Below are 57,671 nucleotides of genomic sequence, written 5' to 3'. Positions count from 1 at the left end.
GGTTGCGCTCGCCGGAAATCAGCACGGTGTCCTCGGTGTCGGGCACCTCGGTGCTGGCCGTCACCGCCAGATGCATCAGCGCGGTCATGTCGCCGCGCAACTGGTCGATCTCGTCGCGCAGGCGGCGGCGTACCTCGTCGAACGACAGCCCGGCGAAATGCGCGTTGATGTAGTTGGACGCCTCGGTCAGCTGCGACGGCGAGTAATCGCGCGGCGTCGCGAGCATCCGGTTCTGCACGTCGCCCTCGGGCGTGACGATGATCAGCAGGATGCGCTTGTCCGACAGGCGCATGAACTCGATCTGCTTGAACACGTGGCTGCGGCGCGGTGTGAGCACGACGCCCGCGAACTGCGACAGGTTCGACAGCACGCTCGCGGCGGCCGCCACGACCCGCTGCTGCGGCTCGCCGGCCTGCAGCGTGTTCTGCACCTGCCGCGCGACGGCTTCGGCGTCGATCGGCGCCTCGACCGTCAGCATCGTGTCGACGAACAGCCGGTAGCCGCGCGGCGTCGGCACGCGGCCGGCCGACGTGTGCGGGCTCGACACGAGGCCGAGCTCCTCCAGGTCGGACATCACGTTGCGGATCGTCGCCGGGCTCAGCTCGAGCCCGGAGTAACGGGACAACGTGCGCGATCCGACTGGCTGACCGTCGGCGATATACCGTTCGATCAGGGTTTTCAGGAGGGTTCGTGCGCGAGGATCTAGCATGGTGGAAAATTTTAGCGCAACCGCGCGACCGCGGCGAGTGGCGTGGCCACCGATGCGCGGGCCAGCCCGATCCGGCCCCGTCTGCGCACAGCCGGTTCTTTTCGTCAACGAGCTATGGTGTAATGCCGGCATGAAAACCGGTAATCAGTTCAACACCGTCGCGCTCGTCGGCCGGAGCAACACGCCGAACATCGCCGAGCCGCTCACCACGCTGGCCGCCTGCGTCGCCAAGCGGGGCTTCGAAGTCGTCTTCGAAGCCGAGACCGCGCGCGAGATCGGCATCACCGGCTACCCGGCGCTGACCCCGGCCGAAATCGGGGCGCGCGCCGACGTGGCGGTCGTGCTGGGCGGCGACGGCACGATGCTCGGCATCGGCCGTCAGCTCGCGCCGTACAAGACACCGCTGATCGGGATCAACCACGGGCGGCTCGGCTTCATCACCGATATCGCGGCGGCCGACATGCAGGCGCTCGTCCCGGTGATCCTGTCGGGCAAGTTCGAGCGCGAGGAGCGCGCGCTGCTCGAGGCCCGCATCATGCGCGACGGCGAACCGATCTACCACGCGATCGCCTTCAACGACGTCGTCGTGAACCGCAGCGGCTTCTCCGGGATGGTCGAGCTGCGCGCATCGGTCGACGGCCGGTACATGTACAACCAGCGTTCGGACGGCCTGATCGTCGCCACCCCGACCGGCTCGACCGCCTACGCGTTGTCGTCGGCCGGCCCGATTCTCCATCCGCAGCTGGCGGGCATCGTGCTCGTGCCGATCGCGCCGCACGCGCTGTCGAACCGGCCGATCGTGCTGCCCGACGATTCGAAAATCGCGATCCAGATCGTCGGCGGGCGCGACGTCAACGTGAACTTCGACATGCAGTCGTTCACCGCGCTCGAACTGAACGACACGATCGAGGTGCGCCGCTCGAAGCACACGGTGCCGTTCCTGCACCCGATCGGCTACAGCTACTACGCGACGCTGCGCAAGAAGCTGCACTGGAACGAACACGCCTCGAACGAAGACGACAAGGCGTCCTGACGCCGCTCCGCCCTACACCATGCTCCGCCACCTCTCGATCCGCGACTTCGTCATCGTCGCCGCGCTCGATCTCGAATTCGACAGCGGCTTTTCCGTCTTTTCCGGCGAGACCGGCGCCGGGAAATCGATCCTGATCGACGCCCTCGCCCTTGCCCTCGGCGAACGTTCCGATGCAAGCGTCGTGCGCACCGGCTGCGGCCGCGCCGACATCACCGCCGAATTCACGCCACACGATCGCGTCGCGCGCTGGCTCGACGAACACGCGTTCGACACCGAGGACACCGTGATGCTGCGCCGCGTGATCGATGTGAGCGGCCGGTCGCGCGCGTTCATCAACGGCACCAGCGCGACGCTCGCGCAACTGCGCGAGCTCGGCGAAATGCTCGTCGACATCCACGGCCAGCATGCGCACCAGCTGCTGATGCGGCCCGACGCACAGCGCGAGCTGTTCGATACCCACGCGGGGCTCGTCGCCGATGCCGCGAACGTCGCGCGCGCATGGCGCGTGTGGCGCGACGCGACGCAGGCGATCGACGCCGCGAAGGCGCACGAGCGCGAGTTGCAGCTCGAACGCGAGAAACTCGCCTGGCAGCTCGCCGAGCTCGACAAGCTCGCGCCGCAGCCCGGCGAATGGGACGAAGTCAGCAACGAACACAAGCGACTGTCGCATTCGGCGAACCTGATCGAAGGCGTGCGCGGCGCGCTCAACGCGCTGTCCGAGTCCGACGACGCGATGCTCGCGCAGCTCGGCGCGATCGTGTCGAAGCTGCGCAGCCTCGCCGACTACGACACCACGCTCGGCGATGCGCTCGCGTCGCTCGAACCGGCCGAGATCCAGTTGCAGGAAGCCGTCTATTCGCTGTCGCACTATGCGCAGCGCGTCGACCTCGACCCCGAGCGACTCGCGCAGGTCGAAACCCGCCTCGATGCGCTGCACTCGACCGCCCGCAAGTTCCGGCTGCCGCCCGACACGCTGCACGAAGAACACGCCGCACGCCGCGCGCAACTCGCCGCACTCGATGCGGCGGCCGATCTCGGCGCGCTCGAGGCGGTGCAGGCCAAGGCGCGGGAAGCCTATCTCGCCGACGCCAAGCATCTGTCCAAGGCGCGCGCACAGGCCGCCAGGACGCTCGGCACGGCCGTCACGGCCGGCATGCAGGAACTGTCGATGGCGGGCGGAAGCTTCGAAGTCGCGCTCGTGCCGCTCGCCGATGGCGGCCCGCACGGGCTCGAACAGGTCGAATTCCGGGTCGCCGGGCACCCCGGCGTGCCGCTGCGGCCGCTCGCGAAGGTTGCGTCGGGCGGCGAGCTCGCGCGGATCAGCCTCGCGCTCGCGGTGATCGCCAGCGCGGCCAGCCCGACGCCGACACTGATCTTCGACGAAGTCGATACGGGGATCGGCGGCGGCGTCGCCGAAGTGGTCGGCCGCCTGCTGCACCAGCTCGGGCGCGATCGCCAGGTGCTATGCGTGACGCACCTGCCGCAGGTCGCCGCGCGCGGCGATCACCACTTCCAGGTCGCGAAAGGCGCCGACGCGCGCGGCGGCACGGTATCCACGGTCATTGCGCTCGACCGCGCCAACCGGATCGAGGAAGTCGCGCGGATGCTCGGCGGGCTCGAGATCACGGCCACGACGCGCAAGCACGCGAAGGAAATGCTCGCGGCCTGACGCCGGCCGTCCGTTATCCGTTCATCGGATGCAAAAAGACCGGCGCGTGCGCCGGTCTTTTTTTGGCACGGCGGCGCAATCGTGTCCGCCCTGCCGCACCGCGTCGAACGATCGTTTCAACTATCCGTTTCAATCGCACCGAACACGCGCTTCCACAGCGCCGTCACGGCCGCCCGCTCGTCGGCCACCACGGCCGGATCGACCCGCGCCTTCTCCATCCCGTCGAGCCGCAGCTTGTGCTGCAGCTTCCGGTACTTGCGGTACGCCGCCCCGACGCGCTCGGCCTCGTCCTCGCCCATCAGCCCGAAGCGCGCGACCTCGCGCAGCAGCGCGATGTTGCCCGTGTTGCGGATCAGCTCGGCGTCGCTCGACGCGTGCAGCAACACCCAGTACTGAACGATGAACTCGATGTCGACCATCCCGCCGCGATCGTGCTTCAGGTCGAACAGCTCGGTCTGGTTCGGGTGGCCGGCAAACACCTTGCCGCGCATGTCGACGATTTCCTTCGCGAGTACGCCGCCGTCGCGCGGTGTCGTCAGCACCTGCTGACGGATCGTCTCGAAGTCCGCGCCGATCTGCGCGTCGCCCGCGCTGTAGCGGGCGCGCGTCAGCGCCTGGTGCTCCCAGACCCACGCGGTATTCGCGGCGTCGCCCTCGCGCAACTGGTAGCGGCGGAACGCGTCGAGATCGGTGACGAGCAGCCCGGCCTCGCCGTTCGGCCGCAGCCGCAAGTCGATGTCGAACAGCGCACCCGCGCCGGTCGCCGTGGTGAGCCACGTGATCAGGCGCCGCGTGAAGGTCGTATAGACATCTGCCGAACGATCGTCCGCATCGTCATACAGGAAGATCAGGTCGAGATCCGATGCGTAGCCGAGTTCCTTGCCGCCCAGCTTGCCGTACGCGATCACCGCGAACTTCGGCACGTCTCGATGGCGCTTCGCGAGCTGCGACCAGACGACTTCGATCGTCACGTCGAGCACCGCGTCGGCCAGTTCGGACAGGCGGTCGCTCACGTGCTCGACCGACAGTTGCCCGGCCAGATCGATCAGCAGGATCCGGAACACTTCCGCGTGCTGCGCGTGCCGCAGCAGGTCCATCTGCTGCTCGGGGCCGTCGGCCGCGGCAAGGCGCGCGCGCAGCGCGTCCTTGAACGCGGGCCAGTCGAACGGGCTCGCAATCGCTTCGTCGTCGAGCAGCTCGTCGAGCAGTTGCGGGTGGCGGATCAGGTAGCCGCCGCCCCAGCGCGTCGCACCGAGCACCGACAGCACGCGGTCGAGCGCGGCCGGATACTCGGTCAGCAGCGCGAGGTAGACGCCGCGCCGGCTGACCGTCTCGAGCAGGTCGAACAGGCGCACGATCGTGTCGTCGCGGCGCGCGGCGTCGATGTTCGGCGCGGCCTCGAGCGCCCGCTGCGCGACGCTGTCGAAGCGCTGCCGGCTCTTCTCCGCGAGGCCCATGTAGCGCGACGACTGCCAGATCGCGCGCAGCCGGGTGAGCACCGCGGCCGGATCGGTAAAGCCGAGGCCGTCGAGACGGGCGACCAGCGCGTCGTCCTCGCCGTCGTCGGCCAGCGCGCCGCTCCAGATCCACGCGGCCGCCGAGTCGTCGCCGGTCGCGCAGGGCGCGCCGCTCGCCTTGTCCGCAAAAATCTGGTCGAACTGCGCTTCGACGAACGTGCGGTGGCCGTCCAGGACCGCCATCAGCGCCGCATAATCGGCAAAGCCCAGCGACGCGGCCAGCGCCGCGCGTTCGTCCGGCTCGACGGGCATCGCGTGCGTCTGCGCGTCGTTGCGGTACTGCAGCCGGTGCTCGAGCGTGCGCAGGAAGTTGTAGGCGTCGGTCAGGCGCTCGCGCACGTCCTCGCCGATCAGCCCGCGCGCCTGCGCATGGCGCAGCACCGCGAGCGTCGGCCGCACGCGGAATTCCGCATCCTGACCGCCGCGGATCAGCTGGAACACCTGCGCGCTGAATTCGATCTCGCGGATCCCGCCGCGCCCGAGCTTGATGTCGTCGGCCTTGTCGGGCCGCATCGACGCGCGGCGCGCGGCTTCCTGCCGGATCTGCTGGTGCAGCGAGCGGATCGCGCCGATCACGCCGAAATCGAGATAGCGGCGGTACACGAACGGCTTGACGATCGATTCGAGCTGCGACTCCAGCCGCCGCGCCGCGTCGCTGTCGCCTTCCGACACGAGCCGCCCCTTGATCCATGCATAGCGCTCCCACTCACGCCCCTGCACGTAGAAATATTCCTCGAGCATGCCGAGGCTGCAGACGAGCGGGCCCGAATCGCCGTTCGGGCGCAGCCGCATGTCGACGCGAAACACGTAGCCGTCGGCCGTCACCTCGGACAGCACGCCGATCAGGCGCCGGCCGAGCCGCGTGAAGTATTCCTGCGTGGACAGCGGCGCGCGCGCGCCGCCGGTCGTCTCGCCGTCGTCCTCGTAGACGAAGATCAGGTCGATGTCCGACGACACGTTCAGTTCGCGGCCGCCGAGCTTGCCCATCCCGACCACGCCGAGCACGACGCGCTGGCCGTCGGCGCCGCGCGGCTCGCCGTACAGCGCCTCGAGCTCGCCCGACAGCAGCGCGAGCGAGCGCTGCACGGCCACTTCGGCGAGATCGGTCATCGCGCCCGTCACCTCGGCGACGTCCGCCAGCCCGCGCAGGTCGCGCTCCGCGACCGCGCCGAATGCCTCCGCACGCAACTGCCGCAGCGCGCGCTTCAGTTGCTCCTCGGTCGGCGCGGCGGTGCCGGCCGGCGTCGCGAGCAGTTCGGTGAGGCGCGCGTCGAGCTGCGCGCGGCCGAGCGGCGCGGCGGCCCATGCGGCGACCTGGTCGGCCAGCACGGGGCGCGCGGCGGCCGCGCGGGCCAGATAACGGGAATAGGACGTGCAGATCAGGGCGGAAGCGTCGGTCATCGAGAAGCGGGCCTGGCGGAAAGGCCGGCCGGCACGGGAAACGCATGCGCGACCCGCTCCCGACCGGCCCCATGGACTCGGCGCGGCATCGCGGGGCGGGTACGCCCGTCGCGAAACCGCGCGCCGGAAAGCCCGTGCCGCGCTGCCTCAACGGCCGCCGGCACGAACCCGTGTGATACATTTCAACGTCAGTCTGCAAAACTACCATATCGCCGCCCGTCCGCCGCATGTCCGACCGTCAGGAATCCGCCGTAGCTGCGCCCGAAGCGGGACCTCCGAAGCACGATCATCCGGTCCTGCGTCGCGTGTTCAGGGTGACGCTGGCAGTCGGGATCGGCACCTACTTCGTCGCGTCCGGCGCATTCCTCGGGCTGCGCTACGTCCTGCTGCCCCGCATCGACGAATTCCGCCCGCGCATCGAGCGTGCGGTGTCCGACAAGCTCCACGCGCAGCTTTCGATCGGCAAGCTTTCCCCGAACTGGTCCGGCATGCAGCCGGGCGTCGAACTCACGAACCTGACGATCCGCGGCCGCGACGGCAAGGTCGCGCTGTCGGTGCCGCATGCGACGGCCGCGCTTTCGTGGATGTCGCTGCTGCGGCTGTCGCCCGCGCTGTCGAGCCTGATCGTCGACCAGCCCGACCTCGTCGTCGCGCGCACGGCCGACGGTTCGCTGAGCGTCGCGGGCGTCGGCGTGGCGACCACCCATGGCGGCAACGACACGTTCGGCACGTGGCTGCTGAAGCAGGAGGCGATCGTGCTGCGCGGCGGCACGCTGCGCTGGCGCGACGCCCAACACGACGCGCCGGAGCTCGTGCTGTCGGGCATCCGGCTCGCGGTGCTCAACGACGGCCGCGTGCACAAGGCCGCGCTGCAGGCGCCCGCGAACGGCACGCTGCTGCTCGGCCCGCTCGATTTCCGCGCACGCTTCAAGCACAAGCCGCTCGCGCCGGTCGGCAAACCGTCGAACTGGGCGGGCGACGCTTACCTGTCGACGGGCCCCGTCGACCTGCAGACGCTGGCGCGCTACCTCGACATGCCGCTCACGATCCACGCAGGCCGGATCGACAATGCGATCTGGGCAACCTTCAGCGACGGCCACCTGCATTCGGCGGGCGGCGACCTGCAAGGCGCGGACGTCGCGCTGCGCGTGCGCCCGACGCAGCCGCGGCTCGACGTGCCGACGGTCGGCTTCGGCTGGGACATGCAGCTCGATGCCGGCCACGACTACACGCTGCACCTGACGCGCTTCAACGCGGAGCTCGGCCAGCCGCCGCTGCCGGACGGCACGCCGCTCGCCCGCTCGCTCGCGCTGTCGACGCTGACGGCCCGCTACCGCGTGCCGACCGCCAGCCAGGGGCAGTTGTTGAGCGTCGTCGGCGATCGCGTCGATCTCGGCATCCTCAGCGAGTTCATTCGCGGGCTGCCGCTGCCGGCGCGCCTGCGCAACGAGCTGATCAAGATCGACCCGCGCGGGATGGTGTCGAACTATCACATCGAGGTCGAACGCGCGAAGCCGGCGCGGGCCGAACTCGCCGACGAGGAGCGGCGCACGGGCGCCGCGCCGATCGTCCGCTACCGTTTCCTCGGCGATCTCCAGGGCATCAGCTTCGCCGCGCAGGAGCCGCCGCCGGGCCTGTCGCCGCGCGGCCACCCGCGCGCCGGCTGGCCGGGCATCGAAAACTTGTGGGGCCGCGTCGATGCGAGCGAGACAGGCGGCAGCGCGCATTTCGACACGGTCAACGCGGCCGTCACGGTCCCCGGCGAATTCGACGAGCCGCGCCTGACGTTCGACCGGTTGCGCGGCAACGCCCGATGGGTGATCACGCCGGCGGCCGGCGACAAGCACGCGCGCGTCGACGTGACACTGCCCGACCTGCTCGTCTCGAACCCCGATGCCGAAATCGCGGTGTCCGGTTCGTACACGAACCCCGGCCACGGCCGCGGCACGCTCGACCTGCGCGCCGATTTCGCCCGCGCGTCGGTGGCGCGCATTCCGCGCTACCTGCCGACCGGGATGTCCGAACACCTGCGCGACTATCTCGGCCACGCGCTGCAGGACGGCCAGGTGACCAAGGGCGCGTCGATCGTCGCGCGCGGCCCGCTCGAGAAATTCCCGTTCGAACACGAGCCGGACGCCGGCGTGTTCCACATCGTCGCGCCGTTCACCGGCGGCCGTTTCGAGCCGACGCCGTACCCGCCGCGCAAGCTCGCGAACGGCACGCCGAGCGTCTGGCCGGCGCTCGACGGGATCGACGGCGTGTTCGAGCTCGCGCAGAACAAGCTGCGCTTCGACATCCACCGCGCGCACTACAAGCGCGTCGCGCTGACGAAGGTTGCAGGCCGCATCGACGATCTCGGCAATCCGACCCACTCGCCGCTGATCATCGACGGCCATGCGCAGGGCCCGCTGGCCGACCTGATCGACTACGCGGACAACAGCTCGCTCGGCACGATGAGCGGGCATATCGGCCAGCGGATCGATGCGCAGGGGCCCGCGTCGCTCGGGCTCAAGATCACGATTCCGCAGCACGTCGCGCATCCGCACACGCACGTCGAAGGCGCGCTCGCATTCGGCGGCAACACGCTGACGACCAGCGGCGTACCACCGCTGTCGGCGCTGCGCGGCAGTGTCCGCTTCACCGAGGCCGGTGCATCGCTGCACGACCTGTCCGGCCGCTTCCTCGGCGGCCCGGTGCACGCGAGCGGCAACTTCCAGTCGCACGGCCCGTACACGGTGGACGTGGACGGCCGGCTCGCGCTCGACGCCGCGCGCGGCCTGAACTTGCATGGCCCGGCCGCCGCGCTGCTCGAGCACGTGGTCGGCGACGCGCCGTACAAGGTCGCCGTGCGCGGTGCGCCGGGCCGCCTGCCCGACATCAGCGCGCATTCCGACCTGACCGGCGTCGCACTGCAGTTCCCGGCGCCGTTCGCGAAGGCAGCCGGCACGCCGATGCCGTTCAGCTTCACGCTGCAGCCGGCGCCGCAGGCGGACGGCAAGCGCCTCGAGCACGCCGACCTGACGCTCGGCCCCGTGTCCGCGACCTACCTGCTCGACGCGACGCGCGGCCAGCCGCTGCGCGCGGTGCGCGGCGCGATGGGCATCCACCGGATGCCCGACATGCCGCAGGACGGCGTGAGCGCGGCCGTCGACGTCAACGAACTGGACGCCGATGCGTGGCTCGCGCTGGCCCACACGCTGAAGCCCGACACGCCGCGCGCGCCGCAGCCGGAGGCCGCGCCGCGCGTCGATTTCGCGAGCTTCGTGCCGAAGCGCTTCGCGTTCCATTTCGGCACGCTGAAGCTGCTCAAGCGCAACTGGGAAAACGTGATCGTCGGCGCGTCGCACATCGACGAGCTCTGGCAGGCGAACATCGCGTCGAACCAGGTGTCGGGCTACCTGTCGTGGGCGCCGGGCGGCGGCCACAACGGCGCGGGCGTGCTGAACGCGCGGCTCGCGAAGCTCGTGATCCCCGACAGCGCGCAGCACGATCTCGTCGGCCGCGCGATGAACCTGCCGACGCCGACCGACCGCCCGATGCCGTCGATCGACCTGATCGTCGACCAGGTCGTCGCGCGCAACCACGACATCGGCCGCCTCGTCGTCAATGCGCGCAATATCGACGAAGCCGGCACACCGGTCTGGCAGCTCGACAAGCTGGAGCTGTCGAACCCGGCCGCGAAGCTGACGGCGACCGGCAACTGGCGCACGTCGCGCCGTGCGCTGGCCCGCGGCGCCGACGAAAACGACGCGCCGCGCCGCACCGTGTTCGACTTCAAGCTCGACATCGACAACGCCGGCGCGCTGCTCGACCGCGTCGGCCTGCCCCGCACGCTTGCGGACGGCCATGGCTCGGTCACGGGCAAGGTCGGCTGGCGCGGCGGCCCGACCGCGCTCGACTTCCCGTCGCTTGGCGGCCAGATCGCGCTCGATCTCGAGCACGGCCAGATCCTCAAGGTCGATCCCGGTGCGGCGAAACTCCTCGGCGTGCTGAGCCTGCAGAGCCTCGCGCGCTTCCTGACGCTGAATTTCCGCGACGTGATCGGCAAGGGGCTGCCGTTCGACAAGATCACCGGCACCGGCCAGATCTCGAACGGGATCGCCCGCACCGACGACTTTTCGATGATGACGGGGCCCGCGAACGTCACCGTGCGCGGTGCGGTCGATCTCGGCGCCGAAACGCAGGACCTGCATGCGCACGTCGCGCCGAAAATCAGCGCGGGTGCAGCCGCGATCGGCGCGGCCATCATCAACCCGTTGCTCGGCGTCGGCGTGCTGGCCGCGAACTACGCGCTGTCGGAAACGCTGTCGCGCGCATTCGCGCTCGACTACGCGATCACCGGCTCGTGGGCGCACCCGCACATTGAGCGGGTGCAGGGCGATCAGGGTAAGATGAATCACGGTCCGGCCGATGCGGCGAACCACTGAGCCGCGCGCCGAACCGCGCACGGTGCCGGGCCGCACCCCATTTATGACGCAACCGATCCTGCGATGACCGACCCTACCCGTTCCGCCACGCCCTTCCAGGTCGCCGCGCTGCAGATGGTGAGCACGCCGGACGTCACGCGCAATCTCGCCGAAGCGCGCCGCCTGATCGCGGAAGCCGCCGGCGAAGGCGCGCAGCTCGTGCTGCTGCCCGAGTATTTCTGCTTCATGGGCCACCGCGACACCGACAAGCTCGCGCTCGCCGAACCCTACCGGGACGGCCCGATCCAGCACTTCCTCGCGGACGCCGCGCGTCGCCACGGTATCTGGGTGATCGGCGGCACGCTGCCGCTGAAGGCGCCGGAGCCCGATCGCGTGCTGAACACGACGCTCGTGTTCGATCCGTCCGGCAACGAAGCCGCGCGCTACGACAAGATCCACCTGTTCAACTTCGAAAAAGGCGACGAGTCGTTCGACGAGGCGCGTACGATCCGCGCGGGCGATACGGTCGTCGCGTTCGACGCGCCGTTCGGGCGGGTCGGCCTGTCGGTCTGTTACGATCTCCGCTTTCCGGAGCTGTATCGCAGGTTGGGCGACTGCGCGCTGATCGTCGTACCGTCGGCGTTTACGTATACGACGGGCCGCGCGCACTGGGAAATGCTGCTGCGCGCGCGGGCCGTCGAAAACCAGTGCTACGTGCTCGCGGCCGCGCAAGGCGGCAAGCACGAGAACGGCCGGCGCACCTGGGGCCACAGCATGCTGATCGACCCGTGGGGCGAGATCGTCGCGGTTCGCGACGTAGGCGCCAGCGTCGTGCTCGGCGCGATCGATCCGCAACGCATCGCCGACGTGCGCCAGAGCCTGCCCGCGTGGCGGCACCGCGTGCTGACCTGAATCCCCCGCGCCGCTTGAAACGCCGCACGGCCAACCCATCTGCCCAGAAGCACCCGACAACTTTTTGAGAAACCCCGATATCCGCATGAACATCATCGAACCCGGCATCCGCAACCTCGCGCTGGCGAAGGACATCCTGCTCACGCCGTATGGCCTCGACGAAAGCCTGCTCACGCGCACGATCGCCGACATCTTCACGCATCGCGTCGACTACGCGGACCTGTACTTCCAGGCGACCCGCAGCGAAGCGTGGAGCCTCGAGGAAGGCATCGTCAAATCGGGCAGCTTCAGCATCGACCAGGGCGTCGGCGTGCGCGCGGTCGCGGGCGACCGCACCGCGTTCGCGTACTCGGACGACCTGTCGCCGGAAGCCATCGCGCAAGCCGCCGCGGCCACCAAGGCGATCGCGGCGGCCGGCGGAGGCCGTCAGAAGATCAAGGCGGCGACGTCGCTGAAGGGCATCTCGGGCCGCGACCTGTACCTGCCGTCCGATCCGCTCGCGTCGCTCGACGCAACGGCCAAGGTCAAGCTGCTCGAGCGTATCGAGCAGATGGCACGCGGCCGCGACCCGCGCATCACGCAGGTGATGGCGGGCCTCGCCGGCGAATACGACGTCGTGCTGGTCGCGCGCAGCGACGGCGCGCTCGCGGCCGACATCCGCCCGCTCGTGCGCGTGTCGGTCACGGTGATCGCCGAGCAGAATGGCCGCCGCGAGATCGGCTCCGGCGGCGGCGGTGGCCGCTTCGACTACGGCTACTTCACCGACGACGTGCTGTCGCGCTACGTCGACGACGCCGTGCACGCGGCACTCGTCAACCTCGACGCCCGCCCCGCGCCCGCCGGCGCGATGACGGTCGTGCTCGGGCCGGGCTGGCCGGGCGTGCTGCTGCACGAGGCGATCGGCCACGGGCTCGAGGGTGACTTCAACCGCAAGGGTTCGTCGGCATTCGCCGGCCGGCTCGGCGAGCGCGTTGCTGCGAAGGGCGTGACCGTCGTCGACGACGGCACGCTGCCGAACCGCCGCGGCTCGCTGAACATCGACGACGAAGGCAACCCGACGCAGTGCACGACGCTGATCGAGGACGGCATCCTGAAGGGCTACATCCAGGACACGCTGAACGCACGCCTGATGAAGATGCCGGTCACGGGCAACGCGCGCCGCGAGTCGTACGCGGCACTGCCGATGCCGCGCATGACGAACACGTACATGCTGAACGGCGACAAGGATCCGCAGGAAATCATCGCATCGGTGAAGAACGGCCTGTACGCGGTGAACTTCGGCGGCGGTCAGGTCGACATCACGAACGGCAAGTTCGTGTTCTCGGCGTCCGAGGCGTACATGATCGAGAACGGCAAGATCACCTACCCGGTGAAGGGCGCGACGCTGATCGGCAGCGGCCCTGAATCGCTGAAGGACGTGAGCATGATCGGCAACGACATGTCGCTCGACTCGGGTGTCGGCGTGTGCGGCAAGGAAGGCCAGAGCGTGCCGGTCGGCGTCGGCCAGCCGACCCTGCGGATCGACAGGATGACGGTCGGCGGTACGGCATAACCGCATCGCGGCACAGACATTCCGCGCATTTTGAAGAAAACGCGCGGAATGTCCGCATTTTCGACGTTTCCCGGTTGCCAGCCGCCCGGCGACGGGGTATAAATTCCGAATCAACTTTTTTGACGAACCGAATCTCCGTCATGTCCGCCAAGTTTTATTTTTACTTTTTTTGGTATCTCAGACCGCTGGCGGATCGAGAGGGTTGATGGCGCGTAAAGCGCAACCGAAATTCCCGAAAAAACCGCCGGCGAACCCGGCGGTTTTTTTTTCGCCCTTCGCCACCCGGTCGCCGCCGCAGCGGTCCCGCGGCCCCGACCGAAACCACTGAATCGCTTGAATTGATGAATCTGCCGCACGCGCACTCGCACTCGCACTGACCGAACGGCGCCCGGAACCAAGGAGAAACAGCATGCCCCCGCACAACACCGACGACGTCCGCATTCGCGAACTCAAGGAACTGACGCCGCCCGCCCACCTGATCCGCGAATTCGCGTGCTCCGAAGCCGCGTCCGAGCTGATCTACAACTCGCGCCAGTCGATGCACCGCATCCTGCACGGGATGGACGATCGGCTGATCGTCGTGATCGGGCCGTGCTCGATCCACGACACGAAGGCGGCGATCGAATACGCGGGCCGGCTCGTGAAGGAGCGCGAGCGCTTCAAGGGCGAACTGGAAATCGTGATGCGCGTGTACTTCGAAAAGCCGCGCACGACGGTCGGCTGGAAGGGCCTCATCAACGATCCGCACCTCGACAACAGCTTCAAGATCAACGAAGGGCTGCGCACCGCGCGCGAGCTGCTGCTGCAGATCAACGAAATGGGGCTGCCGGCCGCGACCGAATACCTCGACATGATCAGCCCGCAGTACATCGCCGACCTGATCTCGTGGGGCGCGATCGGCGCGCGCACGACGGAATCGCAGGTGCACCGCGAGCTCGCGTCGGGGCTGTCGTGCCCGGTCGGCTTCAAGAACGGCACCGACGGCAACGTGAAGATCGCGGTCGACGCGATCAAGGCCGCGTCGCAGCCGCACCATTTCCTGTCGGTGACGAAGGGTGGCCACTCGGCGATCGTGTCGACGGCCGGCAACGAGGACTGCCACGTGATCCTGCGCGGCGGCAAGACGCCGAACTACGACGCGGACAGCGTGAACGCCGCATGCGCGGACATCGGCAAGGCCGGCCTCGCCGCACGCCTGATGATCGACGCGAGCCACGCGAACAGCTCGAAGAAGCACGAGAACCAGATCCCCGTGTGCGCGGACATCGGCCGCCAGCTCGCGGCCGGCGACTCGCGCATCGTCGGCGTGATGATCGAGTCGCACCTCGTCGAGGGCCGCCAGGACCTGAAGGAAGGCTGCGAGCTGACCTACGGCCAGAGCATCACCGACGCGTGCATCGCGTGGGACGACAGCGTGAAGGTGCTCGAAGGCCTCGCGGAATCGGTGAAGGCTCGGCGCGTCGCGCGCGGCAGCGGGAACTGATCGCCCGCAGAGACAGGCTGACCGCATGCCCCGCCGACGGCGGGTTGGCCATGCGGCCAGCCTGCGGTCGGCGTTTCGCTCTGCCAGACCGCGTCCATTTGGGAAATCGCGATCAAATACCGCGAAGGCAATCTGCCCGTCCATCCGCGCGATGCACGTTCGGCGTTCCGGCTCGCAGGTTTTGCGGAATTGCCGATCAGCAGCGATCACGTCGAAGCTGTCGCCGGATTGCCCGATTTCCCGGATCGTGCCGATCCGTTCGACCGCGTGATGGTCGCGCAGGCACTCCATGAAGGCGTGCCGCTCGTCAGCGCCGATCCGAAGGTGTGGCGCTATCACGCCACACTGATGCCGCGCGCCTGACGCGCTGCCCACCACAAAGTCAAAGCCCGGCTCGCGCCGGGCTTTTTTATGAACCGCCGATCCTGCGTACGAGCCTCACTCGAGCGCGCCCGAACCGAAGATCTCGGTGTTCACGCGCTCCGGCGCGACGCCGAGTGCGATCAGCGCGTCACGCTGCGCCTTCATGAATGCGATCGGGCCGCAGATGTAGTAGTCGGCATCCGGCACCAGCGCGAATTCCTTCACGCGCTCCGGCGTGAGACGGCCTTCGAGGTCGTAATCGACGCCGACACGATCGTTCGGGCCGACCTGCTCGTACAGCACCGTGCGCTTCACGTTCGCGTTCGCCCGCACCGTATCGTTCAGCCAGTCGCGGAACGCGTGCACCGCGCCCGAACGGCACGCATGGACGAACCGCACGCCGCGCTTGCTGCCTTCCGCGACCAGCGTCGACACCATCGACATCATCGGCGTGATGCCGACGCCGCCCGAGATCAGCACGACCGGCGTCTCGACGCCACGCTTCAGCGAGAATTCGCCCATCGGCGCGGTCACCTCGACGATCGCACCCTGCTCGACGCCGTCGTGCATCAGCGTCGACACCTTGCCGGCCGGAATGACTTCCGGCTTGCCGGCCTCGCGCTTCACCGAGATGCGCAGCCACTTGCCGTTCGGCGCGTCGGAGAGGCTGTACTGGCGCGGCTGGTCGACGCCGAGATCGCCGACGAAGCGCTTCACCGTGATGTACTGGCCCGGTTCGAACGTCGGTGCCGCGCCGCCGTCCGCCGGCGTCAGGTAGAACGACGTGATCTCGTCGCTCTCGCGCACCTTGCGCTCGACCTTGAACGGGCGGAACCCGCTCCATGCGGCGCCCGCGTACAAGTCGGCCTCGGCGCCGATCAGGATTTGCGCGAGCTGGCCGTACGCGACGCGCCATGCCTCGAGCGTGTCGGCATCGACCGCATCGCCGAGCACCTCGACGATCGACGCGAGCAGATTCTCGCCGACGATCGGGTAATGCTCGGGGCGGATGTTCAGGCTCGCGTGCTTGTGCGCGATGTGCGACACGGCGCCGCCCAGCGCGCCGAGGTTGTCGATGTTCGCCGCATACGCATAGACGGCCTTCGCGAGCGTCTCCGGCTGGCTGCCGGTCTTCTGGTGCGTCTGGTTGAACAGGTTCTTCAGTTCCGGATGGCGCGCGAACATGCGCTGGTAGAAATGCTTCGTGATCGTCGCACCGTGCACGGCGAGGACAGGGGCAGTGGCCTTCACGCGAGCCATCTGGTCAGCGGTAATGGGGGTCATGTTCATTCTCCGTTAAACATGTATATACGATACATCTTTAAATTTGCCCGTCCCTCGGGCAAATTGTCGCAGTGCGGAAATCCTTGCGCGGCGTCAGCGGACGCGGCCGCGCTCCCACAGCACGTCCGCCCCGCCGTCGGTGCGGTTCAGCACGCGCGCCAGCACGAACAGCAGGTCCGACAGCCGGTTCACGTAACGCCGCGGTGCATCATTGAGCGCGTCGTGGCGCCCGAGTGCGACGATCGAGCGCTCCGCGCGACGGCACACCGTCCGGCACACGTGCGCGAGCGACGCCGCGCGGGAGCCGGCCGGCAGGATGAATTCCTTCAGCGGCGGCAGCGTCCCGTTGTAATCGGCGAGCCAGCGGTCGAGGCGCGCGAGGTGCGTGTCGTCGATCACCGTGTGGCCGGGGATGCACAGCTCGCCTCCCAGGTCGAACAGGTCGTGCTGGATCGTGACGAGGGCCGTGCGCACGTCGTCGGGCAGCGGCTCGGCGAGCAGCACGCCGAGGTTCGAATTCAGTTCGTCGACGTCGCCGATCGCGGCGATCCGCACGTCGTCCTTGCCGATGCGCCGTCCGTCGCCGAGGCCGGTGGTGCCATCGTCGCCGGTGCGCGTGGCGATCTTGCTCAAGCGGTTGCCCATGCGAATGTCCTCTGGTGCGCGGCCGCCCTGCGGCCACGGGTTGCCGTGGAACGCGATTATCGCAGCCCGCGGCGGGGGCCGCAGCAGGCGTTCCAGCGTAGAATGGGCCGAAAGTTTGACAAGCAGTCGTCAGGAGACATTCGTGAATCACCCCGCCCCGCCGGCCGCCACGCGCCGTCCCCTTCCCCCTGCCATGCTCGATGCGCTGCGCGCCGCCTTCGGCGAGCGCGTGTCGACCGCCGACGCCGTTCGCGAGCACCACGGGCGCGACGAATCGCCGTTCGACCCGCAACTGCCCGACGCCGTCGTGTTCGCGCACAGCGCGGACGACGTGCGCGAAGTCGTGTCGCTGTGCTCGCTGTACAGCGTACCGCTGATCCCGTACGGCGCCGGCTCGTCGCTCGAAGGCCACCTGCTCGCGGTGCGCGGCGGCGTATCGCTCGACCTGTCGGAAATGAACCGCGTGCTGTCGATCAACGCCGAAGACCTGACCGTGACGGTCGAGCCGGGCATCACGCGCAAGGCGCTCAACGAAGCGCTGCGCGACACCGGCCTGTTCTTCCCGATCGACCCGGGCGCCGATGCCAGCATCGGCGGGATGACCGCAACGCGCGCGTCGGGCACCAACGCCGTGCGCTACGGCACGATGCGCGAGAACGTGCTCGGCCTGACCGCCGTGCTCGCCGACGGCCGCGTGGTGAAAACCGGCTCGCGCGCCCGCAAGTCGTCGGCCGGCTACGACCTCACGCGCCTGTTCGTCGGTTCCGAAGGCACGCTCGGCGTGATCACCGAGATCACGCTGCGCCTGCATCCGCTGCCCGAGGCCGTGTCGGCCGCGATCTGCACGTTCCCGTCGATGGGCGACGCCGTGCGCACCGTGATCGAGACGATCCAGATCGGCGTGCCGATCGCGCGCGTCGAATTCGTCGACGCGCTCGCGGTGCGCTCGATCAACCGCCATTCGAACCTGACGCTCACCGAAGCGCCGACGCTGTTCTTCGAATTCCACGGCACCGAGGCCGGTGTGAAGGAACAGGCCGAGCTCGTGCAGGCGCTCGCCGGCCAGAACCACGGCCAGGGCTTCGAATGGGCAACCCGCCCCGAAGACCGCAGCCGGCTCTGGGCCGCCCGCCACAACGCGTATTTCGCGATGCTGCAGTTGAAACCCGGCTGCCGCGCGGTGACGACCGACGTCTGCGTGCCGATCTCGCAGCTCGCCGCGTGCGTCGAGGAAACCGAAGTCGACCTGCGCGCGTCGTCGCTGCCCTGCCCGATCGTCGGCCACGTCGGCGACGGCAATTTCCATGTCGCGATCCTGATCGACCCCGACAAGCCGGAGGAAATCGCCGAAGCCGAGCACATCAACGACCGGATCGTCGAGCGCGCGCTGCGTCTCGGCGGCACCTGCACGGGCGAGCACGGCGTGGGGCTGCACAAGATGCGCTTCCTGCCCAAGGAACACGGCGACAATGCGATCGACACGATGCGGGCGATCAAGCTCGCGCTCGATCCGCGCAACCTGATGAATCCGGGCAAGATTTTCACGTGCTGACACGGCGGCGCGACAGCGCGCCGCCTGCTGCAGGAGACCCCATGAACGCTCCCGTCGAACTGTCGAGCGCGGCACGCGCGCAGCGCCAGCGCGAGGTCGTGCAGGCGCTGATGGCCGTGCTGCCGACGCACTGCCTGCTGTATCGCGACGAAGACACCGCGCCGTATGAATGCGACGGTCTGTCCGCGTACCGCCGCCTGCCGCTCGCGGTCGCGCTGCCCGAAACGGAATCGCAGGTACAGCGGATCGTGCAGATCTGCCGCCGCATGGAGGTGCCGATCGTGCCGCGTGGCGCGGGCACGAGCCTGTCGGGCGGCGCGCTGCCGATCGCGCTCGGCGTCGTGCTGTCGCTTGCGCGCTTCACGCGCATCGTCGAAGTCGATCCCTACGCGCGCACGGCGACCGTGCAGCCCGGCGTGCGCAACCTCGCGATCTCGGAGGCCGCCGCGCCGTACGGCCTCTATTACGCGCCCGATCCGTCGTCGCAGATCGCGTGCACGATCGGCGGCAACGTCGCGGAAAATTCCGGCGGCGTGCACTGCCTGAAATACGGGCTGACCGTGCACAACGTGATGCGCGTGCGCGCGGTGACGATCGACGGCGAGATCGTCGAATTCGGCTCGCTCGCGCTCGACATGCCGGGCCTCGACCTGCTTGCCGTGATGATCGGCAGCGAAGGGATGTTCGCGATCGTCACCGAGGTCACGGTGAGGCTGATCCCGAAACCGCAAACGGCCCAGCTCGTGATGGCGAGCTTCGACGACGTCGTCAAGGGCGGCGAGGCCGTCGCGGCGATCATCGCGTCGGGGATCATCCCGGCCGGGCTCGAAATGATGGACAAGCCGGCCACGCAGGCCGTCGAGGCATTCACGCACGCGGGCTACGACCTCGACGCGAAAGCGATGCTGCTGTGCGAATCGGACGGCACGCCGGAAGAAGTCGCGGAAGAGATCGTGCGGATGACGGCCGTGCTGCGCGAGCACGGCGCGACACGGATCCAGGTATCGCGCAACGAACACGAGCGGCTGCGCTTCTGGTCGGGCCGCAAGAATGCGTTCCCGGCCGCCGGCCGGATCTCCGCCGACTACTACTGCATGGACGGCACCGTGCCGCGCCGTGCGATCGGCCCGCTGCTCGCGCGCATCGAGCAGCTCGAAACGCGCTACGGGCTGCGCTGCATCAACGTGTTCCACGCGGGCGACGGCAACATGCATCCGCTGATCCTCTACAACGCGAACGATCCGGACGAGCTGCACCGCGCCGAGCAGTTCGGCGCGGAAATCCTCGAATGCTGCGTGGAATTCGGCGGCAGCGTGACGGGCGAGCACGGCGTCGGCATCGAGAAGCTCAATTCGATGTGCGTACAGTTCTCGCCGCAGGAGCGCGATGCGTTCTTCGCGGTCAAGCGCGCGTTCGATCCGGCCGGGCTGCTGAACCCGGACAAGGGCATCCCGACCCGTGCGCGCTGCGCCGAGTACGGTCGCCAGCACGTACGCGGCGGGCTGCTGCCGCACCCCGACCTGCCGCGTTTCTGAGCATCGCGCGCGGCGCGCCGGCCCGGGCCGGCGGCCGGGTCGCGGCGGACGGCCACGTTCGCGCGGCGGCGCGGGCATGCGGTCTGCAATACCGGGCTTAGGGATAGTCGCGATGTGGATTCGCGCCACCCCGGTACAATCGACCGAACAACAAGTCGAGGCAGCAACAGAACATGGAAGAGGACGACATCGTCGCCGGATGGGCCGAGCGCGTCCGCGCCGCCAGCGCCGACGGCCGGCCGCTGCGGATTCGCGGCGGCGGCACCAAGGACTGGTACGGCCAGGCGCTCGAGGGCGAAATACTCGACACGCGCGCGTTTCAGGGCGTCGTGTCGTACGACCCGGCCGAACTCGTCGTCACGGTCCGCGCGGGCACGCCGCTCGCGCAGCTTGAAACCGTCCTCGCCGAGTGCGGCCAGATGCTGCCGTTCGAGCCGCCGCACTTCGGCCGCGCGGCCACCGTCGGCGGCTGCGTCGCGGCCGGTCTCGCGGGCCCGCGGCGCGCCACCTGCGGCGCGCCGCGCGATTTCGTGCTCGGCGTCACGCTGATGAACGGCCGCGGCGACATGCTGCGCTTCGGCGGGCAGGTCGTGAAGAACGTCGCCGGCTACGACGTGTCGCGGCTGATGGCCGGCGCGCTCGGCACGCTCGGGCTGATGCTCGACCTGTCGATCAAGGTGCTGCCGATGCCCGTCGCCGAAGTCACGCTGAAGTTCGAGATGACCGCGACCGATGCAGTGCGCAAGCTCAACGAATGGGGCGGCCATCCGCTGCCCGTCAGCGCGAGCGGGTGGCGCAACGGCACGCTCGTACTGCGCCTGTCGGGCGCCGAGGCGGCCGTGAAATCCGCGAAGACGCAGCTCGGCGGCGAAGTCGTCGACGCGGTCGAGGCCGAACGCTTCTGGGCCGGCCTGCGCGAGCACACCGACCCGTTCTTCAACGGTATCCCGCCCGGCTATGCGCTGTGGCGCCTCGCGCTGCCGTCGATCACCGAACCGATGCACCTGCCGGGCACCCAGTTGATGGAATGGGGTGGCGCGCAGCGCTGGTGGATCACCGACGCCGATGCACAGACCGTGCGGATGAGCGCAAAGCAGGCCGGTGGCCACGCGACGCTGTTCCGCGCGGGCGACGCATACGACCGCAGCGCGGGCGTGTTCACGCCGCTCCCCGCCCCGATGATGAAAATCCACCGCGGGCTGAAGGCCGCGTTCGATCCCGCGCGCATCTTCAATCGCGGCCGGCTCTACCCCGATCTCTGAGGGCTCGATGCAAACGAACCTCGCCGATTTCATCCGCAATACGCCCGACGGCGACGAGGCCGACGCGATATTGCGCAAGTGCGTGCATTGCGGGTTCTGCACCGCGACCTGCCCGACCTATCAGTTGCTCGGCGACGAACTCGACGGCCCGCGCGGCCGGATCTACCTGATCAAGCAGATGGTCGAAGGCGCGCCCGTCACGCGCAGCACGCAGCAGCACCTCGACCGCTGCCTCACGTGCCGCAGCTGCGAGACGACCTGCCCGTCCGGCGTCCAGTACGGCCGGCTCGTGGAGATCGGCCGCAAGCACGTCGAGGCGCAGGTGCCGCGCCCGGTGCAGCAGCGTCTCGTGCGCCGCCTGCTCGCGAGCCTCGTGCCGAACGAGGCGCTGTTCTCGCCGGTGATGCGACTCGGCCAGCACGTGCGGCCGCTGCTGCCGAAGCGGCTGCGCGACAAGGTGCCGCCGCGCACGCGGCTGCTCGAATGGCCGCACCTCACGCATACGCGCAAGATGCTGATGCTGGGCGGCTGCGTGCAGCCGTCGATGCTGCCGAACATCAACATCGCGACCGCGCGTGTGCTCGACGCGCTCGGCATCGAGACGGTCGTCGCACCCGACGCGGGCTGCTGCGGCGCGATCCGCCTGCACCTGAACTATCACGACGAGGCGCTCGACGACGCACGCCGCAACATCGACGCATGGTGGCCCCATGTCGAACAGGGCGTCGAGGCGATCGTGATGAATGCGTCGGGCTGCGGCGCGACGGTGCTCGAATACGCGCACCTGCTGCGCGACGACCCGGCCTACGCGGAGAAGGCACAGCGCATCGTGTCGCTCACGCGCGACATCTCCGACGTGCTGCTCGCGTTCGAGGCCGAACTCGCGACGCTCGCGCGGCGTCGCGCGATCCATACGGTCGCGTACCACCCGCCGTGCACGTTGCAGCACGGCCAGCAGTCGCGCGGCAAGGTCGAACGCCTGCTCGAGACGCTCGGCATCGACGTGCGGCTGCCGGCCGACAGTCATCTGTGCTGCGGCTCGGCCGGCACCTATTCGCTGACGCAGCCGTCGCTGTCGTACCGGTTGCGCAAGCAGAAGCTGCTGAAGCTGCAGGCGCTCGAACCGCAGATGATCGTCTCCGGCAACGTCGGCTGCATCGCGCACCTGCAGAGCGGCACGCAGATTCCGGTCGCCCACTGGATCCAGCTCGTCGAGCATCTGCTGTACGGCTAGGGCCGGTTCATGCGAATGACGGATGGGCGCTGGGCCTCGCGCGCGGCGTCCGTATAATGGGCGGATCGATGCGTCGCGTGCCGCGGCGCATCCGCTCCATGCCTGCTTCCGTGCCTGCTTTCGTGCCCGTCATGTCCGATCTCGCCGCCCGCCTCGAATCCGTTCATCGCCGCATCGCCGACGCCGCCCGCGCGGCCAGCCGCGATCCCGCCACCGTGTCGCTGCTTGCCGTCTCGAAGACGTTTCCTGCCGACGACGTGCGCGCCGCGCATGCGGCCGGGCAGCGTGCATTCGGCGAAAACTACGTACAGGAATCGATCGACAAGATCGACGCGCTCGCCGACCTGCGCACCAGCCTCGAATGGCATTTCATCGGGCCGCTGCAATCGAACAAGACGCGCCCGGTGGCCGAACGCTTCGACTGGGTCCATTCGGTCGACCGGCTGAAGATCGCGCAGCGCCTGTCGGAACAGCGCCCCGCGCACCTGCCGCCGCTCAACGTGTGCGTGCAGGTGAATATCAGCGGCGAGGCGTCGAAGAGCGGCGTCGCGCCGGCCGACCTGGCCGAGGTCGCGCGCGCGGTCGCGGCGCTCCCGTCACTGCGGCTGCGCGGCCTGATGGCGATTCCCGAACCGGCCGGCGACACCGACGCGCAACGCGTGCCGCATCGCGCGCTGCGCGCGCTGTTCGACGCGTTGCGCGCCGGCGGCCTGCCGCTCGACACGCTGTCGATGGGCATGTCCGCCGATCTCGATGCGGCCGTGCTCGAAGGCGCGACGATCGTGCGCGTCGGCACCGCGATCTTCGGCGCGCGCGATTACTCGCACTGAACGCCGCCCCCTTTACGCCCTACCGTTCACTCACTCGCTCAATCGGACATCATGAAAATCGCATTCATCGGCGGCGGCAACATGGCCGCGGCCCTGATCGGCGGCCTGATCAAGCGCGGCGTCGCCGCTGACAGCCTGTATGCCATCGACGTCAACGAAGAGGTGCGCGCGCGCGCCGCCCAGCAGTTCGGCGTGCGCACCGGCGCGGCCGTCGACGCGACGCTCGCCGACTACGACGCGGTCGTGCTCGCGGTGAAGCCGCAGGTGCTGAAGGACGTCGCGCAGGCGCTCGCACCGCACCTGAAGTCGCAGCTCGTGATCAGCATCGCGGCCGGCATCCGCGGCACCGATCTCGCGCGCTGGCTCGGCGGCTACGACCGCATCGTGCGCACGATGCCGAACACGCCCGCGCTCGTCGGCATGGGCGTGACGGGCCTCGCCGCGCTGCCGGGCGTCGATGCGGCGGGCCGCGAACTCGCGTCGAACGTGCTCGGCGCGGTCGGCGAGATCGTGTGGTTCGACGACGAATCGAAGCTCGACGCCGTCACGGCCATTTCGGGCAGCGGCCCCGCGTACGTGTTCTATTTCATCGAAGCGCTGCAGGAAGCTGCGCGCCAGCTCGGCATGAACGACGAACAGGGCCGCGCACTCGCGGTCGCGACGTTCACGGGTGCCGCGCAACTCGCCGCGCAATCGGGCGAGCCGGCAAGCGTGCTGCGCGAACGCGTCACGTCGAAAGGCGGTACGACGGCCGCCGCGCTCGCGTCGTTCGACGCGCAAGGCGTGAAGGATGCGATCGTGCGCGGCGCGCTTGCGGCCGAAGCGCGCGCGAAGGAAATGGGCGACGAGCTCGGTCGCGCGTAAGCGCGCCGGCGGTACCGGCCCGGTGTGCTCAGCGCCGCACGGGCCGCCCCCTTTGCCTTGCTCGACCAACAAAAAAAGCGGCCCAGGCCGCTTTTTTTGTTGCCGCGTTCCGCACGACATGACGCCGGCGGACAGATCGGGAAACTCAGCTCCCTGCCAGCAGGTAATGCGCGGCAATGCCCGCGAACAGCACGCCGCCGAGCCAGTTGTTGTGCCGGAACGCGGCGAAGCACGGCATCCGCTCACGGCCCTTGATCAGCGTGTAGTGATACAGCGCGCAGCCGACCGCCGCCGCCCAGCCGGCCCAGTACGCGAGGCCGAAGCCGAGCGTCACGCCAATCCACACGTAGATGCCGAGCGTCACCGCGTAGCACAGCATGACGGCCGCGACGTCGAAGCGGCCGAACGTCAGCGCGGACGTGCGGATCCCGATCTTGATGTCGTCGTCGCGATCGACCATCGCGTATTCGGTGTCGTACGCGACCGACCAGAAAATGTTCGCGGCCAGCATCACCCACGCGATCGTCGGCACCGTGTCCTGCACGGCCGCGAACGCCATCGGAATGCCGAAGCCGAACGCGATGCCGAGATACGCCTGCGGAATCGCGAAGAAGCGCTTCATGAACGGATACGAGCCCGCGACGAACAGCGCGACGACGGACAGCTGCTTGGTCAGCGTGTTGAGCGGCAGGATCAGCAGGAACGAGATGAATGCGAGCCCGACCGCGATCGCGATGGCTTCCCACGCGCGGATCTTGCCCGACGTCAGCGGCCGGTCGGCCGTGCGCTTCACGTGGCGGTCGAAATCGCGGTCGGCGTAGTCGTTCATCGCGCAGCCGGCCGAGCGCATCAGCAGCGTGCCGAGCGAGAAGATCACGAGCAGCGGCCAGCGCGGATGGCCGTCGGACGCGATCCACAGCGCGTTGAGCGTCGGCCACAGCAGCAGCAGGCTGCCGATCGGCTTGTCCATCCGGACGAGCCGCAGATACAGGGGAAAGCGGGCAAGCATGGCGAAGCACCGGGAAGATAACCCCGGCATTTTAGAGCCGAGCGGTGCTTTGCGTCATGTCGGCGCGGCCGGCGGGCGGTGCCGGCGGGACAACAGCGCGCTGCCCGTGCCCGCTGCACATGGCCGAGCCGCAAAGCGCATCAATCAAGGGACAGAGCCGGCACACGCGCGGATCCGTCAGGCGCACCGGCCTGCGCTCGACCCGATTCGTACAGATCAATCAGGGCCGGAGCAGCGTGCGCGGACTTCAGCCAGCTTGCCGCGCGTTGCACGCCTACGCGAGCAGCGACCGCAGCATCCACGCGGTTTTTTCATGAATCTGCAGGCGCTGCGTCAGCAGGTCGGCGGTCGGCTCGTCGCTCGCCGCATCGGCAAGCGGGAAGATCGCGCGCGCAGTTCGCACGACGGCCTCATGCCCCTCGACGAGCTCGCGGATCATGTCTTCGGCCGCCGGCACGCCGTTCGCTTCCGGCACCGACGACAGTTTCGCGAAATCGCCGAAGGTGCCCGGCGCGACGACGCCGAGCGTGCGAATGCGTTCGGCAACCGAATCGACCGCGAGCCACAGTTCGTTGTACTGCGCCTCGAACATCAGGTGCAGCGTGTTGAACATCGGGCCCGTGACATTCCAGTGGAAATTGTGGGTCTTCAGGTACAGCGTGAACGTATCGGCGAGCAGGCGCGACAGGCCTTCCGCGATCTTCTTGCGGTCCTTGTCGCTGATGCCGATGTTGATCTGCGCAGCGTAAGTCTTCCCTGACATGTTCTGGACTCCTTATTCAATGAAGCAGAGCAATAAAAGCGAATCGGGCTACCTGTCTATTGATACCGCACTACCGATACCGCACTACCCGCACGCACGGCTCGCCACTGCGCGTGGCGCGCAAAACGCCGCGCTCAGGCAGCCGCGATCGCGTGCAACGCCTGCGACACCAGCTCGGCCGCGCCGCCGATGACGATGGCGGATCCGACGACGTATCGCGCGATCTCGGTCGGCGCCCGCACCTTCGGCGCCAGTGCTGCGCGCATGTTCTGCATCATTTGCGTCATGATCGTCACTCCTTCAACAAAACCCAGGGTCTGAAAAAACGGCCGGTCGGACGACCGGCCGTTTCCCGTTACTGCACTACTGCATCACCGAACTACTGCACGGCGACACTCACGCGAGATCGAAGCGGTCGAGGTTCATCACCTTGTTCCAGGCCGCGACGAAATCGCGCGCGAACTTCTCCTTCGCATCCTCGCTGCCGTACACCTCGGCCAGCGCACGCAGTTGCGCATGCGAACCGAAGATCAGGTCGACGCGCGAGCCGGTCCACTTGACCTTGCCCGTCGCACGATCGCGCCCTTCGAACACGTCGTTCGCTGCCGACACCGGCTTCCATTCCGTGCCCATGTCGAGCAGGTTCACGAAGAAGTCGTTCGTCAGCGCTTCCGGACGGTCGGTGAACACGCCGTGCTTCGCATCGCCGGCATTCGCACCCAGCACGCGCAGGCCACCGACGAGTGCCGTCATCTCGGGCGCGGTCAGCGTCAGCAGTTGCGCCTTGTCGACCAGCAGCGCCTCGGCCGGCGTCTGGTACGCGTGCTTCAGGAAGTTGCGGAAGCCATCTGCAACCGGCTCGAGCACGGCCATCGCTTCGATGTCGGTCTCTTCCTGCGACGCATCCGCACGGCCCGGTGCGAACGGCACCGTCACCGCGACGCCCGCGTTCTTCGCGGCCTGCTCGACGCCGGCCGCACCGGCCAGCACGATCAGGTCGGCGAGCGACACCTTCTTGCCGCCCGTCTGCGCGTCGTTGAACGCCTTCTGCACGCCTTCGAGCGTCGCCAGCACCTTCGCGAGTTCGGCCGGACGGTTCACTTCCCAGTCCTTCTGCGGCGCCAGGCGAATACGCGCACCGTTTGCACCGCCGCGCTTGTCCGAACCGCGGAACGTCGCAGCCGACGCCCATGCGGTCGACACGAGCTGCGACACCGACAGGCCCGATGCGAGCACCTTCGCCTTCAGCGCCGCGACGTCGGCGTCGTCGATCAGCTTGTGGTCGACGGCCGGAATCGGGTCCTGCCACAGCAGATGCTCGGCCGGCACGTCCGGGCCCAGATAGCGGGCACGCGGGCCCATGTCGCGGTGCGTGAGCTTGAACCAGGCACGCGCGAACGCGTCGGCGAACTCGGCCGGGTTGTCGTAGAAGCGGCGCGAAATCTTCTCGTAGGCCGGATCGAAACGCAGCGACAAGTCGGTCGTCAGCATCGTCGGGCGATGCTTCTTCGACGCATCGAACGCATCCGGAATCACGTCGCCGGCGTCCTTCGCGACCCACTGGTGCGCGCCGGCCGGGCTCTTCGTGAGCTCCCATTCGTAGCTGAACAGGTGCTTGAAGAAGTCGTTGCTCCACTGCGTCGGCGTCGACGTCCACGTGACTTCGAGGCCGCTGGTGATGGCATCCTTGCCCTTGCCCGTGCCGAACGTGCTCTTCCAGCCGAGGCCCTGCTCTTCGAGGCCCGCGGCTTCCGGTTCAGCGCCGACGTTCGAGGCCGGACCGGCTCCGTGCGTCTTGCCGAACGTGTGGCCGCCCGCGATCAGCGCGACCGTCTCTTCGTCGTTCATCGCCATGCGCGCGAACGTCTCGCGGATGTCATGCGCGGCCGCGACCGGGTCGGGGTTGCCGTCCGGGCCTTCCGGGTTCACGTAGATGAGGCCCATCTGCACCGCGGCGAGCGGGCTTTCGAGATCGCGCTTGCCCGAGTAGCGGCTGTTCGGGCCGCCGCTCAGTTCCAGCCAGATCTTTTCCGAACCCCAGTACACGTCGTCCGGTTCCCACGTATCGACGCGGCCGCCGGCGTAGCCGAAGGTCTTGAAGCCCATCGATTCGAGCGCGACGTTGCCGGTCAGGATCAGCAGGTCGGCCCACGAGATGTTGCGGCCGTACTTCTGCTTGATCGGCCACAGCAGCCGGCGCGCCTTGTCGAGACTCACGTTGTCCGGCCAGCTGTTGAGCGGCGCGAAGCGCTGCTGACCGCCACCCGCGCCGCCGCGGCCGTCGGCCGTGCGGTACGTGCCGGCGCTGTGCCAGGCCATGCGGATGAACAGGCCGCCATAGTGGCCGAAGTCGGCCGGCCACCAATCCTGCGACGCCGTCATCAGCGCGTGCAGATCCTTCTTCACCGCCGCAAGGTCCAGCGTCTTGAACGCTTCGGCGTAGTCGAAATCCTTGTCCATCGGATCGGACAGTGCCGAATGCCGGTGCAGGATGTTCAGGTTAAGCTGATTCGGCCACCAGTCCTTGTTCGTCGTGCCGCCACCAGCGGTGTGGTTGAACGGGCACTTCGTTTCGTTCGACATGCGATTTCTCCTTGGCTTGCTCATATGACTCCACCCGTTCGCTCCGGCAGCATGCCGGGCGCGGTTGGCGGAGTGTCATTGCGGGGATGGGAAACGGAACAGGTTGGTCCTCCTGTCGTACTACGGGATGTCGTACGTGGCCTGTGGCGCGCGCTCCCGCTGCGATGCGCCGCAGGCGGGTCGCTCGGGGAACCGGCTGCCGGCAGGCGTCGTGCCGGCGCTGCGGGCGGTATTCCAGCTTTCGGACATGCGATGCTCCCTCATGGCTTGACGGCGGGTGACGCGGGGGAACACTGAACCGGCGCGCGGCGGCGTTCAACCACCATACACACGGTCCGCCAGGTACGCGAACGCAATCGGACGCAGGCTACGAACCGCCGCCCTGGCGCGATGTACGACCGTGTCGCGCGACGGGATGTTCCGCTGCGCGCGCTGCAATACCGATTGCATCATGACACCCTCCTTCGACGCTTGCATTCGACGGGCGGATCAGTCATCGACATCACGCCGATCCATGTAGAGGATTCTATTCACATCTATCGAATTATTGAATTTGATAACTTTTATCTATGCGATAGAGAAAAATAAACGGGGTCGCAAGACCCCGTTCATCGTGCTGCCACCTGTGCATGCTGCAGCGTGCTCAGTTCATCGTCGCCGGCATGTCGAGCTTCGCGACGCCCGGCAGGTCGCACGCGGAAATTGCGTCGCTGATCGCGTCGATCGCGGGCATCCGCGTGAAGCTCTTGCGCCATACGAGCACCACGCGGCGATCGGGCACCGGCTCGTTGAACGGCACGTACGACAGCAGTTCGGCATCGGGGCCGTTCGCGCGCGGGCCGACCTCGGCGACCGACATCCGCGGCAGCACGGTGATGCCGACGCCGCTCGCGACCATGTGGCGGATCGTCTCCAGCGACGAGCCCTCGAAGGTCTTCTGGATGCCGTCGGCCGTCTGCGAGAAGCGCATCAGCTCCGGGCACACGCCGAGCACGTGATCGCGGAAGCAGTGGCCGTTGCCAAGCAGCAGCATGGTTTCCTGCTTCAGATCCTCGGCGTCGATTTCCTCGCGCTTCTCCCACGGATGGCCGGCGGGCAGCGCAACGACGAACGGTTCGTCGTACAGCGGGCGCACCATCAGGCCGGTTTCCGGAAACGGCAGCGCCATGATCGCGGCGTCGATCTCGCCCTGCTTCAGCAGTTCGAGCAGCTTCAGCGTGTAGTTTTCCTGCAGCATCAGCGGCATCTGCGGGACGCGCTGGATCATCTGCTTGACGAGCGTCGGCAGCAGGTACGGCCCGATCGTGTAGATCACGCCCAGGCGGAACGGACCGACCAGCGGATCCTTGCCCTGCTTCGCGATCTCCTTGATCGCGAAGGTCTGCTCGAGCACGCGCTGTGCCTGCGTGACGATCTGGTCGCCGATCGGTGTCACGCTCACTTCGCTCGCACCGCGTTCGAAAATCTGCACGTTGAGCTCGTCTTCGAGCTTCTTGATCGCTACCGACAGCGTCGGCTGGCTCACGAAGCATGCTTCGGCCGCGCGGCCGAAATGCCGTTCGCGCGCGACCGCGACGATGTATTTCAATTCAGTCAGCGTCATTGTGGGTCAATCAGGGATATACAGGCGATAGGTTTAATTTATACACCCTGTGACACCGGTTCGCCAAGTTTCTCAGCATCGGAATGCTTCAAACGGCGGTTTTAAATCCGGCCCCGACCCGCGGATCAAGCCTTCAGATACTGCTCGCGCGCGCCGAGCCAGCGTGCGAGATGCTGCGTGACGATCTCGGGATACGCGGCAATCAGCCGCGTCGCGGCTTCGCGGGCCGGATCGATCAGCCAGCCGTCGGTCTCGAGGTTCGCAAAGCGCAGCATTGCCGCGCCCGACTGACGTGCGCCGAGGAATTCGCCGGGGCCGCGGATCTCGAGGTCGCGCCGTGCGATCTCGAAGCCGTCGGTCGTCTCGCGCATCGTCTTCAGCCGCTCGCGGCCCGTGAGTGACAGCGGCCCCGTGTACAGCAGCACGCACACCGACGCCGCGGTGCCGCGCCCGACCCGGCCGCGCAACTGGTGCAGCTGCGCGAGACCGAAGCGCTCCGCGTGCTCGATCACCATCAGCGACGCGTTCGGCACGTCGACGCCGACCTCGATCACGGTCGTCGCGACCAGCAGTTGCACGTCGTTGCGCGTGAACGCTTCCATCACGGCCGCCTTGTCGGCCGGCGACAGCCGGCCGTGCACGAGCCCGACCTTCAGCTCCGGGAGCGTGGTGGCCAGCGTCTCGTAAGTCTCGACGGCCGTCTGCAGCTGCAGCGTCTCGCTCTCCTCGATCAACGGGCACACCCAGTAGACCTGGCGCCCGGTCAGCGCGGCCTCGCGCACGCGGGCGATCACCTCCTCGCGCCGCGCATCGCCGACGAGGCGCGTCAGCACGGGCGTGCGGCCCGGCGGCAGCTCGTCGATCGTCGAGACCTCGAGATCCGCGTAGTACGTCATCGCGAGCGTGCGCGGAATCGGCGTGGCCGACATCATCAGCTGGTGCGGCTGGAAGTCGCGCGCGCCGTTGGCCGCGTTCGCGGCCTTCGCGCGCAGCGCGAGCCGCTGCTCGACGCCGAAGCGGTGCTGCTCGTCGACGATCACGAGGCCGAGCCGCGCGAATTCGACGGTGTCCTGGATGATCGCGTGCGTGCCGATCACGAGCTGCGCGGTGCCGAGCGCGGCCGCCTCGATCGCCGCGCGCTTCTCCTTCGCCTTCAGGCTGCCCGCGAGCCACGCGACCGTGACGCCGAGCGGCTCGAGCCACGCGCGCAGCTTGCGCGCGTGCTGTTCCGCGAGAATTTCGGTCGGCGCCATCAGCGCGGCCTGGTAGCCGGCGTCGATCGCCTGCGTGGCGGCCAGCGCTGCAACGACCGTCTTGCCGCTGCCGACGTCGCCCTGCAGCAGACGCTGCATCGGGTGCGCGAGCGTGAGGTCGTTCGCGATCTCGTCGACGACGCGCCCCTGCGCGCCGGTCAGCGTAAACGGCAGCGCCGCGTAGAGCCGGGTCGTCAGCGCAGCGGCATCGCTCGCGGTGCGGCGCGGCATCGCGGGCGCCGCGCGCGTGCGACGCTCCTCGTGTGCGCGCTTGAGCGACAGCTGCTGCGCGAGCAGCTCCTCGAACTTGATGCGCGTCCACGCCGGATGCGAGCCGTCCATCAGCGCGGCTTCGTCGGAATCGACGCGCGGGTGGTGCAGGATCCGCACCGCCTGCTCGAGCGTCGGCACGTCGAGCGGCTTGAGGTAGTCGCGCTGGATCTCGGGTGGCAGCAGTTCGGGCAGCGGCGTGCGCTCGACCGCGTTCTCGATCGCCTTGCGCAGATAAGCCTGCGACACGCCGGCCGTGCTCGGGTAGACGGGCGTGAGCACCTGCGGCAGCGGCGCATCGGCTTCGACGACGCGCACCGCCGGATGCACCATCTCCATCCCGAAGAAGCCGCCGCGCACGTCGCCGCGCACGCGCAGCCGCTGGCCGACGGCCATCTGCTTGACCTGCGAGCCGTAGAAATTCAGGAAGCGCAGCACGAGGTGCTCGCCGTCGTCGTCCTGGATCTTCACGACCAGCTGGCGACGCGGCCGGTATGCAACCTCGTTGTCGAACACGACGCCTTCGGCCTGCGCGATGCCACCCGGCAGCAACTCGCCGATCGGCGTGAGCGTGGTTTCGTCCTCGTAGCGCATCGGCAGATGCAGCACGAGATCGATCGAACGCGTGAGGCCGAGCTTCGCGAGCTTGTCGACGGTCTTCACGGGTTTATCCGCGGCCGGCTTCTTCTTGCGCTTCGCGCCGGCCGCGCCCACTGCGTCGGTCGCCGCGGCGCCGTCGACATCGGCATCGGGCGCGGCGGCGGCCGGCTGCGCGAGCCTGCCGTCGGCGCCGCGCTTCGGGCCGGCGCGGCGCGGTGCGGCGCGCTCCACCGCGTCTTGAACGGGTAGCGCGGCCTCCTCCGCGTCGAACGGATCGGCGGAATCGGCAACGGCGGCGGGGGAACGGCGTGGTGACACAGGCATCGGATCGTCTGGGTGCTTCGCAAGGCAAGTACAATAGCGGCTTTCACGTCGTCCGAACGAACGACGCCGGCCAGGCCGCGCATCCCGCATCATAGCGGCTCGCGCGCCCCATTTACGCGTTTCCGCCCTGCCGGCGACGCCCGCCGGCCGCTTCGAACCAGCCCGCATGTTCACGCTTTCCGATTTCGATTTCAATCTGCCGCCCGAGCTGATTGCACAAACCGCGCTGCCCGATCGCACCGCGAGCCGCCTGCTCGAGGTGGACGGCACCGTCGCGCCCGCGCGCCTGGTCGATCGCCAGTTCACCGAGCTGCCGTCGTGCATCGCAGCCGGCGACCTGCTCGTCTTCAACGATACCAAGGTGCTGAGGGCGCGTTTCTTCGGCCAGAAGGCCAGCGGCGGCAAGATCGAAGTGCTGATCGAGCGCGTGACGGGCACGCACACGGCGCTCGCGCAGATCCGCGCGAGCAAGTCGCCGGGCGCCGGCACGACGCTGCGGCTCGCCGATGCGTTCGACGTGACGGTCGGCGAGCGCGTCGAGCCGTTCTTCACGCTGAACTTCCCCGAGCCGTGCCTCGACCTGATCGAGCAGTACGGCCGCCTGCCGCTGCCGCCGTATATCGAGCACGATCCGGACGCGACCGACGAGACGCGCTACCAGACCGTCTACGCGAGCAATCCGGGCGCGGTCGCCGCACCGACGGCCGGGCTGCACTTCGACCAGCCGATGCTCGACCGGCTCGACGCGATGGGCGTCGAACGCGCGACGCTGACGCTGCACGTCGGCGCCGGCACGTTCCAGCCGGTGCGCGTCGACAACATCGCCGAGCACAAGATGCACAGCGAGTGGTACGACCTGCCGCAGTCGCTCGTCGACAAGATCGCCGCGACCCGTGCACGCGGCGGCAACGTGATCGCGGTCGGCACGACGTCGATGCGCGCGCTCGAAGCCGCCGCGCGCGCGGCCGACGAAGCGGGCCGCCCGCTCGCGGCCACGCAGGCCGAGACCGACATCTTCATCACGCCCGGCTATCGTTTCCGCGTGGTCGACCGGCTCGTCACGAACTTCCACCTGCCGAAGTCGACGTTGCTGATGCTCGTGTCCGCGTTCGCGGGCGTCGAGACGATCCGCGCCGCGTACCGGCACGCGATCGAGCAACGCTACCGCTTCTTCAGCTACGGCGACGCGATGCTGCTCACGCGCCGCGACACGCCGGAGGCGCCGCGCGCGTAAGCGCGGCATGCGCGACGGCCCACGCACCGCGCGGCCGCCGCGCCCCGTTTTCCCGCTGCGCGCGCTACGATGGCGCGCACCGCTTTTCCCTGCCGCCGACTTCCGGCGGCGCTTCCAACATGCGCCGGACTGTTTTCCGGTAGCGAGGAGAATGACGCGATGACCGAAGGTTCATCCCACGATACGCACGCCCCCGTGCAGGACCGCCCGGCGAACGGGCTCGAATTCGAACTGCTGACGACCGACGGCCACGCGCGCCGCGGCCGCGTGAAGCTCAACCACGGCGTGGTCGAGACGCCGATCTTCATGCCGGTCGGCACCTACGGCACCGTGAAGGCGATCCAGCCGCGCGAGCTGCACGAGATCAAGGCCCAGATCATCCTCGGCAACACGTTCCACCTGTGGCTGCGCCCGGGCCTCGGCACGATCGACGCGCACGGCGGCCTGCACGGCTTCATGGGCTGGAACAAGCCGATCCTGACCGACTCGGGCGGCTTCCAGGTGTTCTCGCTCGGCGACCTGCGCAAGATCACCGAGGACGGCGTCACGTTCGCGTCGCCGATCAACGGCGACAAGCTGTTCCTGTCGCCGGAAGTGTCGATGCAGATCCAGAAGGTGCTGAACTCGGACATCGTGATGCAGTTCGACGAGTGCACGCCGTATGCGACCAACGGCGTGCCGACCACGCACAAGGAAGCGGCCGACTCGATGCGCATGTCGCTGCGCTGGGCGAAGCGCTCGCTCGACGAGTTCGACCGGCTCGGCAATCCGAACGCGCTGTTCGGGATCGTCCAGGGCGGGATGTTCGAGGACCTGCGCGACGAATCGCTCGCCGGGCTCGCCGAGCTCGGCTTCCACGGCCTCGCGATCGGCGGGCTGTCGGTCGGCGAGCCGAAGGAAGACATGATGCGCGTGCTGCGCCACGTGGGCCCGAAGCTGCCGGCCAACAAGCCGCACTATCTGATGGGCGTCGGCACGCCGGAGGACCTGGTCGAAGGCGTCTCGAACGGCATCGACATGTTCGACTGCGTGATGCCGACCCGCAATGCGCGCAACGGCTGGCTGTTCACGCGCTTCGGCGACGTGAAGATCCGCAACGCGACGCACAAGAACTCGCTGAAGCCGCTCGACGCGAGCTGCACGTGCTACACGTGCCAGAACTTCTCGCGCGGCTACCTGCATCACCTGCACCGCGTCGGCGAGATCCTCGGCGCGCAGCTCAACACGATCCACAACCTGCACTACTACCTGCAGTTGATGAGCGAGATCCGCGAAGCGATCGAGACCCATACGTTCGACGCGTTCCGCCAGCGCTTCGCGGAGGATCGCGCAAGAGGGGTCGACTGACGGGCCGGCGGCCCGCATCGCGGGCTCGTCACATAGGACGCGTACTAAATAACGCGTCCCGACTGTCGAACCCGGCCGCCAAATATTACAATTGCCTTTCCAAACAAGTTGCAACGGACCCGGTTCACGCTTTAACAGCTTGATCCGAAAGCGCATTTGCCGAGCCGTTTGCGCATGGGGCCGGTGGTAGAATAACCGGCTTATTTTTCGATCTTCCCCTACGGAGAGACCAACGTGCCGTTCATTTCCAACGCGTTCGCCCAAGGTGCCGGTGGCGCCGAATCGAGCCTGATGAGCTTCCTGCCGCTCATCCTGATGTTTGCCGTGCTCTACTTCATCATGATCCGTCCGCAGATGAAGCGTCAGAAGGAGCACCGCAACATGCTCGCGGCCGTGGCCAAGGGCGACGAAGTCGTCACGAGCGGCGGCCTCGTGGGCAAGGTGACGAAGGTCACCGAAGGCTACATCGGCGTCGAGATCGCCGAAGGCACCGAAATCACCGTGCAGAAGGCTGCAGTCACGACCATTCTGCCGAAGGGCACGATCAAGTCGCTGTAAGCCCTTCACCGAGCGTCCGGCTCCCCGCGCCGTGCCCGCCTGAGAGAGCGGGCCGCCGCGGCGCCGGACGCGACGCTTTCACGCCAACCACCCGTTCGGCTCCCTCATGAATCGTTATCCACTCTGGAAATATGTCGTGATGGTCGTGGCGCTCGCCATCGGCCTTCTGTACACATTGCCCAACTTCTTCGGTGAAGCGCCGGCGGTGCAGGTGTCGAGCGGCAAGGCCACGGTCAAGCTCGACTCGACCACGCTGACCCAGGTCGAATCGGCGCTCGCATCCGCGCAGATCACGCCGGACGACGTCACCTTCGAGAACACGGCGACCAACGCGAACATCCGCGTGCGCCTGAAGGACACCGATACGCAGCTGCGCGTCAAGGACCTGCTGCAGAAGTCGCTGAACGCCGACCCGAACGATCCGCAGTACGTCGTCGCACTGAACCTGCAGAGCGCGTCGCCGCGCTGGCTGACTGCCCTGCACGCGCTGCCGATGTATCTCGGCCTCGACCTGCGCGGCGGCGTCCACTTCCTGCTCCAGGTCGACATGACGGGCGCGCTGACGAAGAAGCTCGATTCCGACGCGTCCGACGCGCGCACGCTGCTGCGCGACAAGAACATCCGCGACGGTGGCGTGAGCCGCGTCGACCAGTCCGTGGTCGTCAATTTCAGCGATGCACAGACGGCGGAAGACGCCCGCAAGGTGCTCGCGCTGTCGATCACCGAACTGCAATGGGCGACCCAGCCCGGCGGTGGCGGCACGCAGGTCGTCGGCACGTTTACGCCGGCCGTGCAGAAGTCCGTCGAGGACGCCGCGCTCAAGCAGAACCTGACGACGCTCCACAACCGCGTGAACGAACTCGGCGTGTCCGAGCCGATCCTCCAGCAGCAAGGCAGCGACCGCATCGTCGTCGAGCTGCCGGGCGTGCAGGACACCGCGAAGGCGAAGGACATCATCGGCCGCACCGCGACGCTCGAGGCGCGCCTCGCCGACCCGATCAACACGCATCCGAACCCGAACGACCCCGTTCCGCCGGGCGAGGAACTGTTCACGCAGGGCATCCAGGCGCCCGTGCTGCTGAAGAAGGACGTGATCTTCACCGGCGACCGCATCATCGATGCATCGGCCGGCTTCGACGAACACCAGCGTCCGTCGGTCAACATCCGCCTCGACTCGGCCGGTGGCCGCGCGGTGCGCACGGTGTCGCGCGACAACATCGGCAAGCCGATGGCGATGGTGCTGTTCGAGAAGGGCAAGGGCGAAGTGCTGACGGTCGCGACAATCCAGTCGGAACTCGGCGACCGCTTCCAGATCACGGGCCAGCCGACGCCGCAGGCCGCGGCCGACCTCGCACTGCTGCTGCGCGCCGGTTCGCTCGCCGCTCCGATGGACATCATCGAGGAACGCACGATCGGCCCGAGCCTCGGCGCCGACAACATCAAGATGGGCGTCCACTCGGTGATCTGGGGCTTCTGCGCGATCGCCGTGTTCATGATCGCGTACTACATGCTGTTCGGCGTAGTGTCGGTGATCGGCCTGTCGGTGAACCTGCTGTTGCTCGTCGCCGTGCTGTCGCTGATGCAGGCGACGCTGACGCTGCCCGGTATCGCCGCTATCGCGCTCGCGCTCGGTATGGCGATCGACTCGAACGTGCTGATCAACGAGCGCGTGCGTGAAGAACTGCGCGCCGGCCAGCCGCCGCAGACCGCGATCCAGGCCGGTTACGCGCACGCATGGGCGACGATTCTCGACTCGAACGTCACGACGCTGATCGCCGGCCTCGCGCTGCTCGCGTTCGGCTCGGGCCCGGTTCGCGCGTTCGCGATCGTGCACTGCCTCGGTATCCTGACGTCGATGTTCTCCGCGGTGTTCTTCTCGCGCGGGATCGTCAACCTCTGGTACGGCGGCCGCAAGAAGCTGAAGTCGCTCGCGATCGGCCAGGTATGGAAGCCGGAAGGCGCCGCTGCCGGCGCGTCGTTCACCGACGCCGACGAATCGACCGACACCGCACGCGCCGCGAAGCTCGCCGCCCCCGCGAAGAGCAACGCGCCGCGCGCCGGCAAGCCGCAGCTGCGCAACCGCGCGCAGCAAGGCGTGTCGCCGAAGAAACCGGGCTCGACCCAATAAGGCCCCGGAGAAGACCATGGAATTTTTCCGCATCCGTAAAGACATTCCGTTCATGCGGCACGCGCTGGTGTTCAACGTGATCTCGCTGGTCACGTTCCTCGCCGCCGTGTTCTTCCTGTTCCACCGCGGGCTGCACCTGTCCGTCGAATTCACCGGCGGGACGGTGATCGAGGTGCAGTACCAGCAGGCCGCTGAACTCGAACCCGTGCGCGCGACGCTCGGCAAGCTCGGCTACGCCGACGCGCAGGTGCAGAACTTCGGCACGTCACGCAACGTGCTGATCCGCCTGCAGCTGAAGGAAGGCCTCACGTCCGCGCAGCAGAGCGACCAGGTGATGGGCGCGCTGAAGGCGCAGAGCCCGGACGTCACGCTGCAACGCGTCGAGTTCGTCGGCCCGCAGGTCGGCCGGGAGCTCGCGACCGACGGCCTGCTCGCGCTCGCGTGCGTCGTGATCGGCATCGTGATCTACCTGTCGTTCCGCTTCGAGTGGAAGTACGCAGTGGCCGGCATCATCGCCAACCTGCACGACGTCGTGATCATTCTCGGCTTCTTCGCGTTCTTCCAGTGGGAGTTCTCGCTGGCGGTGCTCGCGGCAATCCTCGCGGTGCTCGGCTACTCGGTCAACGAGTCGGTCGTCATCTTCGACCGGATCCGCGAGACGTTCCGCCGCGAACGCAAGATGAGCGTGCAGGAAGTGATCAACCACGCGATCACGACCACGATGTCGCGCACGATCATCACGCACACGTCGACCGAAATGATGGTGCTGTCGATGTTCTTCTTCGGCGGCCCGACGCTGCACTACTTCGCACTCGCGCTGACGGTCGGCATCATGTTCGGCATCTACTCGTCGGTGTTCGTCGCGGGGTCGCTCGCGATGTGGCTCGGCATCAAGCGCGAAGACCTGATCAAGGAAAAGAAGACCGCGCACGATCCGGACGATCCGAACGCAGGCGCGCAGGTTTAAGCGCCACACTGCTTCGGCATCGACGAAAAGCCGGCCCGGTTGGGCCGGCTTTTTTTTGCCTGCGCCACCGCCGCGCATCGCGCCGCCCGCTCGCCGTGCCCCGTCACGCGCGTCGGCTACAATCGTGACCGTCCCGCCGTACCGCACGCCGGCCGCGCGTCGGCGGGACAGCACCTTCGCCCTCCGTTCAAACGTGCGGTCCCGATGATGCCTCCCACGCGTGTCGTTCTTCGCCTTGCCGTTTGCGCGGCCGTCACGGCCGTGCTCCTGCCGTGCGTGTCGCCCGTCGGTGCGCAACAGCCGGCGTCCGCGCCGCCCGCTCCCGCTCCCGCTCCCGCTTCCGCTTCCGCATCTGCACCCGCCCCCGGCACCGCCTCGCCCGCAGCCGCCCAGCCGCCTTCGCCCTGCCCGCCCGACTGGGAGCCGCAGATCTGCGAGCTCAAGGCGGCGGTGGAAGTCCTGAAGCGGCAGCACCTGACCGACGTCGACATCGGCGCACTGCTCGACGCAACGACCCACGCAGGAATCAAGACGCTGCCGTACGCACGTTTCTTCGACGCGAAGGAGGAGCAGGAGCGGCGCGACGACGAACGGCGTGCGCGCGACGGTACACCCGGCATCGGCATTGTGTTCGAGACGCGGCCCGACGGGCTGCACATCGTCGACGTGATTCCCGACGCGCCCGCGGAACAGGCCGGCGTGCGCCCCGACGATCTCGTCGTCGCGATGAACGATACGAGCGTCGTCGGCATCGATCCCGCCGACCTGACCCAACTCGCCAAGGGCGACGCGGGCGTGCCGCTGAAGCTCACGGTCCAGCGCGGCCCGTCGCACGCGGTCCTGAGCTTTGCGCCCGTGCGAAAGATCCTCAAGCCGCATCCGGCGACCGCGAAACGGCTCGACGGCGACATCCTGTACACGCGGCTGTCGAGCTTCCCGGAACCGGCGGTCGGCGACTACATCGACACGGTGCAGGCCGCGCGCCGCGCGGGCCCGCCGGTGAAAGGCCTGATTCTCGACCTGCGCATCAACGGCGGCGGCGCGCTGAATGCGGCGATCGGCATCACCGCGCTGTTCACGGGCCGCGATCGCACCGCGATGGTGACGGTCGAGCGCGGCGATACGCACCGCCGTCGCTACACAACCAACTGGCCCGACTACGAACTGCCGGTCATGCACGGGCAGGATCCGCTCGCGCCGCTGCAGGCCGACGACTGGTGGCGCACCGTGCCGCTCGTCGTGCTCGTCGACGGACAGAGCGCATCGGCCGCCGAAGCGACTGCGGCCGCGCTGAAGGATCTCGGCCGAGCGAAACTGCTCGGCATGCCGACCTACGGCAAGGGCCTCGCGCAGACGGGCGTCGATCTCATCGACGGCACGCGCCTGAATTTCACGTATGCGCGCAACGTGCGGCCGAACGGCTGCCCGATGGACGGCTACGGCGTCGTGCCGGACTGGCTCGTGCCGCCGCGCCGCGACTCGGACGTCGACGGCGTGCTGCTGTGGTACCGGGAAGCCGATCTCGCCCGCGCACCATATGCGGACCGGCTGGCGCCCGATCCGTTCGCGAAGGGGCGCAAGGAACGGCAGAAGCTGCGCGAGCAGCGTGCGTTCGCGAAGATCGATACGGCGAAGAGCGCGGCGCTGCCACAGCGCGTGTTCGGCACGGCAACCGACTGGCAACTCAGGCAGGCACTCGCCGCACTCGCCGGGCGCCCCGTGCAGACCGTCGAAGCCAGGCCGCAACTGATGCCCGCGCAGCCCGTATGCGAGCGCGTCGGCAACTGACGCGCGCCGCCCGTCCTGTTACCGGAACCCGAACCGCCGGCGCAGCACGACGAGCGCCACGAGGCTCAACACGGCCGCGAACATCAGGTAGAAGCTCGGCGCGGTCTTCATCCCGGTTGCCTTGATCAGCCACGCGATGATGAACGGCCCGAAGCCGCCGAAAATCGTCACCGCGACGTTATACGCGAGCGACATCCCGGTCGTGCGCGTCTGCACCGGAAACACTTCGGACAACAAACCCGGCAGCGCCGCGAAGTAGCCCGTCATCAGGAAGGCGAGCAGCACCTGCAGCGCGATCAGCGTGCCGAAGCCCGGATGCGCGACCAGGTACGCGAACGCCGGATAGATCAGCACGAGGATGCCGATGGCCGGCGCGATCATCACGCGCACGCGGCCGTAAGTGTCCGACCAGTGGCCGACGAGCGGCGCGAACGCCATCTGGATCACGCCGACCACGAGGATCGCCGCGAACGCGGCCGACGGTGCGAGGCCGAGCTGCTTCACGCCGTAGGTCGGCATGAACAGCACGAGATAGGTTGCCACGGTGCCGAGCACGACCACGCCCATCGCGGCGACGAGGCGCGCCTTGTGCGACGCGAAGGTGTCGCGCAGCGGGTTCGCGGTGCCTTCCGCCGCGAGGAATTCGGGCGTCTCGTCGACCTTCGTGCGGATGTAGTACGCGACCGGCCCGAGCAGCAGGCCAAAGAAGAACGGCACGCGCCAGCCCCACGACGCCATCTGCGCGGCCGTGAGTTGCGCGTTCAGAACGGTGCCGAAGCCGGCGGCGAGCAGCGTCGTGAGCCCTTGGCTCGCGACCTGCCAGCTCGCGAAGAAGCCGCGCCGGCCCGGCACGTGCTCGGCGAGGAACGCGGTCGCGCTGCCGAACTCGCCGCCGGCCGAGAAGCCCTGCATCAGCCGCGCGGCGACGAGGATCACCGGCGCGGCGACGCCGATCGTCGCGTAGGTCGGCAGCACCGCGATGATCAGCGTGCCCACCATCATCAGCAGGATCGACAGCGTGAGCGCGGCCTTGCGGCCCGCGCGGTCGGCATAAGCGCCGAGCACGATCGCGCCGAGCGGGCGCATGAAGAACGACACGCCGAACGTGCCGAGCGTGAGCAGCAGCGACACGGTGTCGTTGCCGGCCGGGAAGAACAGCTTCGAGATCGTCACCGCGAAGAAGCCGTAGACGACGAGATCGAACCACTCGAGCGCGTTGCCGATCGACGCGGCGACCACCGCGCGCCACACGCGCGGCGACGAGGCAATGGAACGGGACTGCGTGACGGCATGCATCGGCGATCTCCTTGTCGTTGTACGTTCTGTGCGAGGCGGCCGCGCGCGCCGTCGGCCTGCCCGGCGCCGCGCACGGCGCTCGGGCGATTATAGGCGCGCAAAAAAATACCGCCGCGCCCCCTGACGGGAACGCGGCGGTGTGCTCGCGGCGGGCCGGCGCGGCGGCCGGCCCGGCCGGACGCGTTACTGCTGCTTGACGGCTTCAGCCGTGATCAGCAGCTTCGTCTTCATCTTGAAGCCGTACTGCTTGCCGTAGTCGAGGCCGAAATCGTCGCGGCTGAATTCGCCGACGGCGTCGACGCCGCACACTTCACGCTTAAGCATCGGGTGCGGCATGCACTTGAACGAATCGATCTTCAGCGTCACCGGCTTCGTGACGCCATGCATCGTCAGGTTGCCGACCACCGACACCGGCTTGTCGCCGTCGAACTTGATCGTGCCCTTGTAGTTCGCCTGCGGGAACTTGGACACGTCGAAGAACTCGGCCGTCTGCAGATGCTCGTCGAGTTTCGCGCTGCCGGTGTGGATCGACGCGATGTCGGTCGTCACGTCGACCGTACCCGTCTTCGCCGCGCGGTCGAGCGTCACGGTGCCGCTCGACTTGTCGAACTTGCCGCGCCAGACCGACAGGCCGCCGAAGTGGTCGGCCTCGAAGCTCGGGTACGTGTGGCTCGGGTCGAACTGGTACGTTGCGCTATCGGCAAACGCCGAGAACGACAGCGACGCTGCCAGCGCGCCCGCGGCGATGATCAGTTGCTTTTTCAAACTCTTTCTCCTTGGAACGGCGCCGCGCCCTCGCGCGGCATTCAGGTGAGGCGACAGCCCGCCGCTTACTTGGTGGCGACGAGATGGAACTTGATCTGCACTTCGTCCGCGACGATCGACGTGTCCTTCCACTCGCCGGTGCCGACGTTGAAGGCCGAACGCTTGATCGGCAGCACGCCGTCGAACGTCTGCGTCGCGCCGCTTTGCGTGACCGTGACGGGCACCGTGACGTTCTCGGACTTGCCCTTGATCGTCAGCTTGCCGGTCACGTTGTACTTGTTGCCGCCCGTCGGCGCGATCGCCGACGACACGAACGTCGCCTGCGGATACGCCTTCGCGTCGAACCAGTCCTTGCCGGCGACCTGTTCGTTGTACATCTTGTCGCCGAGGTCATAGCTCGCGACGTCGATCGTCATCTGGGCGCTGCCCTGCGCGGCTTTCGCGGGATCGAACTTCACCTGCGCGGAAAATTTCTTGAACGCGCCTTCGGTCGGCACGTTCATCTGCTTCGACACGGCAGACACCTTGCTCTTCGCGAGATCGACATCGGCGAGCGCCGCGCCCGACGCGACAAGTGACACCGCGGCGAAGGCGGTCAGCATGGAGCGGGAGAAAGACACTTTCATGGGATCCTTCATTTGGCAAAGGGAAGCATCCGCGACAGCAGGCCGTCGCGGTCCAACAACTGGTGCTTGAGCGCCGCAAGCACGTGCAGCGAGACGAGCGCAAGCAGAATGTAATTCAAGGACACGTGAAGCGTCTTGAAGGTTTCCTTGAGCACCGGATCGGGGTCGATCAGCCGCGGCAGCGGCACGATGCCAAGGTAGACGACCGGGATGTTCGACGCCGAGCTGTACAGGTAGCCCGTCACCGGAATCACGATCATCAGCACGTACAGCAGGATGTGCACGCCGTGCGACGCCGCACGCTGCCACGCCGGCGTATCGCCCGGCAGCGCCGGCGGCACGTGAGTCGCACGCCACAGCACGCGCACGGCGGCCAGCGCGAATACGGTCACGCCGATCCACTTGTGCCACGAAAAGTACTTCAGCTTGGTCGGCGTGAAGCCCGGGATGTCGGTCATCACCCAGCCCAGCGCGAACGCGCAGACGATCAGCAGCGCGATCAGCCAGTGCAGCGCGATCGCAGTTTGCGTATAGCGTACCGGCGTGGCCGGCAGCGATTTCGATGCCATCTTGGATTCCTCAGTTCAGCGAACGGCCGCGCCGGCAATTGGTCCGACGCTTGTCAAGGGCGCCATGCTACCGCAACCTTTTGACGCGCGCGGACTCTGAAGACAGGCGCGCCAGCCGGCTGACGGTTTCCCGTCATGTTACCGATCAGTCACCGAACACACGATCGTTGACACGCCGAAAAAGGCCTTTTGGTAAGATTGGCGCGGGTTCCGGCCCCGTCGACGCGTCTCCCCAGCCGTCGCACAACTGCCTTTTCCATGCAACGAAACGACCTGATTGCCTGTCACGAGTGCGACGCACTGTTGCACAAACCGCGCCTGAGCGGACGTGAATCCGCGCGCTGTCCGCGCTGCGATGCCCTGCTCTATCGCAACAGCGCCGCGCAGATCGAGCGGATCTGCGCGCTCGCGCTCGCGGCGCTGATCACGTTCACGATCGCGCAGGCGTTCCCGATCCTCGAAATGGACGTGAACGGCAACCGCGTGCAGACCACGCTGATCGGTGCGATCGATTCGCTGTGGCACCAGGACATGGCGATCGTCGGCGTGATGGTGTTCTGCTCGACCGTGCTGTTCCCGCTCGTCGAGATGGCCGCGCTGCTGTACCTGCTGCTGCCGATCCGCCGCGGCGTCGTGCCGCCCGGCTTCAACCTGGTGCTGCGCGCGATCGAGCTCGTGCGGCCGTGGGGGATGATCGAGGTGTTCATGCTCGGGATCCTCGTCACGATCGTGAAGATGGTGAGTCTCGCAAGAGTCGTTCCCGAAGCCGCGCTGTTCGCGTTCGCCGCGCTCACGCTGATGATCGCCGTCGTGCTGATGTTCGATCCGCGCACGCTGTGGGACATCGCCGACGACCTGCGTGCCGGGCGCGCGCCCGGGCAGCCCGACGATGCCGCCCCGCTGCCGGAAGCCGCCCGCCGATGACGATCCCGACCGCCGCCCGCGAGGGCTACGCCAGCTGCCATGTGTGCGGCCTCGTGCAGACGCTCGACCATCCGCACTCACACTGCGCACGCTGCGGCAGCGCGCTCCATTTCCGTACGCCGAACAGCCTGATGCGCACGTGGGCGCTGCTGCTCGCGGCCGCGATCCTGTACATTCCCGCGAACCTGCTGCCGATCATGCGCACGGCGTCGATCGTCGGCTCGCAGGAAGACACGATCATGAGCGGCGTCATCTATTTCTGGATCTCGGGCGACTGGCCGCTCGCCGTCGTCGTGTTCGTCGCGAGCATCCTCGTGCCGATGCTCAAGCTCGGCGTGCTGCTGATCCTCGTGATCAGCGCGCAGCGCCGCACCGCGTGGCGGCCGCTGCAGCGCACGCGCCTGTTCCGGATCGTCGAGCGCATCGGCCGCTGGTCGATGCTCGACATCTTCGTCGTGACGCTGACCGTCGCGCTCGTCCATTTTCGTTCGCTCGCCATCATCACGGCCGGCCCCGGCGCGCTCGCGTTCGGTTCGGTCGTGATCCTGACCATGCTCGCGTCGATGCAGTTCGATCCCCGCCTGATCTGGGATCCAGTCGAAACCTCAGGGAATCACCATGAATAGTCCACAAGGCCCGCAGCACGACGCGCCCCGGCCGCCCGATCCGACGATCTCGACGAAAAGCGGCTGGCTGCCGTCGCTCGTCTGGCTCGTGCCGCTGATCGCCGCGCTGATCGGCATCGGCCTCGTGATCAAGTCCGTGCGCGAGCGCGGCCCGGAAATCACGATCAGCTTCCACAGCGCCGAAGGGCTCGAGCCCGGCAAGACCCAGGTCAAGTACAAGGACGTCGAGATCGGCATGGTCAAGACGATCAAGCTGTCGAAGGACCTGTCGCGCGTGCTCGTCCAGGTGCAGCTGAAGAAGGAAGCCGAGGACTTCGCGGTCAAGGACTCGCGCTTCTGGATCGTGCGGCCGCGCATCGGCGCGACCGGCGTGTCGGGGCTTGGCACGCTGCTGTCCGGCGCGTACATCGGCGTCGATGCCGGGCGCTCGCAGGATACCCTGACCGACTTCACGGGTTTCGAAACGCCGCCGGCCGTCACCGGCGACCAGAAGGGCACGCAATACGTGCTGCGCGGCGGTTCGCTCGGCTCGGTCGACATCGGCTCGCCGGTCTACTACCGGCGCGTGCAGGTCGGCCAGGTGGTCGGCTTCTCGCTCGACAGGGACGGCACGGGCGTAACGTTCCACGTGTTCGTCAACGCGCCGTACGACCAGTACGTCGGCGTGAACTCGCGCTGGTGGCAGGCGAGCGGCGTCGACCTGCGGCTCGATTCGAGCGGCCTGAAGCTGAACACGCAGTCGCTCGCCACCGTGATCCTCGGCGGCATCGCATTCCAGACACCGCCGAACCAGGACTCCGGCACGACCGCACCGAACAACACGACGTTCCGGCTCGGCTACGACGAAGCCGACGCGATGCGCGATCCGGACGGCCTGCCGCTGCCGGTCGTGATGAACTTCAACCAGTCGCTGCGCGGGCTCGCCGTCGGCGCGCCGGTCGACTTCCGCGGCATCGTGCTCGGCGAAGTCACCAATATCGGCATCGACTTCGATCCGAAGACGAAGAACTTCCTGATGCCGGTGACGATGAACATCTATCCGGAGCGCCTCGGCCGCCGCTTCCGCGAGACGATCGAGAGCAAGGGCGAACCGGCCCGTCGCGAGATCGTCGAGCGGCTCGTCCGGCACGGGCTGCGCGGCCAGCTGCGCACCGGCAACCTGCTGACGAGCCAGCTGTACGTCGCGCTCGACTTCTTCCCGAAGGCTCCGACCGTGACGATCGATACGGCACGCCAGCCGCTCGAGCTGCCGACCGTGCCGAACACGCTCGACGAGCTGCAGCTGCAGGTCGCCGACATCGCGAAGAAGCTCGACAAGGTGCCGTTCGACCAGATCGGCGCGAACCTGAACAGCGCGCTGTCGAACGCCGACAAGCTGTTCAAGCAGCTCGACACGCAGGTCGCGCCGGAAGCGCGCGACACGCTGTCGGCCGCGAAGCAGACCTTCTCGACCGCCGAAGCGACGCTGCAGCAGGATTCGCCGCTGCAAACCGACGTGCGCGGCGCGCTGAAGGAGCTCACGCGCACGCTGCAGTCGCTGAACGCGCTCTCCGACTATCTGGAGCGCCACCCCGAATCGCTGCTCAAGGGCAAGCCAGGAGATCAACCATGACGACACGCGTGAACGGTTTCGCGAGCGGCGCGGCGGCGGCTGTCGCCGCCCTCGCGCTCGCCGCGTGCAGCTCGCCGCCCGCGCGGTTCTACACGCTCAGCCCGGCCGACGCCGCAGCGCCGCTGCGCACCGCGCCGGCCAACCCGGCGTTCCTGATCGAAGTGCCGTCCGTCGGCGTGCCCGAGCAGATCGCGAAAAACCAGCTGGTCGTGCAGAAGAACGCCGCGCAGGTCGACGTGCTCGAGCAGGAACGCTGGGCGTCGCCGCCCGCCGACGAGATCCGCCGCGCGCTGTCGGACGATCTCGCCGCGCAGCTCGGCACGATCGACGTCGCGAATTCCGCCCACCCGCCCGGCGTGCCCGTGTATCGCGTCAGCGTGAACGTGCAGCGCTTCGAGTCGTGGCCGGCCAAGCGCGCGGCGGTCGACGCCGTGTGGAGCGTGCGCTCGCTCGCCACGCAGGCCGTGATGACCTGCCGCACGAGCGTCGCGGAGCCGGTCGCCGACGGCTACGACGCGCTCGTCGCCGGCCACCGGCGCGCGCTCGACGTGATTGCCGCGCAAGCCGCGGCCGGCGTGCGCGCGATGGCCGCGCGCCGCGGCGCGCCCGCTGCGACGGCGCCCGCGGCCGGCGGCAAGACGGCCGCCGCGCCGGTCGTGCCGTGTCCGGCCAACCCGACGCCGGGCGGCGACGCCGGCGCGACGGGCAAGTCCGGCGCGTAAGCGTACGGCGCGCGGGCGAGCGTCCGAAGCAGCATTCGTCGGCCTCGTCCGGCCCGGTGCGTCCGGTAGCACGCGCCGGCAGCGGTCGGCACGACCCGGCCGCCGCTTGCGTCACACCACGCGCATCGCGTCGAACGGCGACTTTGCATTGTTTGTCAAAGTCGGCCGGAACCGGCGTCATACCATACGGTCGGCTTGCGTTTTCCGGCCCGATTGACGATCCTACGCACTTTCCGGCTCGCGCCGCTCGTCGTGCGCGCCAGCCAGCGGCGCCGGGCCGCGTTCGGCCCGACCGCCGTGCCTCCCGGCGCCCGCACGCGTTCGGCGTGCACCGCAGCGGGGCAGCCGCATCGCGGGTCGCCGCGCATTGCCCGGCAACCGGCCCCGTCTCACCCGTTCTCCCCGGCGCCGCGCCGTTTCTCCGGCCGGCATCCCGAACCCGCCCGCCGAGGGCTTTCGCTATTCCGTTTATGTTTCGTTCCCTGACGACCCTGATCAAGAAGTGGCGCGCGTCGCGCAATGCCGGTCACCAGCTCGATGCGCTGCTCGCGCACGCCGACGCCGATGCGTCGTACGCCGAGCGCAGCGAATGGCTGATCGAGCTCGCGCACTGGCTGCGCCGCACCGGCACGATGCAGGCCGCGCAGGACGCGCCGGCCGATCGCGACGCCGATGCGCGCGCGTATCCGGCCCATGCGCGGCTGCGCTACCTGTTCCACGTGCTCGATCGCAATCCCGAGTGGAAAACGCACGCCGCGCGCATCCTGCGCGGCATCCTGCGCGAGTGCGACGGCATCTCGCTCCTGTGCGACGCCGGCATGCCCGTGCACTCGGGCTTCTTCGGCGCGCTGTTCGAGCGGATCGACTCGTCGCTGATCCCGCCTGCACCGAACCGCCGCGAGCTGTCGGCGCTGTTCACGCTGATGTTCCCGACCCCGGAAGACGCGCAATGGATCGACGCGCTGCCCGACGATCTGCTCACCCGCCTCGCCGAGCTGATCTCGTTCGACATCACCGACGAGGAGCGCCACGAGCCGGGTTCGTTCTCGCGCGACCTGCTGGCCGCGCTGCACAACCTCACCTGCCAGATCAGCTCGACCGGCCTGTCGCAGACGGTGCGCAACCGGCTCTCCGACGACGACGCGCGCAAACCGCTCGAAACGCAGCCGTTCTACCGTCTCACGCGCGCGATGCTCGCGGTCGAGACCGCGCACGCGGCCGTCGAGGACGGCGGCGACCCGAGCAAGCTGCTGCACGAGGTGAACTACCTGCGCGTGCTGCTCGACGAATGCCGGATCGCCGTCGACGAGGTGTTCTCGCACCTGTACCGCAACGGTGTGTCGGTCGACATCGTGTTCCAGGTCGAGCGGATGCGCATGCGCATCCTGCGCGCCGAGATGCTGCTCAACGCATGGATGGCACGCGACGACCTGCACGGCATGGCGCACCTGACGGCCGAGCTCATCGACGCGAACCACAACAGCCAGAGCGTGTCGCACCTCGTGCGCAGCAACTTCTCGCTGTTCGCGCGCAAGCTCGTCGAGACCAACGCCGACACCGGCGAGCACTACATCTCGCGCGGCCGCGCCGAGTACCTGAAGATGCTGCGGATGGCCGCGGGTGGCGGCCTCGTCACCGTCGTGACCGTGTGCATGAAGTTCGCGATCACGGGCGCGCACCTGCAGTCGATGCTCGAAGGGCTGCTCGCGGGCGTCAACTACGCGGCCAGCTTCATGCTGATGCACTTCCTGCACTTCACGCTCGCGACCAAGCAGCCCGCGATGACCGCGCCGACACTCGCGCGCGAGCTCGACGACACCGGCCACGAGGAAGGCGTGAAGGCGTTCGTGGCATCGGTGATCGCGCTGATCCGCACGCAGGCCGCCGCGATTTCCGGCAACGTGCTCGTCGTGCTGCCCGTGTGCCTGCTGGTGCAGCTGTTCGCGGGCAACCTGCTGCATGCGAACCTGATCTCGCCGGAGAAAGCCCATGCGACGCTGCACTCGTTCTCGCTGCTCGGCCCGACGCCGCTCTACGCGGCGCTGACGGGCGTGCTGCTGTGGGCGTCGAGCCTGCTCGCGGGCTGGGCCGACAACTGGTTCGTGCTGCACCGGGTCGGCGACGCGCTCACGTACAACCGCCGGCTGCGCCTCACGCTCGGCGCGGCCGGCGCGGCGAAGCTCGCGCACTTCTGCCGGTCGAACGTGGCCGGCGTGGTCGCGAACGTCGGCCTCGGCCTGATGCTCGGCCTGATTCCGGCGATCGTCACCGTGTTCATGTTCCCGTTCGAGGTACGGCACGTGACGCTGTCGGCCGGTTCGATCGGGATCGCGCTCGGCGTGCTGGGCAAGGACGCGCTCGGCACGCCCGAGCTGTGGTGGGCCTGCGCCGGCGTGCTCAGCATGGCGATCCTCAACGTGCTCGTGAGCTTCGCACTCGCGTTCACGATGGCCGTGCGCTCGCGCAGCCTGCGCCGAACCAAGGTGCGCGCGCTCGTCGCCGCGATCGTCCGCACGGTGCTGTCGAATCCGCTCGCGCTGTTCTGGCCGGGCAGCGGCCCGGCCGCGCGCGCCGGCCAGCCGGGCTCGCACTGAGCCCGCGGCGCGATGGCGGTGCCCGCCCGGGCACCGCCGCGCCGGCCTCCCGCCTCGGTCGCGCGGCGCCGGGCCCGCGCCGCAGCACCGAAACGCGACACAACGCCGGCCCCGGCCGCCCGCGCCGCGTACAATAGTGGACTTTTGCACGTCCTCACCCGCCTTATGTCCTCGCCCACCCTGTACGAATTCTTCGCCCCCTGCCCGCGCGGCCTCGAAGCGGCGCTTGCCGCCGAGCTGGCCGAAATCGCCGGCCGCCACCTGAACGGCGCGCCGTTCACCGCGGGCGCGCAGGTGCCGGGCGGCGTCCACTTCAGCGGCGGCTGGGCCGCCGGCATGGCCGCGAACCTCCATTCGCGGATCGCGAGCCGGGTTCTGCTGAAGATTGCGCACCGCGCATACCGCAACGAGCAGGACGTCTACGCGCTCGCGCTCGAGCAGCCGTGGGAGCGCTGGTTCGCGGCGACGCAGACGCTGCGCGTCGACATCACGGCGATCAAGTCGCCGCTGAAGAGCCTCGAATTCGCGACGTTGCGCGTGAAGGACGCGATCTGCGACCGGATGCGCGACAAGACCGGCGCGCGCCCGAGCATCGACACGGGTGCGCCGGACGTGCGCGTGTTCGCCTTCCTGACGGCGGGCGAATGCACGCTGTACCTCGACACGTCGGGCGAGCCGCTGTTCAAGCGCGGCTGGCGTCTCGACAAGGGCGCGGCGCCGCTGCGCGAGAACCTCGCGGCCGGCATCCTGCGCCTGACGGGCTGGACGCCCGGCACGGCGCTGTACGACCCGATGTGCGGCAGCGGCACGTTCCTCGCGGAAGCCGCGCAGATCGCGCTCGGCGTGGCGCCCGGCGTCGAGCGCCGGTTCGGTTTCGAGAAACTCAAGCAGTACGACATCACCGCGTGGCAGGGGCTGAAGGTCCCGGCGCTGGACGCGAAGCGCGCGGCGCGCGGCAAGCGCGGCGAAGCGCTCGGCGTGTACGGCAGCGACATCTCCGGCGACATGCTCGAGAAAGCGCGCGCGAACCTCGAGCGCGCGGGCGTGCCGTCGGTATGGCTCAAGCAGGTCGACGCGCGCGGGATGACGCCGCCGTGCGACGGCCCGGGCATCATCCTCGCGAACCCGCCGTACGGCGAGCGGATCGAGGTGCGTGGCCGCAGCGCGCGCGGCGAGGTGCGCGAGACGGGCCGCAACCGCGGCAACGACGACGCGTTCCGCCGCACCCACACCGATGCGCCGGACAGCGAGTTCTTCAACGCGCTCGGCGATGCGCTGAAGCAGCGCTTCACGGGCTGGCAGGCGTTCCTGCTGACGTCCGACCGTTCGCTGCCGGGCCAGCTGCGGCTGCGCGAATCGGCGAAGACGCCGCTGTTCAACGGCGCGCTCGAATGCCGGCTGTTCCGCTTCGACCTGATCGCCGGCAGCGTGAAGGCGCGCCCGGCCACGCCGGAAGGCGACGCGTAATCCGCAGCATGATCGCGATGGGGCCGCCGGTGCAGCCCCATCGCGGCAACCCGAACGCCGCCGTTACCGCACCCGCGGCAACGGCGGCGTTTCGTTTCAGTGCTTCGAGCACGCCCAGCGGCCCATCGTGAACGGCAGCGCCTGCCCCGTCTCGAGCAGCGTCTTGAGGCTCGACAGCACGACCGGCCAGCCGCCGCGAATCCCGCGATCCATCTCCGAGCCCGGCACCAGCCCGTCGTGCGTGACGGTCAGCTTCACGACGCCCTCATGCGGCTCGACGACGTAGGTCACGCGCGATTCCCCGCTCTCCCCCGACGGCGCGCGCCACGTGACGACCAGCCGGCGCGACGGATCGTTCTCGACCACTTCGCCGACGATGTCGACCCGCGACGGATCGTCGTAGTCCTGATGCTCCCAGCGCGAGCCCGGCCGCCAGTCGGGCGACGCGTTGCGATGCCGCACCCAGTAGTCCTTCGTCAGCTCGGCGTTGGTGAGCGCATCGAACACGCGCTCGGGCGTCGATGCAATGAACGTCACGTACACAAAGGCGGGATTACTCATCGTTGTCTCCAGGATCGCCGGCCGCTTCCAGCCCGCGCTTGAGATCCGCCAGCGCCTGCAGGCGCTGACGCTCGAACTTGCCGATCCAGCGTTCCGCGATGTCGTGGATCGGCACCGGATTCAGGTAATGCAGCTTCTCCCTGCCGCGCCACGTCGTCGCGACGAGATTCGCGGCCTCGAGCAGCGCGAGATGCTTGCTTACGGCCTGCCGGCTCATCGCAAGCCCGTCGCACAGCTCGGACAGGGTCTGTCCGCTTTTCGCATGCAGCAAATCAAGCAACTGGCGGCGCGTGGCATCGGCCAGCGCCTTGAAAACGAGATCCATGCCGCTCCCGGGTCAATGACCTCATTATGCAACCAAAAGGTTGCATGTCAAGGATGACAACTCTACTGACAATACGGTGTCAGCAGGCCGCGATCACACTGCAATCCCGGCGCAATGCACCGCTGGTTTCCGCACCGAACCCGAACAACAACGCAACAAGGAGCACGTCATGACGTCCGCAACTGCCACTGCCACCGCTACCGCCCCCCTGGAGCGCGCGATCGCGTGGTTCGACATTCCGTCCCTCGATTTCGACCGGGCGATCCGCTTTTACGAAACCGTGCTGCAAACGACGCTGCAGCGCGCAGTCATCGGCGGCGTGCCGATGGCCACGTTCGACCGCGACGCATCGAGCACGGGCGGCAGCATCGTGTTCGATCCGCAGCAGATGAAGCCGAGCGCGAACGGCGTGCTCGTCTACCTGAACGCCGGCGAATCGGTCGTCGCGGCGCTCGAACGCGCGAAGCGCGCGGGCGGCGTCGTGCAGGGCTCGGTCGTCGAGCTGCCGAACAACTACGGCTACGTCGGCTACCTGATCGACACCGAAGGCAACCGCGTCGGCCTGCACGCGCCGAAATGCCACTGAGCGCACCGGCCGTCGGGCTCGCGCGGCGCTATCATCGCGAAGTCCCTACCGCCGTTGGAGTCGAGGTGCCGTCATGACGCGCCGTGCCGACCGCCTGTTCCAGATCGCCGAGCTGTTGCGCGGGCGTCGTCTCACGACCGCGCAACAGCTGGCCGACTGGCTGTCGGTGTCGCCGCGCACGGTCTATCGCGACGTGCGCGACCTGCAACTGTCAGGGGTGCCGATCGAAGGCGAAGCCGGCATCGGCTACCGGCTGAACCGCAACGCTAGCCTGCCGCCGCTCACGTTCACGGCCGAGGAACTCGCGGCGCTCGCCACCGGCGCACGCATGCTCGAAACCTGGGGCGGTGCGCGCTTCGCGAGCGGCGCGCGCTCGGCGCTCGCGAAGATCGCGTCGGCCATGCCGGCCGACAAGCGCACGGCGCTCGACCGCCTGCCCGTGTTCGCGCCGTCGTTCCACATCGACGAGACGTTTTGCGCGAAGGTCGACGCGATCCACCAGGCCATCGACACGCGCCACGTCGTCAGCTTCGGCTACCGCGACCGGCTCGGCGCACATTCGCAACGCCGCGTGTGGCCGCTCGGGCTCGTCTACTGGGGCGGGCGCTGGACGATCGGCGCGTGGTGCGAGCTGCGCGACGATTTCCGCACCTTCGACATCGCGCGGATGGGCGACATCACCGTGCACGAGCAGTTTCCGGACATGGAAGGACGGCGGATCGCCGACTACATGCGGATCGCGGAAGCGCCGATGCGCTGACGCGGCACGACGGCGGGCGCGCCGCCGCCGTTCATGTTCCGGGGCACCGCACGGCGCCCGGTCCGCCCCCTCCTACCCGCCGAATACCACCGTCCGCTTCGGCCGCTCGTCGACGTGCAGCGAGAACACGTCGGGCCGCGCGTAATGCCCGACCACGTCGAAGTCGTAGCGCGCCCGCACGAGTTCGTCGGTATCGATGCGCGCGGTCACGAGCCCGGCTTCGCCGATCAGCGGCTCCGTCAGCAGGTCGCCGAGCGGCCCGACGATCACACTGCCGCCGCGGATCAGCGGCCGCTCCGGATCCCAGCCCGGCACATCGATCCCGAGCGCGCGCGGCGACGGCTGCACCTGGCATGCGCTGACGACGAAGCAGCGCCCTTCGTGCGCGATATGCCGCATCGAGCTCTGCCAGACATCGCGCTCGTCGACGGTCGGTGCGCACCAGATCTGCACGCCCTTCGCGTACATCGCGCAGCGCAGGAGCGGCATGTGGTTCTCCCAGCAGATCGCGGCGCCCGCGCGGCCCGCGGCCGTGTCGACGACGGGCAAGGTCGAGCCGTCGCCCTGCCCCCAGATCAGCCGTTCGGTGCCGGTCGGCATCAGCTTGCGGTGCTTCGCGACGAGCCCGTCGCGCGGGTCGAAGAACAGTGCCGTGCAGTACAGCGTGCTGCCGCCGCGCTCGATCACGCCGACCACGAGGCTCGCGCCCGTGCGCTGCGACAGCGCGGCCAGCTCGTCGGTTTCGGGCCCCGGCACGTCGATCGCCTGCGCGGCATAGCGCGCATACGCGTCGCGGCCTTCGGGCAGCCGGTAACCGAGCCGCGTGCCGAAGATCTCGCCTTTCGGATAGCCGCCGAGCACGGCCTCGGGCAGCACGACGAGCGACGCGCCGCTGTCGCGGATCGCGGTTTCGTAGCCGAGGATCGTGTCGAGCGTGGCGCGCGTGCCGGCGGGCGATGCACCGATCTGCAGCGCGGCGATGACTGACGTGGACATGAAGGCGTCTCCGGTGAATGGGGTTACGCCATCTTTATCGATATGATGTCATCGATCAAATCGATAGAACGATAAGTGTCATGAATGCGGATGATATCGCCAGCCTCGACCTGAATCTGCTGAAGGTGTTCGAGGCGCTGTACGAGGAAGGCGGCGCGAGCCGCGCGGCGCTGCGGCTCGGCCTCACGCAGTCGGCGGTGAGCGCGGCGCTGGCGCGGCTGCGCGTGATCTATGCCGATCCGCTGTTCGTGCGCACCGGCCGCGGGCTCGCGCCGACGCCGCGCGCGGACGAACTGAAGCCGATCCTGTCCGATGCGCTCGACCGTTGCCGCGAAAGCCTCGCGATCGCAGCCGACGGCGGCGACCGCATCGGCCGCACAATCTCGATCGGGCTGTCGGACGACTTCGAGATCGCGCTCGGCCGCGCGCTGATCGACGCCGTCGCGCGGGAAGCCGCCGGCATCCGGCTGATCTTCCGGCAGACGCACAGCGGCATCGCCGGCGACGCGCTGCTGCGTCACAGTGTGGACCTCGCAATCGCGTCGGGCGGCTTCTCGGCGAACGGGCTCAGCCGGCGCGCGGTCGCGACGGGCGGCTATGCGTGCGTGATCGACCCGGCAGCGCGCCCGAAGCCGCCACGCACGCTCACGCTCGCCGATTTCCTGCGGCGCGACCACCTGCTCGTGTCGTCGGGCGGCGTGATCGGGATCGTCGACGAGGCGCTGGCCACGCTCGGCCACAAGCGGCGTGTCGCGGCGTCGACCACGCATTTCGCCGCACTGCCGTACCTGCTCGCCGGCTCCGACGCGGTCGCGACGATTCCCGCGCACGCGGCGCGCGCGATCGCGCAATCGACACCGCTGCGCGCGCTCGCATGCCCGGTCGACTTGCCGCACTACCCGGTGGAAATCGGCTGGCGCACGAGCACGCAGCGCGACCCGGCGATCGTGCGCGTACGCGACACGATCGCCGCGTGCGTCGCGAACCTCGTCGCCCCATGAAAAAAGCCCGGCCGGCTTGCGCCGGTCGGGCCTGTCCAATGTCCGGTCACGCTGCCCGTGAATCGAAGCAGGCAGCCGCGTTGCCGGCGCATGCGTCATTCGACCGACTTCACCATGTCCTCGATGACCTTCTTCGCATCGCCGAACACCATCATCGTCTTGTCCATGTAGAACAGGTCGTTGTCGAGGCCCGCGTAGCCGGCCGCCATCGAGCGCTTGTTGACGATCACCGTGCGCGCCTTGTACGCCTCGATGATCGGCATCCCCGCGATCGGCGATTGCGGATCGTTCTTAGCGGCCGGGTTCACGACGTCGTTCGCGCCGAGCACGAGCACGACGTCGACCTGGCCGAATTCGCCGTTGATGTCGTCCATCTCGTACACGATCTCGTACGGTACTTCCGCTTCCGCGAGCAGCACGTTCATGTGCCCCGGCATCCGCCCCGCAACCGGATGGATCGCGTACTTCACGTCGATGCCCTTCTCGACCAGCTTGTCGGTCAGCTCCTTCAGCGCGTGCTGCGCACGAGCCACGGCGAGGCCGTAACCCGGCACGATCACGACCGTTTCCGCATTGCCGAGCATGAACGACGCGTCTTCGGCCGAGCCCGACTTCACCGGCCGCTGCTCCTTCGCACCTGCCGCACCACCGGCCGCTGCCTCGCCGCCGAACCCGCCGAGGATCACGTTGAAGAACGAGCGGTTCATCGCGTGGCACATGATGTACGAGAGGATCGCGCCCGACGAGCCGACGAGCGACCCGGCAATGATCAGCATCGCGTTGTTCAGCGAGAAGCCGATGCCGGCCGCCGCCCACCCGGAGTACGAGTTCAGCATCGACACGACCACCGGCATGTCCGCGCCGCCGATCGGGATGATGATCAGCACGCCGAGCGCGAACGCGATCGCCGTCATGATGACGAACGGCAGCCACGACTGCGTGATGAAGAACAGGATGCCGAAGCCGAGCATCGCGAGCGCGAGCATCAGGTTGAGCAGATGCTGGCCCGCATACACGACCGGCGCGCCCTGGAACAACCGGAACCGGTACTTGCCCGACAGCTTGCCGAACGCGATCACCGAGCCGGAGAACGTGATCGCGCCGACGAACGTGCCGATGAACAGCTCGACGCGGTTGCCGTACGGGATGAAGTTCGACGACACCGCGTCCTGCGGCACGAGCCCGAACGCTTCCGGCTCCGACACCACCGCATACGCGATGCACACGGCCGCGAGACCGATCAGCGAATGCATCGCTGCGACGAGCTCCGGCATCTTCGTCATCTCGACGCGCGCGGCGACGAACGCCCCCACGCCGCCGCCGACGATCAGCGCGCCGAGCACCAGCGCGATGCCGAGCGGCAGGTTCGCGCCGAGCCACTCGGCCTGCCTGGCGATCAGCGCGATCGTCGTGAGGATCGCGATGGCCATCCCGGCCATCCCGAACAGGTTGCCGCGCCGCGCGCTCTTCGGGTTCGACAGGCCTTTCAGCGCCTGGATGAAGCACACCGACGCGACGAGGTACAGCAGCGTGACGACGTTCGTGCTCATCGCGTGCCCTCCT

At 68.2% G+C, this 57,671-nt stretch carries 47 protein-coding genes and 1 pseudogene (2 of these 48 cut by a window edge); 28 read left to right on the top strand and 20 right to left on the bottom strand.

Annotated features, from left to right (window positions below):
- Positions 1 to 709 carry the 5' portion of a heat-inducible transcriptional repressor HrcA gene (gene hrcA / locus LGN19_RS26595; RefSeq protein WP_096472512.1) on the bottom strand. The gene continues 314 nt to the left of window position 1, outside the view, so 709 of the gene's 1,023 nt are visible here — the first part of the coding sequence; it begins with the start codon at positions 707 to 709; the stop codon falls past the left edge of the window.
- 130 nt (positions 710 to 839) lie between these two features.
- On the opposite strand from hrcA, the gene LGN19_RS26590 reads away from it, so the two are divergent.
- Positions 840 to 1,742: an NAD kinase gene (locus LGN19_RS26590; protein WP_226217974.1), complete on the top strand. Its 903-nt coding sequence runs from the start codon at positions 840 to 842 to the stop codon at positions 1,740 to 1,742.
- Positions 1,743 to 1,761: 19 nt separating this feature from the next.
- Positions 1,762 to 3,411, top strand: a complete 1,650-nt coding sequence (recN, locus tag LGN19_RS26585; protein WP_226217972.1) for a DNA repair protein RecN — start codon at positions 1,762 to 1,764, stop codon at positions 3,409 to 3,411.
- Positions 3,412 to 3,527: 116 nt separating this feature from the next.
- Here the strand turns inward: recN and glnE are convergent, their stop codons facing one another.
- Positions 3,528 to 6,329, bottom strand: coding sequence for a bifunctional [glutamate--ammonia ligase]-adenylyl-L-tyrosine phosphorylase/[glutamate--ammonia-ligase] adenylyltransferase (gene glnE, locus LGN19_RS26580; protein ID WP_226217970.1), 2,802 nt, complete (start codon positions 6,327 to 6,329; stop codon positions 3,528 to 3,530).
- Positions 6,330 to 6,556: 227 nt separating this feature from the next.
- Here glnE and LGN19_RS26575 point away from each other — a divergent pair, with 227 nt between their 5' ends.
- From LGN19_RS26575 to LGN19_RS26555, 5 genes and pseudogenes are all read left to right on the top strand, one after another.
- Complete coding sequence (locus LGN19_RS26575) at positions 6,557 to 10,756, top strand: YhdP family protein (protein ID WP_226217968.1); 4,200 nt, start codon at positions 6,557 to 6,559, stop codon at positions 10,754 to 10,756.
- 63 nt (positions 10,757 to 10,819) lie between these two features.
- Positions 10,820 to 11,647, top strand: a complete 828-nt coding sequence (locus tag LGN19_RS26570) for a carbon-nitrogen hydrolase family protein (protein WP_226217966.1) — start codon at positions 10,820 to 10,822, stop codon at positions 11,645 to 11,647.
- Positions 11,648 to 11,732: 85 nt separating this feature from the next.
- Positions 11,733 to 13,199, top strand: a complete 1,467-nt coding sequence (tldD, locus tag LGN19_RS26565; protein ID WP_174956977.1) for a metalloprotease TldD — start codon at positions 11,733 to 11,735, stop codon at positions 13,197 to 13,199.
- Between the two features lie 409 nt (positions 13,200 to 13,608).
- Positions 13,609 to 14,682 (top strand): 3-deoxy-7-phosphoheptulonate synthase AroG, encoded by a 1,074-nt coding sequence (gene aroG / locus LGN19_RS26560; protein ID WP_122944527.1) that lies wholly within the window; start codon positions 13,609 to 13,611, stop codon positions 14,680 to 14,682.
- Between the two features lie 90 nt (positions 14,683 to 14,772).
- A pseudogene (locus tag LGN19_RS26555) lies at positions 14,773 to 15,045 on the top strand (type II toxin-antitoxin system VapC family toxin); the annotation flags it as partial.
- 75 nt (positions 15,046 to 15,120) lie between these two features.
- Here the strand turns inward: LGN19_RS26555 and hmpA are convergent.
- Entirely contained in the window at positions 15,121 to 16,329 is a 1,209-nt protein-coding gene (gene hmpA, locus LGN19_RS26550; protein ID WP_175222360.1) for an NO-inducible flavohemoprotein, read from the bottom strand.
- A 93-nt stretch (positions 16,330 to 16,422) separates the two neighbouring features.
- Positions 16,423 to 16,974 (bottom strand): cob(I)yrinic acid a,c-diamide adenosyltransferase, encoded by a 552-nt coding sequence (locus LGN19_RS26545; RefSeq protein WP_122944525.1) that lies wholly within the window; start codon positions 16,972 to 16,974, stop codon positions 16,423 to 16,425.
- A gap of 142 nt (positions 16,975 to 17,116) precedes the next feature.
- Here LGN19_RS26545 and LGN19_RS26540 point away from each other — a divergent pair, with 142 nt between their 5' ends.
- From LGN19_RS26540 to proC, 6 genes are all read left to right on the top strand, one after another.
- Positions 17,117 to 18,526 (top strand): FAD-binding oxidoreductase, encoded by a 1,410-nt coding sequence (locus LGN19_RS26540; protein WP_174956974.1) that lies wholly within the window; start codon positions 17,117 to 17,119, stop codon positions 18,524 to 18,526.
- 41 nt (positions 18,527 to 18,567) lie between these two features.
- Positions 18,568 to 20,061, top strand: a complete 1,494-nt coding sequence (locus LGN19_RS26535) for an FAD-linked oxidase C-terminal domain-containing protein (RefSeq protein ID WP_226217964.1) — start codon at positions 18,568 to 18,570, stop codon at positions 20,059 to 20,061.
- 173 nt (positions 20,062 to 20,234) lie between these two features.
- Complete coding sequence (glcE, locus tag LGN19_RS26530) at positions 20,235 to 21,323, top strand: glycolate oxidase subunit GlcE (RefSeq protein ID WP_122944523.1); 1,089 nt, start codon at positions 20,235 to 20,237, stop codon at positions 21,321 to 21,323.
- Positions 21,324 to 21,330: 7 nt separating this feature from the next.
- On the top strand, positions 21,331 to 22,557 hold the full coding sequence (glcF, locus tag LGN19_RS26525; protein ID WP_122944522.1) for a glycolate oxidase subunit GlcF: 1,227 nt from the start codon (positions 21,331 to 21,333) through the stop codon (positions 22,555 to 22,557).
- Between the two features lie 131 nt (positions 22,558 to 22,688).
- Positions 22,689 to 23,387, top strand: a complete 699-nt coding sequence (locus tag LGN19_RS26520; protein WP_226217962.1) for a YggS family pyridoxal phosphate-dependent enzyme — start codon at positions 22,689 to 22,691, stop codon at positions 23,385 to 23,387.
- A 51-nt stretch (positions 23,388 to 23,438) separates the two neighbouring features.
- Positions 23,439 to 24,251, top strand: coding sequence for a pyrroline-5-carboxylate reductase (gene proC, locus LGN19_RS26515; protein ID WP_226217960.1), 813 nt, complete (start codon positions 23,439 to 23,441; stop codon positions 24,249 to 24,251).
- 145 nt (positions 24,252 to 24,396) lie between these two features.
- On the opposite strand, the gene ubiA is transcribed toward proC, so the two are convergent.
- The 7 genes from ubiA to recG all read right to left on the bottom strand — a co-directional run bounded on the left by ubiA (position 24,397) and on the right by recG (position 32,656).
- A complete protein-coding gene (ubiA, locus tag LGN19_RS26510; protein ID WP_174963520.1) occupies positions 24,397 to 25,260 on the bottom strand; it encodes a 4-hydroxybenzoate octaprenyltransferase in 864 nt (287 codons plus the stop codon).
- A gap of 274 nt (positions 25,261 to 25,534) precedes the next feature.
- A complete protein-coding gene (locus tag LGN19_RS26505) occupies positions 25,535 to 26,023 on the bottom strand; it encodes a Dps family protein (protein WP_226217958.1) in 489 nt (162 codons plus the stop codon).
- 134 nt (positions 26,024 to 26,157) lie between these two features.
- A complete protein-coding gene (locus tag LGN19_RS26500; protein WP_226217956.1) occupies positions 26,158 to 26,310 on the bottom strand; it encodes a hypothetical protein in 153 nt (50 codons plus the stop codon).
- Between the two features lie 109 nt (positions 26,311 to 26,419).
- Entirely contained in the window at positions 26,420 to 28,606 is a 2,187-nt protein-coding gene (gene katG, locus LGN19_RS26495; RefSeq protein ID WP_226217954.1) for a catalase/peroxidase HPI, read from the bottom strand.
- A 120-nt stretch (positions 28,607 to 28,726) separates the two neighbouring features.
- Positions 28,727 to 28,855 (bottom strand): hypothetical protein, encoded by a 129-nt coding sequence (locus LGN19_RS39625; protein ID WP_264173192.1) that lies wholly within the window; start codon positions 28,853 to 28,855, stop codon positions 28,727 to 28,729.
- Positions 28,856 to 29,249: 394 nt separating this feature from the next.
- Complete coding sequence (locus tag LGN19_RS26490; protein ID WP_122944516.1) at positions 29,250 to 30,209, bottom strand: hydrogen peroxide-inducible genes activator; 960 nt, start codon at positions 30,207 to 30,209, stop codon at positions 29,250 to 29,252.
- 125 nt (positions 30,210 to 30,334) lie between these two features.
- The gene (gene recG, locus LGN19_RS26485; RefSeq protein ID WP_226217952.1) at positions 30,335 to 32,656 is read right to left on the bottom strand and encodes an ATP-dependent DNA helicase RecG; all 2,322 of its coding nucleotides are present in this window, start codon (positions 32,654 to 32,656) and stop codon (positions 30,335 to 30,337) included.
- A gap of 166 nt (positions 32,657 to 32,822) precedes the next feature.
- On the opposite strand from recG, the gene queA reads away from it, so the two are divergent.
- From queA to LGN19_RS26455, 6 genes are all read left to right on the top strand, one after another.
- Positions 32,823 to 33,890, top strand: a complete 1,068-nt coding sequence (gene queA, locus LGN19_RS26480) for a tRNA preQ1(34) S-adenosylmethionine ribosyltransferase-isomerase QueA (protein WP_226217950.1) — start codon at positions 32,823 to 32,825, stop codon at positions 33,888 to 33,890.
- A gap of 159 nt (positions 33,891 to 34,049) precedes the next feature.
- Positions 34,050 to 35,237, top strand: coding sequence for a tRNA guanosine(34) transglycosylase Tgt (gene tgt / locus LGN19_RS26475; protein WP_226217948.1), 1,188 nt, complete (start codon positions 34,050 to 34,052; stop codon positions 35,235 to 35,237).
- A gap of 234 nt (positions 35,238 to 35,471) precedes the next feature.
- On the top strand, positions 35,472 to 35,795 hold the full coding sequence (yajC, locus tag LGN19_RS26470) for a preprotein translocase subunit YajC (RefSeq protein ID WP_226217946.1): 324 nt from the start codon (positions 35,472 to 35,474) through the stop codon (positions 35,793 to 35,795).
- Between the two features lie 106 nt (positions 35,796 to 35,901).
- Positions 35,902 to 37,923, top strand: a complete 2,022-nt coding sequence (gene secD / locus LGN19_RS26465; protein ID WP_122944512.1) for a protein translocase subunit SecD — start codon at positions 35,902 to 35,904, stop codon at positions 37,921 to 37,923.
- 16 nt (positions 37,924 to 37,939) lie between these two features.
- Entirely contained in the window at positions 37,940 to 38,890 is a 951-nt protein-coding gene (gene secF, locus LGN19_RS26460) for a protein translocase subunit SecF (RefSeq protein ID WP_006482457.1), read from the top strand.
- Between the two features lie 204 nt (positions 38,891 to 39,094).
- On the top strand, positions 39,095 to 40,678 hold the full coding sequence (locus LGN19_RS26455; RefSeq protein ID WP_226217944.1) for a S41 family peptidase: 1,584 nt from the start codon (positions 39,095 to 39,097) through the stop codon (positions 40,676 to 40,678).
- An 18-nt stretch (positions 40,679 to 40,696) separates the two neighbouring features.
- Here the strand turns inward: LGN19_RS26455 and LGN19_RS26450 are convergent, their stop codons facing one another.
- The 4 genes from LGN19_RS26450 to LGN19_RS26435 all read right to left on the bottom strand — a co-directional run bounded on the left by LGN19_RS26450 (position 40,697) and on the right by LGN19_RS26435 (position 43,934).
- Positions 40,697 to 41,974 carry an MFS transporter gene (locus tag LGN19_RS26450; RefSeq protein ID WP_226217943.1) on the bottom strand — a complete coding sequence of 426 codons (1,278 nt, stop codon included), beginning with the start codon at positions 41,972 to 41,974 and terminating at the stop codon, positions 40,697 to 40,699.
- 183 nt (positions 41,975 to 42,157) lie between these two features.
- Positions 42,158 to 42,739, bottom strand: coding sequence for a YceI family protein (locus tag LGN19_RS26445; protein ID WP_122944510.1), 582 nt, complete (start codon positions 42,737 to 42,739; stop codon positions 42,158 to 42,160).
- 65 nt (positions 42,740 to 42,804) lie between these two features.
- Entirely contained in the window at positions 42,805 to 43,365 is a 561-nt protein-coding gene (locus LGN19_RS26440; RefSeq protein WP_174963455.1) for a YceI family protein, read from the bottom strand.
- 8 nt (positions 43,366 to 43,373) lie between these two features.
- On the bottom strand, positions 43,374 to 43,934 hold the full coding sequence (locus LGN19_RS26435; RefSeq protein ID WP_122944509.1) for a cytochrome b: 561 nt from the start codon (positions 43,932 to 43,934) through the stop codon (positions 43,374 to 43,376).
- A 258-nt stretch (positions 43,935 to 44,192) separates the two neighbouring features.
- On the opposite strand from LGN19_RS26435, the gene LGN19_RS26430 reads away from it, so the two are divergent.
- The 6 genes from LGN19_RS26430 to LGN19_RS26405 all read left to right on the top strand — a co-directional run bounded on the left by LGN19_RS26430 (position 44,193) and on the right by LGN19_RS26405 (position 51,879).
- Complete coding sequence (locus LGN19_RS26430) at positions 44,193 to 44,858, top strand: paraquat-inducible protein A (RefSeq protein WP_043191143.1); 666 nt, start codon at positions 44,193 to 44,195, stop codon at positions 44,856 to 44,858.
- A complete protein-coding gene (locus LGN19_RS26425; protein WP_226217942.1) occupies positions 44,855 to 45,484 on the top strand; it encodes a paraquat-inducible protein A in 630 nt (209 codons plus the stop codon). The genes LGN19_RS26430 and LGN19_RS26425 overlap by 4 nt, the downstream gene beginning before the upstream one ends.
- Entirely contained in the window at positions 45,477 to 47,096 is a 1,620-nt protein-coding gene (locus LGN19_RS26420; protein ID WP_226217941.1) for an intermembrane transport protein PqiB, read from the top strand. The genes LGN19_RS26425 and LGN19_RS26420 overlap by 8 nt, the downstream gene beginning before the upstream one ends.
- Positions 47,093 to 47,818 (top strand): membrane integrity-associated transporter subunit PqiC, encoded by a 726-nt coding sequence (locus LGN19_RS26415; RefSeq protein WP_226217939.1) that lies wholly within the window; start codon positions 47,093 to 47,095, stop codon positions 47,816 to 47,818. The genes LGN19_RS26420 and LGN19_RS26415 overlap by 4 nt, the downstream gene beginning before the upstream one ends.
- A 470-nt stretch (positions 47,819 to 48,288) precedes the next feature.
- On the top strand, positions 48,289 to 50,412 hold the full coding sequence (locus LGN19_RS26410; protein ID WP_175222369.1) for a site-specific recombinase: 2,124 nt from the start codon (positions 48,289 to 48,291) through the stop codon (positions 50,410 to 50,412).
- A 165-nt stretch (positions 50,413 to 50,577) separates the two neighbouring features.
- Positions 50,578 to 51,879, top strand: a complete 1,302-nt coding sequence (locus tag LGN19_RS26405) for a THUMP domain-containing class I SAM-dependent RNA methyltransferase (RefSeq protein WP_039361417.1) — start codon at positions 50,578 to 50,580, stop codon at positions 51,877 to 51,879.
- A gap of 96 nt (positions 51,880 to 51,975) precedes the next feature.
- Here the strand turns inward: LGN19_RS26405 and LGN19_RS26400 are convergent, their stop codons facing one another.
- Together LGN19_RS26400 and LGN19_RS26395 are read right to left on the bottom strand one after the other, a co-directional pair.
- Entirely contained in the window at positions 51,976 to 52,440 is a 465-nt protein-coding gene (locus LGN19_RS26400) for an SRPBCC family protein (RefSeq protein ID WP_226217937.1), read from the bottom strand.
- Positions 52,433 to 52,765 carry an ArsR/SmtB family transcription factor gene (locus LGN19_RS26395; RefSeq protein ID WP_011350981.1) on the bottom strand — a complete coding sequence of 111 codons (333 nt, stop codon included), beginning with the start codon at positions 52,763 to 52,765 and terminating at the stop codon, positions 52,433 to 52,435. The genes LGN19_RS26400 and LGN19_RS26395 overlap by 8 nt, the downstream gene beginning before the upstream one ends.
- Positions 52,766 to 52,934: 169 nt before the next feature.
- On the opposite strand from LGN19_RS26395, the gene LGN19_RS26390 reads away from it, so the two are divergent.
- Positions 52,935 to 53,351, top strand: a complete 417-nt coding sequence (locus tag LGN19_RS26390; protein ID WP_226217936.1) for a VOC family protein — start codon at positions 52,935 to 52,937, stop codon at positions 53,349 to 53,351.
- Positions 53,352 to 53,424: 73 nt separating this feature from the next.
- Entirely contained in the window at positions 53,425 to 54,111 is a 687-nt protein-coding gene (locus LGN19_RS26385) for a helix-turn-helix transcriptional regulator (protein ID WP_069746174.1), read from the top strand.
- A 72-nt stretch (positions 54,112 to 54,183) separates the two neighbouring features.
- Here the strand turns inward: LGN19_RS26385 and LGN19_RS26380 are convergent, their stop codons facing one another.
- The gene (locus LGN19_RS26380) at positions 54,184 to 55,107 is read right to left on the bottom strand and encodes a carbon-nitrogen hydrolase family protein (protein WP_046544957.1); all 924 of its coding nucleotides are present in this window, start codon (positions 55,105 to 55,107) and stop codon (positions 54,184 to 54,186) included.
- Between the two features lie 80 nt (positions 55,108 to 55,187).
- Here LGN19_RS26380 and LGN19_RS26375 point away from each other — a divergent pair, with 80 nt between their 5' ends.
- On the top strand, positions 55,188 to 56,108 hold the full coding sequence (locus tag LGN19_RS26375; protein ID WP_226217934.1) for a LysR family transcriptional regulator: 921 nt from the start codon (positions 55,188 to 55,190) through the stop codon (positions 56,106 to 56,108).
- Between the two features lie 95 nt (positions 56,109 to 56,203).
- Here LGN19_RS26375 and LGN19_RS26370 read toward each other — a convergent pair whose 3' ends face one another.
- Positions 56,204 to 57,658 (bottom strand): NAD(P)(+) transhydrogenase (Re/Si-specific) subunit beta, encoded by a 1,455-nt coding sequence (locus LGN19_RS26370; protein WP_226217932.1) that lies wholly within the window; start codon positions 57,656 to 57,658, stop codon positions 56,204 to 56,206.
- Positions 57,655 to 57,671: the final stretch of an NAD(P) transhydrogenase subunit alpha gene (locus LGN19_RS26365; RefSeq protein WP_122944499.1), read on the bottom strand. It continues 310 nt past the right edge of the window; 17 of the gene's 327 nt are visible here — the last part of the coding sequence; the start codon falls outside the window, past its right edge; its stop codon occupies positions 57,655 to 57,657. The genes LGN19_RS26370 and LGN19_RS26365 overlap by 4 nt, the downstream gene beginning before the upstream one ends.

This window comes from Burkholderia sp. AU30198, from assembly GCF_020419825.1.
Classification (GTDB): Bacteria; Pseudomonadota; Gammaproteobacteria; order Burkholderiales; family Burkholderiaceae; genus Burkholderia.
This window is presented reverse-complemented; position numbering and strand designations above follow the sequence as displayed.

Coding starts and splice junctions, on each gene's coding strand:
- LGN19_RS26390 (WP_226217936.1), top strand. CDS start 52,935: ATGACGTCCGCAACTGCCACTGCCACCGCTACCGCCCCCCTGGAGCGC.
- LGN19_RS26425 (WP_226217942.1), top strand. CDS start 44,855: ATGACGATCCCGACCGCCGCCCGCGAGGGCTACGCCAGCTGCCATGTG.
- aroG (WP_122944527.1), top strand. CDS start 13,609: ATGCCCCCGCACAACACCGACGACGTCCGCATTCGCGAACTCAAGGAA.
- LGN19_RS26415 (WP_226217939.1), top strand. CDS start 47,093: ATGACGACACGCGTGAACGGTTTCGCGAGCGGCGCGGCGGCGGCTGTC.
- LGN19_RS26420 (WP_226217941.1), top strand. CDS start 45,477: ATGAATAGTCCACAAGGCCCGCAGCACGACGCGCCCCGGCCGCCCGAT.
- LGN19_RS26455 (WP_226217944.1), top strand. CDS start 39,095: ATGATGCCTCCCACGCGTGTCGTTCTTCGCCTTGCCGTTTGCGCGGCC.
- tgt (WP_226217948.1), top strand. CDS start 34,050: ATGACCGAAGGTTCATCCCACGATACGCACGCCCCCGTGCAGGACCGC.
- LGN19_RS26430 (WP_043191143.1), top strand. CDS start 44,193: ATGCAACGAAACGACCTGATTGCCTGTCACGAGTGCGACGCACTGTTG.
- queA (WP_226217950.1), top strand. CDS start 32,823: ATGTTCACGCTTTCCGATTTCGATTTCAATCTGCCGCCCGAGCTGATT.
- secD (WP_122944512.1), top strand. CDS start 35,902: ATGAATCGTTATCCACTCTGGAAATATGTCGTGATGGTCGTGGCGCTC.
- LGN19_RS26400 (WP_226217937.1), bottom strand. CDS start 52,440: ATGAGTAATCCCGCCTTTGTGTACGTGACGTTCATTGCATCGACGCCC.
- glnE (WP_226217970.1), bottom strand. CDS start 6,329: ATGACCGACGCTTCCGCCCTGATCTGCACGTCCTATTCCCGTTATCTG.
- glcE (WP_122944523.1), top strand. CDS start 20,235: ATGGAAGAGGACGACATCGTCGCCGGATGGGCCGAGCGCGTCCGCGCC.
- LGN19_RS26410 (WP_175222369.1), top strand. CDS start 48,289: ATGTTTCGTTCCCTGACGACCCTGATCAAGAAGTGGCGCGCGTCGCGC.
- LGN19_RS26545 (WP_122944525.1), bottom strand. CDS start 16,974: ATGGGCAACCGCTTGAGCAAGATCGCCACGCGCACCGGCGACGATGGC.
- recN (WP_226217972.1), top strand. CDS start 1,762: ATGCTCCGCCACCTCTCGATCCGCGACTTCGTCATCGTCGCCGCGCTC.
- katG (WP_226217954.1), bottom strand. CDS start 28,606: ATGTCGAACGAAACGAAGTGCCCGTTCAACCACACCGCTGGTGGCGGC.
- LGN19_RS26395 (WP_011350981.1), bottom strand. CDS start 52,765: ATGGATCTCGTTTTCAAGGCGCTGGCCGATGCCACGCGCCGCCAGTTG.
- LGN19_RS26440 (WP_174963455.1), bottom strand. CDS start 43,365: ATGAAAGTGTCTTTCTCCCGCTCCATGCTGACCGCCTTCGCCGCGGTG.
- LGN19_RS26520 (WP_226217962.1), top strand. CDS start 22,689: ATGTCCGATCTCGCCGCCCGCCTCGAATCCGTTCATCGCCGCATCGCC.
- ubiA (WP_174963520.1), bottom strand. CDS start 25,260: ATGCTTGCCCGCTTTCCCCTGTATCTGCGGCTCGTCCGGATGGACAAG.
- proC (WP_226217960.1), top strand. CDS start 23,439: ATGAAAATCGCATTCATCGGCGGCGGCAACATGGCCGCGGCCCTGATC.
- LGN19_RS26370 (WP_226217932.1), bottom strand. CDS start 57,658: ATGAGCACGAACGTCGTCACGCTGCTGTACCTCGTCGCGTCGGTGTGC.
- LGN19_RS26450 (WP_226217943.1), bottom strand. CDS start 41,974: ATGCATGCCGTCACGCAGTCCCGTTCCATTGCCTCGTCGCCGCGCGTG.
- LGN19_RS39625 (WP_264173192.1), bottom strand. CDS start 28,855: ATGTCCGAAAGCTGGAATACCGCCCGCAGCGCCGGCACGACGCCTGCC.
- LGN19_RS26570 (WP_226217966.1), top strand. CDS start 10,820: ATGACCGACCCTACCCGTTCCGCCACGCCCTTCCAGGTCGCCGCGCTG.
- LGN19_RS26435 (WP_122944509.1), bottom strand. CDS start 43,934: ATGGCATCGAAATCGCTGCCGGCCACGCCGGTACGCTATACGCAAACT.
- LGN19_RS26405 (WP_039361417.1), top strand. CDS start 50,578: ATGTCCTCGCCCACCCTGTACGAATTCTTCGCCCCCTGCCCGCGCGGC.
- LGN19_RS26505 (WP_226217958.1), bottom strand. CDS start 26,023: ATGTCAGGGAAGACTTACGCTGCGCAGATCAACATCGGCATCAGCGAC.
- LGN19_RS26535 (WP_226217964.1), top strand. CDS start 18,568: ATGAACGCTCCCGTCGAACTGTCGAGCGCGGCACGCGCGCAGCGCCAG.
- LGN19_RS26575 (WP_226217968.1), top strand. CDS start 6,557: ATGTCCGACCGTCAGGAATCCGCCGTAGCTGCGCCCGAAGCGGGACCT.
- LGN19_RS26490 (WP_122944516.1), bottom strand. CDS start 30,209: ATGACGCTGACTGAATTGAAATACATCGTCGCGGTCGCGCGCGAACGG.
- LGN19_RS26385 (WP_069746174.1), top strand. CDS start 53,425: ATGACGCGCCGTGCCGACCGCCTGTTCCAGATCGCCGAGCTGTTGCGC.
- LGN19_RS26590 (WP_226217974.1), top strand. CDS start 840: ATGAAAACCGGTAATCAGTTCAACACCGTCGCGCTCGTCGGCCGGAGC.
- glcF (WP_122944522.1), top strand. CDS start 21,331: ATGCAAACGAACCTCGCCGATTTCATCCGCAATACGCCCGACGGCGAC.
- hmpA (WP_175222360.1), bottom strand. CDS start 16,329: ATGACCCCCATTACCGCTGACCAGATGGCTCGCGTGAAGGCCACTGCC.
- LGN19_RS26380 (WP_046544957.1), bottom strand. CDS start 55,107: ATGTCCACGTCAGTCATCGCCGCGCTGCAGATCGGTGCATCGCCCGCC.
- LGN19_RS26375 (WP_226217934.1), top strand. CDS start 55,188: ATGAATGCGGATGATATCGCCAGCCTCGACCTGAATCTGCTGAAGGTG.
- LGN19_RS26500 (WP_226217956.1), bottom strand. CDS start 26,310: ATGACGCAAATGATGCAGAACATGCGCGCAGCACTGGCGCCGAAGGTG.
- recG (WP_226217952.1), bottom strand. CDS start 32,656: ATGCCTGTGTCACCACGCCGTTCCCCCGCCGCCGTTGCCGATTCCGCC.
- tldD (WP_174956977.1), top strand. CDS start 11,733: ATGAACATCATCGAACCCGGCATCCGCAACCTCGCGCTGGCGAAGGAC.
- secF (WP_006482457.1), top strand. CDS start 37,940: ATGGAATTTTTCCGCATCCGTAAAGACATTCCGTTCATGCGGCACGCG.